The 57,671-nt window shown below is 30.7% G+C and carries 51 protein-coding genes (1 of these 51 running past the window's edge); 3 read left to right on the forward strand and 48 right to left on the reverse strand.

The window, feature by feature from the left end; all coding sequences use genetic code 11:
- The 22 genes from BUA82_RS16085 to BUA82_RS16190 form a co-directional block, all read right to left on the reverse strand.
- Nucleotides 1–221, reverse strand: a 221-nt coding sequence (locus BUA82_RS16085) for a helix-turn-helix domain-containing protein (RefSeq protein ID WP_242948903.1), incomplete at its 3' end; no start/stop codon positions are given.
- A 280-nt stretch (nt 222–501) separates the two neighbouring features.
- Nucleotides 502–1,185, reverse strand: a complete 684-nt coding sequence (locus tag BUA82_RS16090) for a sugar phosphate nucleotidyltransferase (protein ID WP_073010631.1) — start codon at nt 1,183–1,185, stop codon at nt 502–504.
- Between the two features lie 13 nt (nt 1,186–1,198).
- On the reverse strand, nt 1,199–2,212 hold the full coding sequence (locus BUA82_RS16095) for a hypothetical protein (RefSeq protein ID WP_073010634.1): 1,014 nt from the start codon (nt 2,210–2,212) through the stop codon (nt 1,199–1,201).
- Between the two features lie 23 nt (nt 2,213–2,235).
- Complete coding sequence (locus tag BUA82_RS16100) at nt 2,236–4,092, reverse strand: phosphotransferase (protein WP_073010637.1); 1,857 nt, start codon at nt 4,090–4,092, stop codon at nt 2,236–2,238.
- 129 nt (nt 4,093–4,221) lie between these two features.
- Entirely contained in the window at nt 4,222–4,530 is a 309-nt protein-coding gene (locus BUA82_RS16105) for a hypothetical protein (protein WP_073010640.1), read from the reverse strand.
- 38 nt (nt 4,531–4,568) lie between these two features.
- Nucleotides 4,569–5,309 carry a CpsD/CapB family tyrosine-protein kinase gene (locus BUA82_RS16110; RefSeq protein WP_083599993.1) on the reverse strand — a complete coding sequence of 247 codons (741 nt, stop codon included), beginning with the start codon at nt 5,307–5,309 and terminating at the stop codon, nt 4,569–4,571.
- Nucleotides 5,290–5,955 carry a YveK family protein gene (locus BUA82_RS16115; protein ID WP_073010643.1) on the reverse strand — a complete coding sequence of 222 codons (666 nt, stop codon included), beginning with the start codon at nt 5,953–5,955 and terminating at the stop codon, nt 5,290–5,292. Before BUA82_RS16115 ends, BUA82_RS16110 begins: the two co-directional genes overlap by 20 nt.
- Before the next feature lie 280 nt (nt 5,956–6,235).
- Complete coding sequence (locus BUA82_RS20785) at nt 6,236–6,391, reverse strand: hypothetical protein (protein ID WP_178140756.1); 156 nt, start codon at nt 6,389–6,391, stop codon at nt 6,236–6,238.
- A gap of 86 nt (nt 6,392–6,477) precedes the next feature.
- A complete protein-coding gene (locus tag BUA82_RS16125) occupies nt 6,478–7,017 on the reverse strand; it encodes a transposase (protein WP_341430568.1) in 540 nt (179 codons plus the stop codon).
- 7 nt (nt 7,018–7,024) lie between these two features.
- The gene (locus BUA82_RS16130) at nt 7,025–7,447 is read right to left on the reverse strand and encodes a transposase (RefSeq protein WP_073010652.1); all 423 of its coding nucleotides are present in this window, start codon (nt 7,445–7,447) and stop codon (nt 7,025–7,027) included.
- Between the two features lie 152 nt (nt 7,448–7,599).
- Nucleotides 7,600–9,018, reverse strand: coding sequence for an oligosaccharide flippase family protein (locus tag BUA82_RS16135; protein ID WP_073011050.1), 1,419 nt, complete (start codon nt 9,016–9,018; stop codon nt 7,600–7,602).
- 58 nt (nt 9,019–9,076) lie between these two features.
- Complete coding sequence (locus BUA82_RS16140) at nt 9,077–10,396, reverse strand: nucleotide sugar dehydrogenase (protein WP_073010656.1); 1,320 nt, start codon at nt 10,394–10,396, stop codon at nt 9,077–9,079.
- Nucleotides 10,397–10,470: 74 nt separating this feature from the next.
- The gene (locus BUA82_RS16145; protein ID WP_073010659.1) at nt 10,471–11,355 is read right to left on the reverse strand and encodes a glycosyltransferase family 2 protein; all 885 of its coding nucleotides are present in this window, start codon (nt 11,353–11,355) and stop codon (nt 10,471–10,473) included.
- Between the two features lie 14 nt (nt 11,356–11,369).
- Nucleotides 11,370–12,650, reverse strand: a complete 1,281-nt coding sequence (locus BUA82_RS16150) for a glycosyltransferase family protein (RefSeq protein ID WP_073010662.1) — start codon at nt 12,648–12,650, stop codon at nt 11,370–11,372.
- The gene (wzy, locus tag BUA82_RS16155) at nt 12,625–14,142 is read right to left on the reverse strand and encodes an O-antigen polysaccharide polymerase Wzy (RefSeq protein ID WP_073010665.1); all 1,518 of its coding nucleotides are present in this window, start codon (nt 14,140–14,142) and stop codon (nt 12,625–12,627) included. Before wzy ends, BUA82_RS16150 begins: the two co-directional genes overlap by 26 nt.
- A 55-nt stretch (nt 14,143–14,197) precedes the next feature.
- Nucleotides 14,198–15,322, reverse strand: a complete 1,125-nt coding sequence (gene wecB, locus BUA82_RS16160; protein WP_073010668.1) for a non-hydrolyzing UDP-N-acetylglucosamine 2-epimerase — start codon at nt 15,320–15,322, stop codon at nt 14,198–14,200.
- Nucleotides 15,323–15,334: 12 nt separating this feature from the next.
- On the reverse strand, nt 15,335–16,189 hold the full coding sequence (locus BUA82_RS16165; protein ID WP_073010671.1) for an SDR family oxidoreductase: 855 nt from the start codon (nt 16,187–16,189) through the stop codon (nt 15,335–15,337).
- Nucleotides 16,189–17,211 carry a nucleoside-diphosphate sugar epimerase/dehydratase gene (locus BUA82_RS16170; RefSeq protein WP_073010674.1) on the reverse strand — a complete coding sequence of 341 codons (1,023 nt, stop codon included), beginning with the start codon at nt 17,209–17,211 and terminating at the stop codon, nt 16,189–16,191. Before BUA82_RS16170 ends, BUA82_RS16165 begins: the two co-directional genes overlap by 1 nt.
- Nucleotides 17,204–18,451 carry a glycosyltransferase family 4 protein gene (locus tag BUA82_RS16175; protein WP_178140757.1) on the reverse strand — a complete coding sequence of 416 codons (1,248 nt, stop codon included), beginning with the start codon at nt 18,449–18,451 and terminating at the stop codon, nt 17,204–17,206. Before BUA82_RS16175 ends, BUA82_RS16170 begins: the two co-directional genes overlap by 8 nt.
- Nucleotides 18,452–18,471: 20 nt before the next feature.
- Complete coding sequence (locus tag BUA82_RS16180) at nt 18,472–19,335, reverse strand: NAD-dependent epimerase/dehydratase family protein (protein WP_073010680.1); 864 nt, start codon at nt 19,333–19,335, stop codon at nt 18,472–18,474.
- Nucleotides 19,332–19,970 (reverse strand): sugar transferase, encoded by a 639-nt coding sequence (locus tag BUA82_RS16185; RefSeq protein ID WP_073010683.1) that lies wholly within the window; start codon nt 19,968–19,970, stop codon nt 19,332–19,334. Before BUA82_RS16185 ends, BUA82_RS16180 begins: the two co-directional genes overlap by 4 nt.
- An 83-nt stretch (nt 19,971–20,053) precedes the next feature.
- Entirely contained in the window at nt 20,054–21,970 is a 1,917-nt protein-coding gene (locus BUA82_RS16190) for a polysaccharide biosynthesis protein (RefSeq protein WP_073010686.1), read from the reverse strand.
- Nucleotides 21,971–22,503: 533 nt separating this feature from the next.
- On the opposite strand from BUA82_RS16190, the gene BUA82_RS20790 reads away from it, so the two are divergent.
- Nucleotides 22,504–22,674 carry a hypothetical protein gene (locus BUA82_RS20790; RefSeq protein ID WP_178140758.1) on the forward strand — a complete coding sequence of 57 codons (171 nt, stop codon included), beginning with the start codon at nt 22,504–22,506 and terminating at the stop codon, nt 22,672–22,674.
- Nucleotides 22,675–22,794: 120 nt separating this feature from the next.
- Here the strand turns inward: BUA82_RS20790 and BUA82_RS16200 are convergent, their stop codons facing one another.
- Complete coding sequence (locus BUA82_RS16200) at nt 22,795–23,643, reverse strand: YihY/virulence factor BrkB family protein (protein WP_073010691.1); 849 nt, start codon at nt 23,641–23,643, stop codon at nt 22,795–22,797.
- A 43-nt stretch (nt 23,644–23,686) separates the two neighbouring features.
- Complete coding sequence (locus BUA82_RS16205) at nt 23,687–24,241, reverse strand: sigma-70 family RNA polymerase sigma factor (protein WP_073010693.1); 555 nt, start codon at nt 24,239–24,241, stop codon at nt 23,687–23,689.
- 163 nt (nt 24,242–24,404) lie between these two features.
- Here BUA82_RS16205 and BUA82_RS16210 point away from each other — a divergent pair, with 163 nt between their 5' ends.
- On the forward strand, nt 24,405–25,421 hold the full coding sequence (locus BUA82_RS16210) for an LCP family protein (RefSeq protein WP_083599994.1): 1,017 nt from the start codon (nt 24,405–24,407) through the stop codon (nt 25,419–25,421).
- Between the two features lie 180 nt (nt 25,422–25,601).
- Here BUA82_RS16210 and BUA82_RS16215 read toward each other — a convergent pair whose 3' ends face one another.
- The 24 genes from BUA82_RS16215 to BUA82_RS16330 form a co-directional block, all read right to left on the reverse strand.
- Nucleotides 25,602–27,296: a glucosaminidase domain-containing protein gene (locus BUA82_RS16215; RefSeq protein ID WP_073010696.1), complete on the reverse strand. Its 1,695-nt coding sequence runs from the start codon at nt 27,294–27,296 to the stop codon at nt 25,602–25,604.
- 147 nt (nt 27,297–27,443) lie between these two features.
- Nucleotides 27,444–27,803, reverse strand: coding sequence for a DUF2304 domain-containing protein (locus BUA82_RS16220; RefSeq protein ID WP_073010699.1), 360 nt, complete (start codon nt 27,801–27,803; stop codon nt 27,444–27,446).
- Nucleotides 27,787–28,521, reverse strand: a complete 735-nt coding sequence (locus BUA82_RS16225) for a glycosyltransferase family 2 protein (RefSeq protein WP_073010702.1) — start codon at nt 28,519–28,521, stop codon at nt 27,787–27,789. The genes BUA82_RS16220 and BUA82_RS16225 overlap by 17 nt, the downstream gene beginning before the upstream one ends.
- 64 nt (nt 28,522–28,585) lie before the next feature.
- Complete coding sequence (locus BUA82_RS16230; RefSeq protein ID WP_073010706.1) at nt 28,586–30,475, reverse strand: DUF2142 domain-containing protein; 1,890 nt, start codon at nt 30,473–30,475, stop codon at nt 28,586–28,588.
- A gap of 46 nt (nt 30,476–30,521) precedes the next feature.
- Nucleotides 30,522–31,574 (reverse strand): glycosyltransferase, encoded by a 1,053-nt coding sequence (locus BUA82_RS16235; protein WP_178140759.1) that lies wholly within the window; start codon nt 31,572–31,574, stop codon nt 30,522–30,524.
- 1 nt (nt 31,575) lies between these two features.
- Nucleotides 31,576–32,157 carry an SIS domain-containing protein gene (locus BUA82_RS16240; protein ID WP_073010709.1) on the reverse strand — a complete coding sequence of 194 codons (582 nt, stop codon included), beginning with the start codon at nt 32,155–32,157 and terminating at the stop codon, nt 31,576–31,578.
- A gap of 2 nt (nt 32,158–32,159) precedes the next feature.
- Complete coding sequence (locus BUA82_RS16245; RefSeq protein ID WP_073010712.1) at nt 32,160–33,452, reverse strand: HAD-IIIA family hydrolase; 1,293 nt, start codon at nt 33,450–33,452, stop codon at nt 32,160–32,162.
- Nucleotides 33,449–34,387: an NAD-dependent epimerase/dehydratase family protein gene (locus tag BUA82_RS16250; RefSeq protein ID WP_073010714.1), complete on the reverse strand. Its 939-nt coding sequence runs from the start codon at nt 34,385–34,387 to the stop codon at nt 33,449–33,451. Before BUA82_RS16250 ends, BUA82_RS16245 begins: the two co-directional genes overlap by 4 nt.
- Before the next feature lie 20 nt (nt 34,388–34,407).
- The gene (locus tag BUA82_RS16255; RefSeq protein WP_073010717.1) at nt 34,408–35,394 is read right to left on the reverse strand and encodes a GHMP family kinase ATP-binding protein; all 987 of its coding nucleotides are present in this window, start codon (nt 35,392–35,394) and stop codon (nt 34,408–34,410) included.
- Between the two features lie 30 nt (nt 35,395–35,424).
- Nucleotides 35,425–36,414, reverse strand: coding sequence for a glycosyltransferase family 2 protein (locus BUA82_RS16260; protein ID WP_073010720.1), 990 nt, complete (start codon nt 36,412–36,414; stop codon nt 35,425–35,427).
- Between the two features lie 52 nt (nt 36,415–36,466).
- On the reverse strand, nt 36,467–37,723 hold the full coding sequence (locus tag BUA82_RS16265; RefSeq protein WP_073010724.1) for a lipopolysaccharide biosynthesis protein: 1,257 nt from the start codon (nt 37,721–37,723) through the stop codon (nt 36,467–36,469).
- Nucleotides 37,724–37,986: 263 nt separating this feature from the next.
- The gene (gene rfbD, locus BUA82_RS16270) at nt 37,987–38,871 is read right to left on the reverse strand and encodes a dTDP-4-dehydrorhamnose reductase (RefSeq protein ID WP_073010727.1); all 885 of its coding nucleotides are present in this window, start codon (nt 38,869–38,871) and stop codon (nt 37,987–37,989) included.
- Nucleotides 38,872–39,042: 171 nt separating this feature from the next.
- The gene (locus tag BUA82_RS16275) at nt 39,043–41,865 is read right to left on the reverse strand and encodes an N-acetylmuramoyl-L-alanine amidase (protein WP_073010730.1); all 2,823 of its coding nucleotides are present in this window, start codon (nt 41,863–41,865) and stop codon (nt 39,043–39,045) included.
- A 90-nt stretch (nt 41,866–41,955) separates the two neighbouring features.
- Nucleotides 41,956–42,819 carry a glycosyltransferase family 2 protein gene (locus BUA82_RS16280; protein WP_073010732.1) on the reverse strand — a complete coding sequence of 288 codons (864 nt, stop codon included), beginning with the start codon at nt 42,817–42,819 and terminating at the stop codon, nt 41,956–41,958.
- Nucleotides 42,820–42,861: 42 nt separating this feature from the next.
- On the reverse strand, nt 42,862–43,818 hold the full coding sequence (locus BUA82_RS16285) for a glycosyltransferase family 2 protein (protein ID WP_073010734.1): 957 nt from the start codon (nt 43,816–43,818) through the stop codon (nt 42,862–42,864).
- Between the two features lie 4 nt (nt 43,819–43,822).
- Entirely contained in the window at nt 43,823–45,127 is a 1,305-nt protein-coding gene (locus tag BUA82_RS16290) for a glycosyltransferase (RefSeq protein WP_073010736.1), read from the reverse strand.
- A gap of 12 nt (nt 45,128–45,139) precedes the next feature.
- The gene (locus BUA82_RS16295) at nt 45,140–48,208 is read right to left on the reverse strand and encodes a glycosyltransferase (RefSeq protein ID WP_178140760.1); all 3,069 of its coding nucleotides are present in this window, start codon (nt 48,206–48,208) and stop codon (nt 45,140–45,142) included.
- Between the two features lie 23 nt (nt 48,209–48,231).
- Complete coding sequence (locus tag BUA82_RS16300; RefSeq protein WP_073010738.1) at nt 48,232–49,623, reverse strand: class I SAM-dependent methyltransferase; 1,392 nt, start codon at nt 49,621–49,623, stop codon at nt 48,232–48,234.
- A gap of 18 nt (nt 49,624–49,641) precedes the next feature.
- Entirely contained in the window at nt 49,642–50,931 is a 1,290-nt protein-coding gene (locus tag BUA82_RS16305; RefSeq protein WP_073010740.1) for an ABC transporter ATP-binding protein, read from the reverse strand.
- A 30-nt stretch (nt 50,932–50,961) separates the two neighbouring features.
- Entirely contained in the window at nt 50,962–51,738 is a 777-nt protein-coding gene (locus tag BUA82_RS16310) for an ABC transporter permease (protein ID WP_073010742.1), read from the reverse strand.
- A 147-nt stretch (nt 51,739–51,885) separates the two neighbouring features.
- Nucleotides 51,886–52,449, reverse strand: a complete 564-nt coding sequence (rfbC, locus tag BUA82_RS16315; RefSeq protein WP_073010744.1) for a dTDP-4-dehydrorhamnose 3,5-epimerase — start codon at nt 52,447–52,449, stop codon at nt 51,886–51,888.
- 10 nt (nt 52,450–52,459) lie between these two features.
- Nucleotides 52,460–53,515, reverse strand: a complete 1,056-nt coding sequence (gene rfbB, locus BUA82_RS16320; RefSeq protein WP_073010746.1) for a dTDP-glucose 4,6-dehydratase — start codon at nt 53,513–53,515, stop codon at nt 52,460–52,462.
- A 168-nt stretch (nt 53,516–53,683) separates the two neighbouring features.
- Complete coding sequence (gene rfbA, locus BUA82_RS16325) at nt 53,684–54,568, reverse strand: glucose-1-phosphate thymidylyltransferase RfbA (RefSeq protein WP_073010748.1); 885 nt, start codon at nt 54,566–54,568, stop codon at nt 53,684–53,686.
- Between the two features lie 297 nt (nt 54,569–54,865).
- A complete protein-coding gene (locus BUA82_RS16330; RefSeq protein WP_073010751.1) occupies nt 54,866–56,272 on the reverse strand; it encodes an undecaprenyl-phosphate glucose phosphotransferase in 1,407 nt (468 codons plus the stop codon).
- A 289-nt stretch (nt 56,273–56,561) separates the two neighbouring features.
- On the opposite strand from BUA82_RS16330, the gene BUA82_RS16335 reads away from it, so the two are divergent.
- Nucleotides 56,562–57,671 carry the 5' portion of an LCP family protein gene (locus BUA82_RS16335; protein WP_073010754.1) on the forward strand. The gene runs 30 nt beyond the window's last position, so only the first 1,110 of its 1,140 coding nucleotides appear in the window; its start codon is at nt 56,562–56,564; its stop codon lies beyond the right edge, outside the window.

Here is a 57,671-nt window from a genome sequence, read left to right on the forward strand (position 1 = left end):
TCATAATCTCTTTCCAAATACCAAACTCTTATTTTATCTTTATAAGCATCAATCTTTGTATAAGTTACTTTTCTTGAATACCTCGGTTCCTCCTCCTGCTTAATCAATTTCTTAACTGTATTTCTGGCTATTCCCAGTTCCCTGGCTATTTGTTTTATCGGAACCCCCTTATTATGCATGTTCTTTACTGTATACCAATCTCTCAAATCCTTCACCTTCACTTTATGCCTCCCTTGTATGATGTGTTTTGTTACCATACAAGGTTATAATTTTAAAGTGAGGGGGTCAATTTTCGTTGTAAAAAGGGGGTCAATTTTCATTGTAAATCAACAGCAGTTAACATATTATTCATGTCTACATTTATTATATACGTTTTTAAATCTCAGAGAGTAATTTCTTTATCTTAAGATTACCTTAAAAATTATCTTAAAAAATAAAAGCCTACATTTTGTAAGCTTTTAACTTTTTAAAAATAGTCTTTTTTACATCTAATTATTCATATTAACTTTCCACTTTACTTTTAATATATTCTAATTCATCTAAATTATCTATCTCATAAATACTATCTTCATTAATTTTTTTTATATAAACCTCTAACTTATAGATATTTTTTCTAACTATATCATCCCAATATAAATTTTGAAAGTCTCCACTATCCATTACTTTTTCAAGTTCATCTACTATTATAGTTGCATCCTTTTCATTCCAATAGGATACACCGCTTAGTATATAACCTTCTCCACTACATACCTCTATATCCTTAACTCTTAAAGAATCATTAAAATTTAGTTTCCATTCATCTTTAAAAGCTTTCTTATATGCTGTGAAATAGGTTGATTTACATATATCTCTAACAAAAAAGTTTTGGTTTATATATACATCCGCATCTATTACATAAGAATTTTCTAAAAAATCTTTTACTAAATACATGCTATATATATTATTATAAACATCATATTTATCATTATAAACAAGCCTTACTCCATACTTTTCTTTCAGGTATTGAAACTTTTCTGATAGATACCCAGTTAAAACTATTATCTCTTCAACTCCAACTTCTTTTAGATACTCTATCTGCCTCTCTAGTAATGGTTTTTTATTAACTATTATTAGGGATTTTGGAGTATTTAAAGTTATGGGCCGCAATCGTGTCCCCATTCCTGCTGCTAGTAATATTGCTCTCATACTTTTCCTCCTTCTATAAATCGCTAACTTCCTGACAACCTCTAGATTTTATATTATCTCCAATAATAACCAAACTTGTACCAGTAAATACTATAAGACAGCCTAATAAAACATTAAAAGAAATCTGTTGTGAAAAAGGTGGCAGCAGTAGTATTAAAGGTATCCATAGTACATAAGAAATATTTAAAATCATGGCTGGTGCTACACTTATATATTTCATAGAAACATACCACAAAATATATGATCCACCGCCTACAAAGGAACCTATGGCAAAAACAGGCCAGGTGAATGATTTATTTATAGCTGCAAACATTTGTGAAAATTGAATTCCACTGTAAAATTCCATTATATATGAATATTCTCCGCTAAAAATTAAAAATATTATCAAGCAGCTTCCTAAGATAAAAATTGAATAAAGGTGCCTTATTGTAATGGTTACAATGGGGTTTACATCATCCTTTATCAACTTATAACCAAATATAGCCTCTAACCCCCAGCCAAAGGCAGGTATCAATGCTATTATATAAACAACTAAACTAACGGTTTCTAATTGATAGGTAGCAATAACTCCTATAATTGAAATTATGCCGCCAATTATCTTTAATTTTGATAATCTCTCTTTAAATACTAAAAACGATGCTGCTGCGCCAACTACAGGATATAAAGCTGAAAAAGCTCCTGCCACAGGTGCTGATATGGCACTGACAATAGCGTAGGGTATTAAACCTAGGGGTCCTGCTAATATGGCTGCTGGAATTATTCCAAATCCTTTTTTTGAGAAAAACACATTTTTAAATTCAGTTATTAAATTATTCTTTTTCAGTACAAACATTTCAAATACCACATTAAAAAACAAATCCGCTAAGGAAATTAATACTGTTGTAATTAAAATTAGCATTATTCCTTTTGTACTTAGTAAATCTCCTTTTGCATTAGCATATAAATTTAATACCGTATACAATACTATTGTATATATCGCCCAGGTTAAACCTGATAATAGCCCAAAGACATTCCCTTTTTTACCCAAAATCTTACCCTCTCTCCTATTTGCTATTGGCTAATTAACATACTTTTTAATAACTCTAAATTTCTTATACATCTTTCATATCTATTAATACCGTAAGTACCAAAATCCTCTCCTTGTGCTTCCTTTATTACTGTCCATATGCTCCATAAAAAGTCTTGACAAATCTTGTGAATAATTACTCTTACTTTTTCGTTCTTATTTGATTCTCTTCCTAAATATATCTTTTGTAGAAGTTCTTCTTGTTCCTCTGACAAGTTATTTTCAAGGACATAGGCCGATAAATCCCACATATTATCATTTAAGCCGCTATACTCCCAATCTATAAGATATATTTTACCATTTAGATCTTTTATAAAGTTCTCTGCTACAGTATCATTGTGTGACGGAACCATATTTAATCCAAAATCATTAAGCTTTTCCTTTAACTGCATTACCTCTTTTTTAACCTTAGGATAATTATCATATAACTTTCCCTTTGCTTTATTGGCTAACTGCTCATATTTTTCAATTTTTGAAAATACGTCAAATTCATTTTCCATACCCATATCGCTATCATGTAGCTTTTTAAGAATATGAGCTACTTTATCTATATTCTTCTTTCTTTTAGCTGTTTCTGGATTTAGTGTTTCCGCACCTTCTACCATTCTTGATATTTTAACCCCTGTATTTTCATTAAAATAAACTATATCCGCATCTACTCCATAGGTTGCAGCTAATTTAGAGTTAATCATCTCTTTGTGTCTATCTATCATCTCTTCAGTACCAGTTCCAGCAATTCTTAATATATATTCCTTATGATCAACTAATACCCTATAGTTTTTATTAGTCATTCCACCAATCTGAATCACTTCTTTTATGCTATCTTCTGATACCTTTAATCCGTTTATTATTTCTCTTTTTATTTTATCTCTCTTATAATGGATTTCTTTTCTTTTGATTATTGGATATATATATTTTATAACCCTCTCATACTGTTCATTATCATCTATTTCTCCCCAGATGAGATCATTTATCTTTAGATATCCCACATTATAATTTCTTGCTACATCTAACATAGCGTACTCATAATTCATGTATGGATTTTCATTATTAGAAAATTCCTTTAACATAAGTTGAAATAACTTATAAGAGATTTTACTTACTCCTATCATTTCACCGTCAATTCTATTAAATTGGTGGATGTCTTTAGACATCTTATATAAATATCCATCTCTTATCTCAACAAAGGCTTCATCTCCAGAACCGCTTTCTGTGGCTAGAACTATGGAGTCTCTATTTTCATTGTTTATAAGTTTTTCTATAACTCTGTCTTCAAAAATCAGATCACTTTCAATTAAGATAAAATCATCTGTTATATATTTTTTAGCTAAAGCTAAGGAATACATAGTGCCCGTCCACTTATAATCTTCATTGGTTACACAATAAATGTCATCATGATCTTTAGCAAATTTTTTATAATACTCCTCTTGGTGTCCTGTTACAATAACTATCTTTTCTATATCATTACTTTTTAGTTGGTTTACTATTCTTTCTAGTATTATAAATTCTTCTACCTTTAAAAATCCTGGCGGTTCATTAAAATGCTTATTGTAACCTGCAGCTAGTATCACTGCTTCCTTTACGGTTTTATTTTCATCTTTATGTAAGTTTAATCTTTTTTCCTTTTGTTCTTTTAATAATTGTTCAAGTTCATATAAACCGTCTTCTGTTAATTCATATCTCGTATTATTTTTTTCTGAATATATAGAAATATATCCCTTTTCTTTTAATTCTTTTATAAGAGAATTAGCTTTTCCTAAGGATATATTTAAACTTTCTGATATTTTTCTTTGGCTTAAATCTTTATTATCATTAATGAGCTTTAATAAATCTAAAATCAAAATATCACCTTCTTAAAAAAATAGTAGCGTTCAATCACTGAACACTACTATAAAGGTACTATATTGGGTTGTGCTTGTCAATATATATAATTTGTAAAGGTTATTTTATCTTTGGATTACACATGAAGCTTATTCATGTAAATTATCTAAGGTAATTCCTAATTCTTCTAAAGTCTTTCCTGAAATTCCAGTGTTATTATGTTTTATATATTCCTCATGGGATACAGGAAATAATGTAGTGGTTTTTATTAGCTTTCCCATTTCTTTTTTATAGGCATAAAACGCTCTATCATCGCCTACAGAGACTTTTTTAAAATCTTTATTCTTTTCAATTAAGTATTTCTTACCTTGGTAATCCTTGGCTTTATAATAGGATTCTTTTTCACCACTAATAACACACCTTATAAGAATAACTTCTCCGTTCTCAACTTTACCCAATTTATAATCAACCTCTTTGTATGGGTTTACCCCTATAATTATTCTTGTCCAAAATAATATGAGTCATACTTTATATCTTCTGAAGGAACCTTATTAAAAACAACTCCTAATATTGGAGCATTCACCTTTTTAAGAAGGCTTTTGCATTTAATAGCTGTATCTACTTTAGTTTCCCCATAGGACACAACTAATATAATTCCATCCACATAAGTGGATAAAACTTCAGCATCTGTAACTACGCCAACAGGTGGGGTATTTATTAGTATAATATCAAATTTATCCTTTAAAGAATTGATTAAACTTCTGGCTTCATTTGAATTTAATAGTATAAAAGGATCTTGATGAACAGGTCCGCTGGTAATAACCTTTAGATTGTCCATTCCATTCACTGTATTATAGACTTCATTTAATTCTAAATTATCTAATAATACATTGGTAAAACCAATATTATTATCCAATCCAAAAACTTTATGTAACTTTGGCTTTCTTAAATCACAATCTAAAATAAGAACTTTGCTGCCAGATAGAGACATAGCATTAGCAAGCTGCTTAATAACGGTAGCTTTACCTTCTAGTGGCTCACTAGAGGTTATAGCAATGGTTTTTAGCTGCTTATCAACATCAGACAATTGTACATTGGTTCTGAGTGTTTTAAAGGATTCTAGAAAAGAAATCCTTGGATCAATTTGAATCTTATTATTTGGTAATATCAATGACTTAAAATTAGATAAACTATCTTTAGATTGTTTCATTAGTTTATTAAAGTTTATTTTCTTCATTGATTATTACCCCCTTTTGTGTAAGATACTCATAAAAGGGTATAACCCCTAGAACTGGCAACTCTAAAACCTGTTCCAATTGTGCTTGAGTCTTGAAGGAATTATCTAAATATTCTAATAAAAATATAAACATAATGCTAAACATTAACCCAAGAATAGCAAATATAATTGTTTTTGATATTACATTTTTTACAAAAACCGAATTAGGCATTACAGCTGGGCTTAATATGGAAACATTTTGTTTTGCTTTCATTACATCACTTATTTTTTCCACAAAGGTTTCACTAACTTGATTAGCTATTTTCATAGCTTTTTCTCTATCTTTATTTTTTACTACAATCTCCATAGTCTGTGTGCCTTGCTTTGACGTAACTGTCAATGAATCTTTAATTTCTGCAACACTTATACTAAAAGGTAAGCTTTTTACAACCTCATTAAGTATTGCATCACTTTTAATAGCAGTAGAATAGGTATTTTGATTCTGAGCAGATTGCATCATTATTGTAGCTGTAGCACTATAAGTTGGCTTTTTTATAAGCAGGCTAAAAGCTAAACCCATAACAGCAAAAATAATAACTGTATTTCTAATCAAAGCTTTTCTTTTAACTAGAATTTTAATTATTTCTTTAAGAGTTATATCTTCCATAAAATTTCTCCTTATATTTTTACATGTTCTTTTAAGCTATATAAATATGCCAATTTTAAATGTATGTATGGCTTCAGCTGACCAAAAAAATTAATATTTTCAATGTTTAGCTACGCCAATAACAATTATATTGCTTTGTGTCCTTTAAAGCAAGTAAGATGTCTACGATCTAGTAATTCATATTTATCCATATCTTGTTCTATTAATTCTTGAATTAATCTTCCCTTTTTTGTTGTATACATACGTATTGCTGATTCAGAACCAGAATAACCCTTATTTCTTACTCTTCTACTTCTTTAAACGTTTGCCCTCTAATTATTAACTCATCTACTATGCTGTGAAAAGGTTCTAACGCACAGTTTCTAGACACACCATATGATCCATGGATTGCAGCTATATTAGGGGTTAAATATCTTCTTACTTTTTGTCTTGACAATCCTGTTACTCTGGTAATATGTCTAATTCCGTAGCCTTGCTCTTTTAAGTTGCGCACTATATTTATATTTTTTTCTTTTTTACTAACTACTTCTTCATGATTCTTTTGTGGAGCATCTTTTGATAGTTTGTCTGTATCCAGATTAAGATATTTTTTACAGTCCGTATGTCCATCTTTAATTGAAGGCTTATTTCTCTTTCAGTTAATCCTAGTGAATTTAAATGCTGAGCTTCCTTTATTCTAGTACTTTTTCTATTGCCTATATTATTATTGCTAGTCTTTTCACCATTGTTACATAATGCTTGCTTAATCTTTATTTTAAACTTCATTTTCTTAGTAATATAGTTTTTACAATAATCCGTTAAATTCTTTAACAAATGACACTGAATTGCATTAGAATGAGCTTTTCTTATAGCTGCAGCATATGTCAAAGAGCGATCCCTAGAAACTATTTTTAAATTAAGATAGGTCTTCAGCCATTTTACAACATCATCTAAGTCTCTAGAATCAAGAAGATTAATTATCTTTTTTGTTTCTGTATCAATCATAACTGTTCCGTATATATGACGCTTTTTCATAGCAAAATCATCTATACAGACTTTAGTAACAGCTACTTTATCAATTATTTCATTTTCATTTTTTTAAAAGATTACAAATTGTACTTTTACCTACATTTGCAATCCTATTTTTAATAATTTGTTCTGCAGCCGGTGAACTTACATTCATGGATATGTTAATTATTTCGTTAACTAGTCTAGTACTTTTCTTTGCATTTGGAGATAGAAACTCAAATGTTTCTGCAAATGTGTTTTTGGAACAGTCTGAGTTATTGAAAAATATCTTTCTATTATTTATATTAATAACTTTACTACCTTGTATTGGCAGATCTTGAGAACTTTTTTTATAATAAGAGTGAACTTTATTTGTACTTTCACCGAAATATGTACATTTAACAATTTGTGGATTAGAAATTACTTCAATGTATATTGTGTTATCAATTATTTCATGACGAATGTATTCTAAATTATTATCAAGTAGCTTAATAAATTCATCCATAGTTATTAATATTCCTTTTAATTATTAGTTTTAGAGTTTAATTGTGACATATAAAAATCTCCTTTTCAACTAACTTTGGAAAGAACCCAATTTGCTTGACAATCTACAACACCTAATCGGTAATTCGAAGGACACATTAGAATTGCCCTTACTTAGCTCTCCATATACATTTTCATTTTATTAAATGAATCTTTTAATCCTTTTCTTTTCAAAAAGACATAAGAAATTACAGCGAATAAATATAAAGCAAATCCTGCAATCGAATTAATATTCCAACCAATCAATACAAATAATACCGTTAAGGTTGTTTCGTATATTATATCTTTTATTACGTTGATTTTCAAAACTTCAGCAAGGTACTTCTCCGCTAATATACTTCTAATTGATATTGCAATTAAAATCGATAACACCGCTGCATTTAAGTTTCTAAAGATTACTGTTGTAAATATTGTTGAAATACCACTTAACAGTAAAACAATCATATTTACTCTCATGATGAATCTTTCTTTTCTAAGCGTTTTAAGGTAGGTATTAATTAATAATCCCATTTTCCCTTCATATAGACTTATAGGAAATAGCAAAGCCATAAATGCCAAACTATCAGCATAATTAGGTAACCATCTTGTGAGAAGAGCATTCATAGGGAAGTACAACACTAGAATACCAAAAAGTATAACCATCAATATATCTCTAACAACTAGATAAAGTTGAGGCAAAGCTTCGACACTTAATTTTCTTAAAACAGGAAATATTACAATTCCAGTAGCATTTATAAATAGCATTAATAAGTTTGAAACACTAAGTGTTAAGGAAATTTTCCCGAATGTTGATACATCCCAAGAATATTCAATTCCAAATCTTACAACTCCGATAATCAACATACTTGCAATATTAGCAAACATTAATTTTATACCTACTCTAATATTTTCAATTGTTTCAGTAAAGCTAAGGTTTAATGTATTTAGTTTATTAATAACAATATCCTTACATGCATATATTGCATATATTAGCGATAAAGTTTTTCCCATTAGATCTGCTACTATCATTACTCTGTATTCTCTTACCCCAATAAATAAAAACATTAAAATCAATATTATATATGAAACTCTGCTTATAATATTAATCTGAGCGTAGTTCTTTATTCTGTTAGTAGCTTGAAGAGTAAGTAACAGAACAGATAAAACATTGACAATTAGCGCGTTTAGCGCAACCATAATAAAGATGAACACTCTATCATTGTTATTAACAAATAATATAGCTACTATAACTATAATTACAGCAATAAAAAATTGAAATATCATCATCATATAGAACTGAGATGAGAAAGTTTTCTTATCTAGATCACTATATTCTTCTCCTCCATATCTGAGGTATATTCCATCACTCCATCCGAAATGCAAAAACCCTACGTATGATGAATAAAATAAATATAGTTGCCAATATCCGTATTCCTCTACACCAACAAGTTTAGGAACTACTATTACTACAAGGGTTGAAATAATTAGCGATATTAAATTAGAAGAAATTGTATAAAAAAAATTTTTAATAAATTGAATTGCTTTATTTTCCAAATTCACAACCTCACACCTTTAATGAGTAATTGCCTTTTTAATGTTCCTATAATCAGAGTTATAATCTCCAATAACTGTAACCCTTTTTTTCAATTTCATTTCGATTCAAAATGCTCTTAACATCGATAAGAACTTTCTCGCCATTCTCAAACTCTCCATATAAAGAATCGATTTCATCCCAACTCATCTGTTTGAAAGAATCATGAGCTACTGCTAACACAAGGCAATCAGCATCATTTACTTCTCTGATATCTTTTAAATCAATACCATATTCATGTTTAGCCTCAATGACATCAGCTACTGGATCTATTACTAATGGCTCTATACCATATTCTCTAAGGCTTTCAATAATATCTACCACTTTAGAATTCCTTGTATCCGGCGTATTTTCTTTAAATGTAATTCCTAGTATTACAACTTTAGACTGTCTTACTACCTTATTTGCCAAAATAAGTTTCTTGATAATTGCATCGGCAACGAATTTACCCATACCATCATTAATTTTACGTCCTGATAAAATAATCTGGCTATGGTATCCCAACTTCTCGGCTTCATAAACAAAATAATAAGGATCTACTCCTATACAATGTCCCCCAACAAGTCCTGGGGTAAATTTGAGCGCATTCCACTTTGTGTTCATGGCCTCAAGGACTTCCTTTGTATCGATACCCATACGATCGAACACCATTGCAAGCTCATTCATAAAGGCGATATTTATATCGCGTTGGCTATTCTCAACTACCTTAGCAGCTTCAGCTACCTTAATAGATGCAGCTCTATGAACACCAGCTTCTATAACTAACTCATATACTTTAGCAATTTCATCAAGACTTTCTAGATCCATCCCAGATACAATCTTAATGATATTCTCAAGTCTGTGTACTTTATCTCCTGGATTAATTCTTTCTGGCGAGTATCCAATTTTGAAATCTACACCGCACTTTAACCCAGACTCTTTCTCTAATAACGGAACACAAATATCTTCAGTTACTCCTGGATACACTGTTGACTCATAAACAACAATAGAACCTTTAGTCAAATTACGACCAACTATTCTGCTTGCACCTTCTACTGGTGAAAGATCTGGTGTCTTATCTGAATTAATTGGTGTTGGTACAGCTATAATATGAAATTTAGCTTCTCTTAATTTGGTTTCATCTGATGTGAAAACTACAGTAGTTTTCTTAATCTCGTCATCTCCTACTTCATTTGTTGGGTCAATTCCAGATTTATATAGGTCGATTTTCTTTGTATTAAGATCAAAACCTATTACATCAACTTTTTTAGCAAAAGCCACCGCTATTGGCATTCCAACATAACCCAATCCAATGACAGCAACTTTTTCCTGTCTGTTTAGTAACGCATTATATAAACTCATTTTTTTACCTCTCTTTAGTTTTATAAGTGTACATTTCAAAATTAATTCTATTCTACTTCTTAATTAATTCTATTCTACTTCTTAATTTTATAAAATTTCAAGGCCAAATATTGTGTTGAGTATAATAATCTTGCTAGAATTTCTACACTAGTATCATTTTCCCAATTTCGATAGATTAAGTCAATTATCTTGTAGTTAAAGTCTGCAATAGCAAATATGGCTTTTATGATAGCTGGGATTTTCTTCCCATTATAATATTTATCACTTTGCTTTAAATAATTGTACATGTTCGACTTAACATATAGGTGATTCCTAGCTTTTAAAGTAGCATTCGTCCCACGCATTCTTACAAGTGATAAAGGTTCAGAAATAACTCCAACAGAATAATTTGCTGCAAGTTGACTCCACATGAAACCATCTTGCCCAAATCTCATAGTCTCTGAAAACCGCTTTGTTGGATTCTCAAGTGCTACCCTTTTTACCATCACAGTTGGAGTTGCTATTGGGTTATAGGCAAGACATTTGGGAAAAATCATTCCAGAATAGCAACTGTTATCGACCAATTCCTCATTTTTATTTTCATAAAATTTGATGTATGAACTGTGACACCATTGAAGGTTATTATCTTTCATATATTGGATTTGCTTGGATAGTTTATTTTTTACAAACAAATCATCAGAATCTAAAAAAGCTATATACTCACCCACTGCTAAATCTATACCATTGTTTCTAGCTTTTCCCGGTCCTTGATTTGGCTGTTCTATTATTCTAATTGCATTATTACTGTTAACGAATCTACTTTTATCTATAATTTCATTAGAACCATCATTTACAATTATAACTTCATATGATAAGTGCGGTGATTCATTTATACTATTAATCGCATCATATAGCCAATTTACATTATTGTAAAAAGGTACTATAACACTAACATCCATTTCTTCACCTTCTTCCTTCACAAATAGAAAACACCTTATTCATCTATTTTTCCTCGTCCATTTAAAATGATATTTGAAATATAATTCGGATTAGCTTTGTAAAAGATTTTTTGTACTTCTTCAAATGTTTTCTTATGAGTTTTTTTAGAAATACAAAATTCTATCAAGCTTGAAATCTCTGAATCCATAATTTCTTTATTTTGATCTATACAATATCCAATTTCATAATCTTTAAGCATTGAAATAACTCTATCGTCATCTGAGTGATAAAAATGAATTATCGGCTTACCAGATGACATATACTCGAATATTTTGCTTGGTATCAATGTGGTATCGGTATTGCCAATGGAAAGTAAAATATCACTCTGTTTAATCTTTGATAATGCAAGATTGCTCTCTACCTGACCATGATTAATGATGTTATCAGGATACTCCTTGTTGTAGTAATTAACTTCATCTATACCATTGCCTAATACATAGAAATGAAATCTAAATTTATTGTTTTTTTTGATTATTTTCGAAATAATTTTTAGAGTAGTTGATACTGGTCTAACTGCCTTATCAAGAACACCTGTATAAGTAATCTCAATATAATCATCATTGGCCACTTCATTAGTAATAGCTATTCCAGAAAAATGATCGATAATTAAAGGATGTTCTACATGGATTAGCTTTTCATCATATTGAGAAAAATGTTCTTTCATTTTTTGTAACCAAGAATCAACATAAAGTACTTTAGTTGAACTCTTAATCATTTGTTCTTCAAGCAAAAGGTTGTATTTATACTTGGCTTTTTTGTTCAATTGATTTCTGTGAAGCGTTGGACTGTCAGCAAATTTATCAAATAAAAAAGGAATTATCTGAACCTTTCTATTAATCTTATCCTTATATTCTTGTGCGGCCACTACTGCCTCAAATGGGTAGCATGTAGGGATAATAAGATCAACATTATCAACACTTAATAATGCATCAAAGTACTCTTTAACTAAAGGTTTCTCTATAGTATGTTTTGAAATAATAATTCTTAAGTATCCTGCTATTCTTAACAAATAGAGTCTAGTTTTATTAATCAGAGTAGCAATTTTATTATTCGTGTTTTGTGCTAGGATTCTATCTCTACTCATCATAGAGCTTGTTCTTATCCTTACAATTTTCTGCCCTTCAAAATAAACTTCATTACTTAAGTTGATAGTGGTCATATTTGAAATAACTATAATCTCATTTTCATTCTTTAATTCATTTACAAGGTTATATACACATTTTCCAATTGCTGAAAAAAAAGGATAGTAACTACTTGTTAAGAACACTATTTTCATGATCAGTCCCCACTTTATTTTCATGTATCATCACATTTCGCTTTGAAATTAATTTATTCACTAATTTAATAAGAGCAATGGGGAAAACAGCGAAATACAGTATTTCTTTTCCAACTGTCATCATTTCACTTCGAATCACCCAAATTACAACTGTAAATAAATAAATTGAAAAGAAAAAGTTCAGTTTGTTTATTTTTTTTGTTTTCAGACTCAAAATATTATTTAACTTGTGTAAAAAAACACCTATAAGTGGAAAGGTAACATAACCAAAATATCCAAAGTTATAATATATTTCAGCCACAAATGATCCTCCTACTCCTCCTAAGGTCCCTTGTCTTATAAATGGACTTACTATTCCTTCAAGAGTTCCATCAATTAGACCCGGATTAATATCCCAAAATACATTAGGAATCATTAACAGGAAAAAATTCAAGATACTCTTCCCATTGTAGAATGGTATAGCACTTGGAACTTTATCAATTATGGTCGCAGGAACTAAGAGCGTAATTCCAAATTCCCCAAACATATCTCTGATAAACTCTAGAAGATCTAAATTCAATATCAAATTAGATATTATTTCTATGATATTACCCGTGTTCAAGTATGCTCTTACTTGAGAGATTATTGCTAAGATAAAAATCATAATAAACCCAAAAATTAATATTTTAACTAACTTTTTTCCAGTTATTGGGCTAATTAAATTATGCCATATTAGAATATACCCAAGTAAATAAATACTATTTTCACCTCGTCTACCGAGAATGAATACAATTATTATATAAATAAAAAATATCCCTGAGTAAATATACCATTTTTTTTTCTTGTGGGAATTTGCAATCAATAGAATAAATAAACTTGGAATAAAAAAACCGGCTGTAATTCCTATCAATCCACCATTAACAGCTATAGTGTTCGATGCAATAAATAACCCTATATATCCATGCTCTAATACAGCCTTTAAACTATTGGAAATCAAAATCAATGTAGGTATAGTTGAAATAATTAAAAGAAAAAATCCTACTATATTCATAGCCATTGTATAGTCATAATTTTCCTTAAAAAACTTTTTAGATATAGCGATTTTCTTTTTAAATAATATTGCCCCTATATGAATCAACAAGTATGCAACCAAAACATAAAGTAGTGTTTTGTTTAAAAGTGCATATGGATACATTTCTATAGAATGAACTTTCAATCTTGTATTTTCATTAGTTAACAATAATGCTATAGGTTGACCTAAGTAAAAAAGCACTGAAAAGGCCATGAAAAAAGAATATAAGTTTATAAAGTTCTTCTCAAAACGATGCCATGTTAATATAATCCAAACAAAAATAACTATCCCACTAATTGTAAAAAGATGAAATGACGATTCTTGATCATGAGTATTTAAATGGATCATAAATAAAATTGCTATTAAAACACATGACATCATCACGATCAAGATTTTTTCAAGTAAAAATTCGTTTCTATGAACTACTCCATTATTCTTCATATATCAACATCCTTAGAATTTTTTATTCTCTATCAACTTTAAAATTGATGCATTACTATTTCCTCCACACCATCTTATTCACTATTCCTGTATAGCTCTGAATCAATTTGACAACCTTAGTGCTTACATTTTCATCTACATAATTCGGGACGTCTTCTCCAATATCTCCTTGAGCGTTCATCTCCACAGCCATATCTACTGCTTGAAGAACTTGCTCCGTAGTTATACTGCCAATTACCATATTCCCCTTATCCAATGCTTCTGGTCTCTCTGTACTTGTTCTTACTGATACAGCGGGAAACTTAAAATAAGAAGCTTCTTCTGCAATTGTACCACTATCAGACACAACACAGAATGAGTTCTGCTGAAGATGATTGTAATCAGCAAATCCAAATGGCTGTAAGCTTCTCACATTAGGATGAAACTTAAATCCTCTTTGTTCAATAAACTTCTTACTTCTCGGGTGAGTACTATAGATAACTGGAAGATCATAATTTTGAGCCATGGCATTCACAGCATTCATTAACGCCATAAAATTATCTTCATTATCTATGTTTTCTTCACGGTGAGCTGATAATAAGATATACTTTCCTTTTTCTAGTTCTAATGTCTCGAGTACTTTACTTGTATCGATTTTTTCTTTACTCACCTTTAATACTTCCGCCATTGGTGAACCTACTACATAAGTTCTTTCTTTAGGAACACCTTCCCAATTCAAATAATTTCTAGCATGTTCTGTATAGCAAAGATTCACATCACTTGTATGATCAACAATTCTTCTATTGATCTCTTCTGGAAGGTTTTCATCAAAACATCTGTTCCCAGCTTCCATGTGAAAAATCGGAATTTTAAGCCTCTTAGCAGAAATTACACTTAGGCATGAATTAGTATCTCCAAGAACAAGTACTGCATCTGGTTGTTCTTGAACCATGATTTCATATGATTTAGCTAGTACATTTCCCATAGTTTGACCTAAATTTTCACCTACAACATTAAGATAAAAGTTAGGTTCTCTAATGCCTAGATTCTCGAAGAACACTTGATTTAACTCATAGTCATAATTCTGACCTGTATGAACCAATATATGTTCAAAGTATTTATCACTTTTCTTTATAACTTCAGAAAGCTTTATAATTTCAGGGCGAGTACCCACTATTGTCATTAATTTTAATTTCTTCATTACACTTTCCCCCTATTTGAAATAGTGTGGATATAGTTCTTTGTGATTATCAATCCACTCTTTCATTTCTGCTACCATAACTTCATAACTAGGTACTTCAAAAGAAAAATCTCTTCTGTTATTAACTAAAGATTTGTCCAGTAAAAGCTTATTGCTTGGTAAAATCTCAATTTGATCATCTTTCATATATTTATTGAAGAGTTTAAGCAACTCATACTTGCTAATAGTTTCATTATTAACCAGATTGTAAAGGCCGGTTAGGTTTTCTTTTAATGCCTGTTCCATTGCTTTTGCTAAGGTTAATGTGGTTACACCCGTCCATATGGCTTTAGCAAAACCATTTATCTGGCCATCCTGTTTCATGAACCAATTAAAAAGACCTATTCCCCTTTCACTCATATCAGGACCAATAATTGAATTCCTGAATGTAAGGTCTTTATTATTTTCTAGTTCGCCTAACGCTTTTGATTTATCATAAAAGGTCTCTCCATCTCTGAATGATGTCTCTGAGTAACCACCAGTCTTTCCAGAAAAAACACAGTCCGTACTCATATGAATAACTCTCGTCTTCATCTCTTTAGTTAAATTGCTTAAGAAATGAGGCAAATAACTATTTAATAAAACCGCATTTGATTTGTTATCTTCTGCGTCCTTATTTAAGATTCCTATTGCATTTATAATTGCATCATATTGACCTTCATTGATAATGTTCTTTAAGCTCTTAAAATCTGTGATGTTACCATTTATGTTCTTGCAATAATCTACTTTGCTACGACTAAATGCAGTTACATCATAACCAGCTTCCTTAAAATATATTGAAATAGTATGACCTGCCATGCCTGTTCCGCCTAGGACTAAAATCTTCATTATCTTCCCTCCCAGTTTTTTAACTCTTCCTGGATATAATCAAGCTTTAGAAGTTTCTCCTTAATCTGTTCAACGTTGAGCCTCTCTGTATTGTGTGAGTTATAATCTTCTACTTGCTGAAGCTCTTCATTTCCTTCGACAAAGTATTTATCATAATTTAAATCTCTTTTATCAGCAGGAACTCTATAGAACCCGCCCATGTCTTGTGCGCCGACATATTCTTCCTTCGTTAAAAGCGTTTCGTATAACTTCTCTCCGTGACGAGTACCGATAATTTTAATCTCATTATCAGCATTAAATAGTTCTTTAACAGCTTGAGCTAAATCTCCAATTGTTGATGCAGGAGCTTTTTGAACCATAATATCCCCTGCTTCAGCATTCTCAAATGCAAACGCCACAAGTTCAACCGCTTCTTCTAAACTCATCAAAAATCTTGTCATGTTTGGATCTGTTACTGTCAAAGGTTGTCCATTTCTAATTTGATCTACAAATAGTGGGATAACTGAACCTCTTGAGGCCATAACATTTCCGTACCTAGTACCACAGATTAATGTTCTCTCTGGATCTACTGTTTTTGATTTTGCTACGAAAACTTTCTCCATCATGGCTTTTGATATTCCCATTGCGTTAATCGGGTACGCTGCTTTATCAGTCGACAAACAGATAACCTTCTTAATACCCATTTCAATTGCTCCAGTAAGAACATTGTCTGTGCCCATTACATTCGTCTTGACAGCTTCAAGAGGAAAGAATTCACACGATGGTACTTGCTTAAGTGCAGCTGCATGAAAGACATAATCAACTCCATGAATTGCATTCTTAACGCTAGCCAAGTCTCTAACGTCACCTATATAGAATTTCAATTTATCGTTTTTGTATTGTTTTCTCATATCATCCTGTTTCTTTTCATCACGAGAAAAAATACGTATTTCTTTTACACCTGTATATAAGAATCTCTTCATAACAGCATTTCCAAAAGAGCCTGTCCCACCTGTAATCAATAATGTTTTGTCCTTAAACATATTCCCTATCTCCTTCATTTCGATTGTTATTTGAAAAGCATTTATCCATTCTATTAAGTAGCGTTTCCTTATCAAAGTTCTTTTGATAATATTCCACAGCATTTTGAGCCATATCTTTATGCTTCTCGACCGACATGCTAACTAACTTTTTAATGTTATCAGCCAGTCCTTTCGCATCACCAGCATCACTACATACGCCTGCATCAGCCTTATTAATTACATCTTGAATTTCTCCATCAGCAGAAACAATAACTGGCACTCCACAAGCTAAACATGATTGAGTTTTTGCAGGAAGTGTTATTGAGAAAACTTTGCTTTTAGATAAACTTATTAAAGTCGCATCACTAACAGCCATAAATTCTGGAATGCGTGTAGCTGGTTGCTTATCAATAAAATTGAAGTAGTCTGTAACTTGACTTTCTTCAACATTGGACTTAAGTGTTTCTTTAAATCGTCCATCTCCAACGATATTAAATCTTACTTTTGTATTAGTCTCTTTAAGGATCTTTGCTGCTTCAGGAAGCACATCCAAACCTTGAGCAAATCCAATATTTCCGGCAAAGATAATATTGAACATATCGTCTTGTGGAATCTCAGGGATGTTTGTATTATTTCTATCGACCGGCTTGTAGTAATCTTCTGCGTATTGGGGCCAGAATTCCAACTTCTCTCTTTTTGTTCCCCGATCTATAATTGCTTGTATAAAGCTTTCGGATGATGTAAAGATTCTATCGCATCGTTTATAAATATAATCAACCATGACACCAATAGAATTTAGGATTCTCTTGTTAGTAATTCCTGCAACTATTTCAACATTCTCAGGCCACAAATCCGTAACATACAGGTAACAAGGAATCTTCCTCTTCTTTGCATACCAAACACCTGGAAGCGCCTGCGTCATTGGAGAAACTTCAAATATAAATACATAATCAGCTTTAATCTTAGTGAGGGCTTTCCATAAGAACCCTGACACAACGAATGAAAGATAATTAAGTGCTAGCATAATTCCATTATTACCTCTTGGAATGAGAGGAATTCTTATAATATCCATGCCGTTATAGATTTCTTTTCTTTTCTTGAATAGTCCATACCCATCATAATATTTGCCTTGAGGGTAGTTTGGAATGCCTGTAACTACCGTTACTTTGTATCCTCTTTTCACCCATTCTGTACAAATATCATTGATACGAAACTGTTCAGGGTAGAAATATTGTGTAATAACCAGGATGTGTTTTTTCAATTTTTTATCCACCATTTCCACTAACTTTCTGTTTTAATTATCGATTCTCTTAAGTTCCTAATTCTATACTCTTCTTTATATTCACTCATACTTTTCTCATAAACCAAATTTCCAAATGCCTTATTAACCGTACCAACAAAATTACCCGTTAATTTTAACATTGGATTAAATACTCTTGTAAATACTAGCCTCTTTTCATGTGCTTCAGCTATAAGCTTCACCAGCTCACTAGTTCCAACAAACTCTCTATTCTGTGGAAAAAACATACCTCTTTCTTCATTATCAATCATCAATCTAATAAACTCACAAAGATTATCTATATGAAGCATACTTCTTTCATTCTTAACATCAGGAAATATGGGCAACTTCTGAGCCATCTTAGCAAGCTTAGTATAATTTCCTTTAGAATCTTTTCCAAAAATCATGGGAGGTCTTATAACAACTACATTAAAGCTATCATCTTGAAGTGGAAGAATTCCTTCTTCAGCTTGCAACTTACTTTTCCCATAAAAATTACTTGGTTTTGGAATAGTATTTTTATCTATAACTCTTTTATGATTAATATGGCTACTATCTCCATAAACAATAATGCTACTCATAAAAATAAACTGCTTAACTCCATCTGACTTTGCTTTCTTAGCAGTTTCTACAGCGAGATCTCGATTAACCTTATAATATAAATCCTCTAATTTAGGATCCGCTGAAACATGAGCTATTCCAGCTACATGAAACACCACATCATAATCAGAAAAATCCTTTCCTTTCCATGTCCCATCTATCATATCTACAGTGTCCACTTTATAGTCTAAAGGCCACTGCTGTAACCACTTTTCCAAGCTAGTACCTATATAACTATTAGCACCTGTTATCAATATTTTTTTCATCCTGAAATTTTCTCCTTGCTAAAAGCATTTACTTGATCATTTAAACTTCCAGTTCCACCTTCCAAAACTCCGTCATGCTTTACTACAGAAATAATAGTTCCAAAGAAGCATTTAATATCAAATAAAAAACACATATTCTTTACATATTCCCCATCCAGCTTCGCCTTAATTTCAATAGGTAATTCATCCCTACCATTTATTTGTGCCCATCCTGTAAGTCCTGGTTTTATATTATTAGCACCATACTTGTCCCTTTCACCTATTAAATCATACTGATTATAAAGAGCAGGACGAGGACCTATAATACTCATATTCCCCATTAGAATGTTTATTATTTGTGGTAGTTCATCTAAACTAGTTTTTCTCAAGAACTTTCCCACTGAAGTTATGTATTGCTCAGGATTTTTAAGCAAGTGTGTAGGCATATCTTTGGGTGTATCTATTCTCATAGTTCTAAACTTTAATATATTAAAATGTGTTTTGTTCTTACCAACTCTCATCTGCTTAAAAAGCACTGGCCCCTTAGTGTCCAGTTTTATTGCTATAATTAATATAAGAAATAGTGGAGATAAAATAATAAGTCCAAAAATTGATAATATCAAATCAATAATCCTCTTAATTTTTAAATAGATCATAACAACACTCCCACGCCATATTTAAATCTTTATGAAAATAATTTTCTTAGAAAATAAAGATTTATATGCTAATTATAATTATTCTAACTACCACTATTATTCATAACAATTTCTTGAAAAACACTTAATTCTTCAGTCATTTCCTTATTAGTGATGTCATTACCTTCTGTGGTTTTATATGTAGGTACAACCTCTTGAATTTTTCTCACTAACAAATCATTTTTCCCAAATTTTATTAAATCCATAATTGCAAAAATCTGAGACTTTACAACGCTTAAGTCAAAATTGCCAGGCTTACCTATAAATATCTTATCATGGTCAGTATTCTGAAGGCCTTCTTCATCCATAAGCAGCTCTTCATAAAGCTTTTCTCCTGGTCTCAAACCTGTTACTTCAATCTTTATATCCACATTTGGTTCAAAGCCTGAGAGCCTTATTAAATGCTCTGCCAAGTCATATATTTTAACTGGACTTCCCATGTCTAGTACGAATATTTCTCCACCCTTAGCAAAAGCTCCTGCCTGAAGTACTAACTGTGCTGCTTCTGGAATTAGCATAAAGAACCTTGTAATTTCTTTGTGGGTTACTGTAACTGGTCCACCCTCTTCTATTTGCTTTTTAAATAGTGGAATTACAGAACCATTACTTCCTAGTACATTTCCAAATCTTACTGCTACAAACTCTGTTTTACTTTTTGCGTCTATGGCTTGTATTACCATTTCACACATTCTTTTAGACGCTCCCATTACATTGGTGGGGTTTACAGCTTTATCTGTAGATATTAATACAAACCTATTTGCACCATATTTATCTGCACATTCTGCAGTATTCAAGGTTCCCATCACATTGTTTTTAATAGCTTCTTCTGGGTTAAATTCCATAAGAGGCACATGTTTATGGGCTGCTGCATGAAATACTACATGAGGTCTGTATTCATCAAATACCTTTTCCAACCTTCTTTTATCTCTCACAGAGGCTATTAGTACCTTTAAATTTAAACTAGGGTATTTTCTTATAAGTTCATTTTGTAGGTCATAAGCATTGTTTTCGTATATATCTAATATAATAAGTTCTTTTGGCTTATAATTAACAATCTGCCTACACAGCTCTGACCCTATAGAGCCCCCTCCTCCTGTTACCAGCACTGTCTTTCCAGTAATATAATCTGAAATTCCTTTATTATCAAGCTTTATGGGTTCTCTTCCTAACAAATCTTTTACATCTACATTTCTCATTTTGCTTAAAGAAACCGTATTATCTAAAAGCTCATATACTCCTGGAATTATCTTTGTCTTACATCTGGTTTCGTTACATAACTTTACTAACTCTTTTCTTTCCTTCACAGGTAATGAAGGTATGGCTATAATTATAAGGTCTATAGCATATCTATCTACCATGTCCTTAATGGAATTCCTATCTCCCATTACTCTTATGTTTCTTATTATTTTGCCAATCTTATTCTTATCATCATCGATAAATCCTATTGCTTCATATTTCATTTCGGGATGAGTATATATTTCCTTTACTATGCTGAGACCAGCCATCCCAGCCCCTACCACTAGTACTCTTTTAAATCCACTTTTGTCTATTTTCCTAAACATTAAGGTTGCTCTTCTATAAATTCTAAAAAGCATTCTAAATCCTAAAGTAAATATAATGATAAATACACCAGCTAATATTATTACAGAAAAGGGTAATCTATCATCAAAAAAAGAGCTTGCAATAAGTATAATAGAATTAGCTAAAAGGTTACTAACCCCTCCTATCATAAACTCATCGATACTTGCAAGACTCCACAGGCTGCTGTAGAGGTTAAAGAAATAAAATATTAATAAATATACTGCTGTTATAGGCAAAAATGCCCTTTTATAGTGTTCAATATATAGTGTAGGAATATCAGTATAGAATCTAAAAAATAATGCCATTAGAAAACTACAATTTATAAAAACTATGTCATAAATTGCCAAAATAAATTTTCTATGCTTTGCAAATATCTTCATTTAACCTCCTCCTTTGATTAAAAACTCAAATTTTTTATAACTTAAAACACATTTGCACCCTTTTTAAAAATTTACGTATAAATAAATACTATCATTTTATTAACATCATGTCCATTTTTAGACACTTGATATATGATGATTACTGCATAAAAATCCAAAATACCTTATCTTTTTATGTTTTTTTAAATTAAAATGATTTTCTTACTAAAATCCTATTAAAAACGAAGTTTTATAAGATTATACTAATATATCAAATTATATGTTTCAACCGACATTTTATACCAAAATTTTTAAATAAAAATATTGTTTATTTAATAATTATACATTAATGTGTACTTAAGTACACATTAATGTATAATATAATTTATAATAGATTTTATTGAAGATACTTATGAAGAAAATATTAAAAGTGGAAAGTTCTTTATAGAAACATTACATTGTAATTGTGTATTCTCAGCCCTTTAGATTATAGTAGAACATGGGAATCTAGTAAGAGAGATTATGAAGGACAGAAAGATAAAGAGCCATATTTAATGAAGTGTCTAAAAAGTAACGATACTCTATCTGTAGAAAACTTAAAGTTTACCAAAAAGAGATTTCCTCAGGATGGCTTCTGCCAAGGGAAAATGATAAATGGCATTTATTACTTAACCTTTAATAAAGAAGAAACTATAAAACAGATGAAAGACTATATATTTAATTAAAAAGGTTACTTTAGAAGGATCTTTTCCCTTTAAAGTAACCTTTAATAAATTTATTCAACAGTCAGCTTCATAAAGTATTATCATTATGTTGATATTTTTTTCAATCAATCTACAGTTAAATTATATTTCTTTATTATGCTTAGCCAATATAGCATTTACCTCTCCACCGATTAAAACAATCATAGAGCTTAAGTAAAGCCAAGTGAGTAATATGATTATAGCCCCTAGGCTTCCATAGAACCGCGAATAATTAGCAAAATTATTCACATAATAGGAAAAACCTAAAGAAGTTATTAACCACCCTAAAGTAGCCACCACTGCTCCTGGCATAACCTCCATCCATCCAAGTCTTTTTGATGGAGCAAAATGATACAGGGCAGCAAAGGTTAAGGTTATAAACAATATAATAAGAGTAAACCTTAATAACTGCCAAAGTACCACCACAAAATTATCAAAGGGCAGGTATTGCATTATTATCTTTTTTATTACATCTCCCAGTACAAAGAAAAAAAGTGCCACAAGTATCATTAAAGCTAAACCTAAAGTAGAAAATATAGATATAACTATAAGCTTAAAAAACCCTCTTCTCTCATCTTCATTATAAGCCTTATTAAGCCCTCTAATCACTGCAGCTACTCCCCTGGAAGCACTCCAAACAGCAAATAGCAGAGAAGCAGGAAGTAATGCAGTCCCTTTTCCTTCTAACACTTCAATTACTGTATGTTTAACCAATTCATAAGCGCTATCTGGTAATACACTATTAATATAAGATAACACAGAATCACTGCTTAAAGAACTTCTTCCTATTAAAGTCATTAAAAATATAAGAAAGGGGAAAAATGCCACGATTAAGCTATATGCAAGCTGAGATGAAAGCATAAATATATCATCATCATTAATCTTCTTTATTAAAAGAATGACAAACCTAGGGAAACTCATGGCTCCCTTTTTTTGCTGCTCTTTTTTCATATAATATCATTCCCTTCGGTAATTATGTTAGGGACTAATATTATTATACTATATATTCCCTTAATTTATTAATTAAAGAATTTTTAAGTTTGTAAACCTTATTATAATCCATGCTCTTTGCCTTAGCATATTCTGTGAGACCCCCGTGGTATTTATAGAAAGCATAATGCAAAAGCTCTTTTTCCTCAGGGGTTAAACTTTCTATGGCTTCTCTTAGCTTTTTCTTCAATTCACTATTTACTACATAATTCTCCAGGTTAAAATCCATAGGAATATGATCTTCTAATTCAAAACCATCCTCCTGTAATTCATTAAGACTTTTAACGTAGTTTTCCTTAACCTTGCCTCTAACCAAATACTTGTAATTATTTTCAACAGTATTTTTAACATAAGCTGTGAAACTTGTATTCTTATTAGAATCAAACTTTTGCACAGCTTTTAATATACTCTCCGCTCCTATTTGTATAAGATCTTCCTCCTCATAGCCAGCTATATAAACCTTATGACTTGCTTTGTATATCAGTGGCATAAACTTTTTAATAATCTCTTCCTGAGCAGCTTTATCCCCTTGGTTTGCCTTTTTTATAATCTCTTGCATATTTTCTTACACCTATATATAATATTTTCTTACACCTCTATATAATATTTTCTTTCACCGCTAATGAATAATAACTTCAGCATCTTTAAATAACTTTAATTATGGATGTAGATTTAGTATAATTATATTTAGCTTATGAATAATGAAGGTGAGATGAATAAATATGAATAACAGTAGAAGAATGCGGAAAGAAAAAAAGAAATCTAAAAAATTAAAGATTATACTAATTACTATACTTTTTATAATCTTATTTCTATCAGGATTTGGATTGTTTTATGTATATAATACCCTAGGAAAGGTAGATAAAACTCCAATTTCTCAATCTAACTCAGATCTTGGTATTGGTAAAGATATTCTTGACAAAACTGCAGACAAAGATAATATAATCAATATTGCACTATATGGTGTTGATAGCAGAAGTGAAAAGGATAGAGGAAGGTCTGATTCCATAATAGTTTTAACTGTGGACAAAAAACATAAAAAACTTAAAATGACCTCAATTATGAGAGATTCTTATGTTAATATAGATGGACATGGAAAAGATAAGATTAATCATGCCTATGCTTTTGGCGGTCCTCAACTTGCTATTAAAACATTAAATCAAAACTTTGGTTTAAATATAAAAGATTTTGTAACAGTGGACTTTGGTAATATGGAAGATATAATCGATGCTATGGGTGGTATTATCTTAAAAATAAGAGACGATGAAGTTAAATATGTAAATGCTAGCGTGGACGAACAATCTGCACTTAGACATGTTAGTCCAAGGCACATAGCAGGTTCAGGTACCCAACAAGTTGATGGAATGCAGGCTTTAGCTTATTCTAGAATTAGGTCCACTTCTGGCGGAGATTTTGAAAGAACTGATAGGCAGAGAATTGTATTAGAAGCGCTTTTTAATAAAATTAAGAATGCTGGTTTAACTCAATATCCATCCATTGTAAATAAACTTTCTCCTTATGTAACAACTAGCTTTTCTTCCACTGATATGCTTAAACTAGGAACTGATGTATTTACTTCAGGTATGTCTACTATTGAACAAGAAAGGTTCCCTCTAGACGGTTACTCAAAGGGTGGTTTAATAAACAAAATATGGTATCTTCAGTATGATGAAGCAGCTACTAAAGAGCAAATTTATAAATATATATTTGAAGATATAAAACCAACTCAGAAAAAGTAATTACAAGTATTATATATTAAATAATGGATATAAAGTGATTTAAAAATCATTTTATATCCCTTTAAATATCTTTAATCGTTAAGGATTAACTCAAGTTTTATTATTCTAATCCCTAATCCTTCTGTTACCACTATAAAAAAACAGAGCTAAAAGTATATTTTAACTCTGCTTAAAAATTTATTAATTATACTGTGGTATTTCCACTTCTAAAGGAACACCTTTATATATGTAAAGTAGCCTGTCCATTAATGAAGCGATTCCATTTGCCCAGTTTACATCTGTAGCATATTGATGCCATAAAGTATTTTGGCTAGAATCCACGAAACCTGAATTGTTCCATTTCATATAATATACTGTATATTGTTTTTTAGTTGAAGTAGCACAGTGTATGTAATTATTAGAGATCCATTTTGCACCTTCTCTTATAGCTGCCTCAGGGCTTGTCCACCCTAAGTTGTAAGCAGCTTCAGCACCATATAAGTTTGCGTTACTATCAAAAGCATTAATGCCAAAGAAATTATATACTGTTGCTGGAGGTACTGGATTACCTTGAACCTTATCTACATATATTCCTTGTGCCAATGTAGAATTACCATATCCTGTTTCCCACATAGCATGTGCAATTAAATATAGTGTATCTATGTTAGCAGCTTTGGCTGCGTCAATAAATGCTTGTCCCTGTCCTTTAAACACATTTTTATTGCCTGGTTTAACAGTAATATTATCAAAAAATGCATTTAATTCAGTTACGCTAATAGGCTCTCTAAACTTATTAATTTTTAAGTGCTGTAAAATCCTGCTACTGCTTATTTGATTATTAGGTTCAGTAAAATCTCTTATAGTTTGTATGCTGGCAGCAGTACCTTGATACTTATTTCTATCCCCTTCAAATTGTCTAAAAGCAAATCTGTCTAGGGTATAGTTCCAAGGCTTTAATGAATAAACTAGATTGTTTTTACCAGGAGTATTATCATAATACAGCTCAACAATAACAGCAAAAACTTTTTTATTCTGGCCAGTAGTACCACTTTGAATGCCATCTTCAGACCACTGTTTTTCCCAGCCTATACCTTCCACATAAGATTTATATCTTACGTGCCATCCTGCTGGTGCATTTAATAGCCTTACCCTGAAAGCTTCAAGCTTAGAACTCATACCTACAGTTCCAGCTAACTCACCATTTTGCACCCAATTTTGCCAGCCTATATCTTGACTATGTCCTTGGTATTGAATAGACATGCCTGCTGGTGCATTATTAATTTTTAGTTTAATACCTTCCATTCTCAAACTTTTATTATCAAAGCTTAAGCTGTTTCCATTGTATGTAGGCATTATCCATCCTAAATCTTGAAAATGCCCTTCACTTTCCAATTGAAGGCTATTATCCTTTACTAATCTTACTCTCAAAGCCTCCATTCGAAGTGATCTACCGGTTGTTCCAGCTAATTGTCCATCTCTCACCCAGTTTTGCCAACCTATCTCTTGAACATGAGCTTGGTACTCAACATGATAACCTGACGGCATACCTTCTACTACTATTTTAATTGCTTCCATTCTTAAAGACTTTCCTGTAGTTCCAGCAAGTTGTCCATTTTCCATCCAGTTTTGCCAGCCAATTTCAGCTACATGAGCCTGATATTTTATTTTCGCTCCTGGTGGAAAATTAGTTAATTGTAGATTAAAAGATTCTAATCTTCTTGAAAAACCTGTACTTCCTATAACTTCTCCACCATTAACATAATTTTGCCAACCTACATCTTGTACATGACCCCTATATTGTACATTCATATCATTTATTCCAGCATAAGCTTTCTTAAATGGTAATACAATCATTAGCAAGAACATTACAATAAATATCTTCTTATAATTTTTCATTTGTCCACCCCCTTAATAACTCCATTTGTGTTAACCAATTTTATTATATCACAGTATTTTACTATATGAAATATTTGTATTAAATTAACACAATAAGTAAAAAAACAAAGATTATTGTAAATTATATTACAATAATCTTTGTTTTTATTATTTTTGCTCATTCTTTTCCAATTCCTTCAATCTATTATTTAATAGAGCTAATTCTTGAGCCAAATCTTTTATCTTTGTCGATAGCTTTGATATAGCCATACTGAGGCTAAATATAACAGGAAGAGTAAAAGCAAATCCAAAGAAGAAAAGAGCATTAGTAGGGCTAAATACCCCTATAAATTTAGATGTATAATCTAAAAGCCAAGGAAATAAAGCTAATATAAGTAATATTATTCCCAATACCATCCATAAAAGAGAGTACCTAAGCTGCAGCATTCCCTTTATTATTAGCCTAAACATATAATAAAATGCTACAATCACCACTATGGCTAAAATAACTCTAAATTTCAGCATCATATCCCATCACCTTCTTCTTATTTCTTTTACCATGTACTGAAGAAGAAACTAGTATAGCAAGAGTAACTTTAATCATATAATAAACTGCTTTAAAAGCATTTATAGATGAAACCCCTCCTTGTCTTTCCTTCATATGGGCATCTGTTTCCCCAATTTTATATCCTTGCTTTATTATACTTACTATAGATTCAGGTTCTGGATAGTCTGTAGGATAATCCTTTGCAAAAACCTTTATAACACTTTTATCGCACATCCTATATCCTGAAGTAGGATCTGTAACAGTCACTCCTGTAAGGTATTTTATTATCTTAGAAAAATAAACTATACCCATTCTTCTTGCTAAAGTAGATTGAAAACCTGCTTTTTTCAAAAACCTAGAACCTATAACCATGTTAAGATTGTTTTCTAAAAGATGATTTAGCAAGTTATCAAGATCCTTGCAGTCATGTTGGCCATCTCCATCTATCTGCACTGCATAATCATAATCATTTTCTAAAGCATACTTGTAGCCAGTTTGAACCGCTCCACCTATACCTAAATTTATAGGTAAATCTATAAATTTAAAATTTTCTCTAATGCATATATCTTTAGTAGCATCAGTAGAACCGTCATTTATTATTATATAATCGTAATATGGAGCATCCTCTTCTATATCCTTTATTACATTAACTATAGATTCTTCTTCATTATATGCTGGAATAATAATGAGTTTTTTCATTTGAATCCCCGCCTTTTATTATTTTTCAATATAACTATATCTAATTATATTTACTTATTTTGCACTACATACTATGTTTTATTAACAGAAACTGAGAGGTTACTAAAAGTACTATTATCATAGAAATTATTATTAGTCTATTTAATTTGAAATCTTTTTGTTTTGATTCAAATTTTATATTATTATTCTTAAATAATAGTGTTAAAGGCAATAACAATGGCGTAATGTAGCGTGGTTGTACACCATTTGCTCTTAAATCACTAACAGGTGTAAATGAGAGATATAAAGAAGTATATACAAGTCCCCAGCTACAAAATACTACTAAAAATAATGTCAGCCTTTGAAGCCATTTTAAATTAATACATTGTTCCTCATAATCTACCAAAGTAATTACTAATATTAGTATAAAAATAAGTAAAAGCCAAAATAAGTCTATAGATTTACTATAAGCTAAATCTATAGAAGATCCTTGTAGATATATTAGTGCATTTTCAAAAATAGCTTTAATAAATCTCATTAAATAAATAAAAGGATTTTCTATTATAAATCTAATTTGTTCTTTTTGGTTTACTCCTGGTATTGGCCAGGCAGGTTCTTTAAACCTTAAAGTATACATAACTATAAATATAGATGCAACTACGCAAGATATAAATGCCCCTACTTTAAAAAACTTACTTTGCTTTTCATCTTTAAATTTAGTCTTTGGTATAGCTAACAGAAATAAAGCAAACGGAGCGTAGGTTGGTTTAGCAGCTATAAGTAAAATTGTTAAAATAGTAAGTAATCCCATCTTCTTATAATTTATTGATTTATCAGGTGCACATATCATATTTATAAACTGAACCGTACAAAGTAATGCATAAGCTGTGGTTAAAGGATCTGCTGAATAGGATGCTCCAAGTAACACACTAGTGGGTAATAAGGCTATAATAAATATAAGTCTTTTACCTATTTTCGCATTTTTAATTGCAAAGGCACATAATGCTGCATATGCTATAAGAGAAAATATTCTTCCAAAAAACATAGTATATATAAATGGAATAGATAAACTTCTAGAAATCCATATTCCAAGTGCTGAAGGTAAATATGTAACACTTGTATAATTCTTGGCCGTAGAATTCACATATTCTTTTATAGGATATTCCTTTGTAGAAAATTGTTTTGTATAAGCTACTTTTTCTCTAAAAGTTTGCGGAACAGGATTTTCCATAAAATCTACAAAGTTCTTAGGTAACTTTATAGGAGGTTTTTCTATTAAATCAAACTTTCCATAAGATAAATAATAAGACTTAATAAAATGCTCTGACTCATCCCAAGAAAATTTAAATGGTTTTAGTATAGCAATATATGTACCAAATAAGATACATATTACAAGGAAGGTGATATGCAATTTTTTAAATGCTATATTTCTGTATAAAACTATATATGCAACTAATATAAGACAAATAGCTATCAAAGCTGCTCTCATTAAATTAGGATAAAATCTATTATCAATGAAAATCTTATTAAAGGAAACATCAATAGGGTATTTATTATCAACAGCCTCAAAATAAAACTTAATATTTTCCATGTTTCCATTTGTAGCTATAGATGAAAATGATTTATAATTCATATTAACTTCAAATCTTTTGGCAGGATTAACGTGATGCTTATTATCATCAACATACATGTAAAACCCTTTTAACTTAGGATTATACGATATAACTGTAAGATATGAAATATATCCCTTTGATTTAATCTTAAAAAAAGAATTTTTATCATTTACAGTTATAGTGCCATTAGAGTATGATGCGTTACTAAATTCCAGATCCTGTAAAGATATCTCTGTCATTCCCCTTTTTGATTTTGGCAAAGTCCAATATTTAAAATTTATAAAAAAGCATTCTATAATTAAGGAAATTGCTATAATTATCAATATTCCTAAAGTTATTCTCAAGCTTTTTTTCAGTGTCATAATATCTCTCCCCTCTAGTAAAAAAAGACATGTGGGGTTAGCCTTATCACCATTTAATATCAACCTTTAAACGGTAAATAATAAAGTTGTAAAAACTTATAAAAAGTTTGAACATGTTTATTTTATACAAAAGACGACAACCCCAAAGTCCAATCTTTTTTACCCCACCCTTAATACAATGACTAATATTTAGATACTTATTTTTACTCCAACCTGGAAAATTTTCATTCAAATAATCCTTTGTTTTTCTTATATACATGTTAGTAGATTTTTTATCGGATGCTGCTAATCTATATGTGAACGAAACACCTGCATGAATAAATACCATAAGTTCTAGAAGGGATATATAACTGTTAAAATTCTTATAGTTTATATTATATTCAGACTTAACAACTTTTATAGTATCTAAAAACTCATCATAATCTCTCTCTTTTATAGTATTACTTAAAGAGTCATAACGCACTCTATAATGGTATAATACTTCATTTATAAAGGCTACGGATTTAACTTTAGGCAATATACGCATAAGATATATTAAATCCTCAGCTCTCTTAATTTCTGTAAATCTAGAATTTTCTATTACACTATACCTATATAACTTATTCCATACAGCAGGATTTACATAAGCAATAGTATCCGATTCTGTTATATCAGTAATATAATTACTCTTATTCTTAGTCATTTCTATACAGTAAACCTTACCTGTTTCATCGTCAAAGCGATCAAATCCACAGATAGTTATATCTGCTTTTGTTTTATCTGCAGTATGTATCATCTTTTCCAAAAAATTCACTTCAGGATAATCGTCAGGATCAAGAAACAACACATATTCACCTTTTACTTTTCCACTATCTAAAGCTAGATCCCTAGCTGCTCCAAGACCATTTTTCTTAAGGCTTATAATTACTTCTACTTTATCTGGATATAGCTTCTCATACTTTTTCAATATATCCAAAGAGTTATCTGTAGAGGCATCATATACACAAAATATCTTAAAGCTTTGATAAGTTTGCTTTATCATATTTTCAAAAAAACAGTCAAGATATTTTCCAACGTTATATACAGGAGCAATTATACTTATTCTATGGTTAATGCTCACTCTATTTTGCCTCCTGTTCAAGCAAATATTTAGAAAAGATTTGCATCATCATATGATCAAAAGCCATATGTACGTCCTCAACCTTCTGCATATCATTTATATCCACATGTAAACTATAATCCGCATATTTCTTTAATAAACCACCATCATATCCAGTAATCCCCACTACTTCACAGCCAATTTCCTTTGCATACTTAACTGCTTTTATTATATTTTTTGAGTTTCCACTTCCAGAAATAGCAATTACCATATCATTTTTTGATAATACTCCTTGAAGCTGATAAGAAAATATATCATCATAAGATATATCATTGGCTATAGCTGTAATTATTGGAGTGTTATCATTTAAACAAATAAATCTAAACTTATTCTTAGCATCCATGCAGGCACCTTTATTAAAGTCACACACAAAATGCGAAGCAGTAGCAGCACTTCCTCCATTTCCAAAAATATAAATAGTAGCTTGCTCATTATACTTTTTTAAAATTGCTTGCATAGTTCTATTAATCTCATTTTTATCTAAGTTATTAATAACTCTCGTAAGGGTCTCTAAGTAAATTGTAATATCATTTAAAAAATTCATTTTTAAACCTCCATTATATGCTTAACTGCATCTAACAAATTTAACTTTATAGTATCTGGAACTACAGAGTATTTACCATCTTGCCCCTTTTCTCCTGTTAATAGAAGAATAGTTTTAGTTCCAGCATTTATTCCTGTTTGAATATCCACTGTGGTATCACCTATAAACCATGATTCTTCAAGATTTATATTATACCTATCTACCGCATCAGTAATCATTCCAATGTTAGGTTTCCTGCAATTACAGTTAACTTTAAGTTCTTTTACTTCTCCTTTGTAACCACTATGAGGGTGATGAGGACAAAATATAATATCATCCACATAAGCTCCTGCTTTTCCTAGAATAGTCTCGATTTTATTATGTATTACTTGAAGTTCTTCAAAAGAACACTCACCTCTAGCAATTACAGGTTGATTAGTAATAATAATACATAAGTACTCTGAAGCATTTATCAGCTTAATAGCATCAGCTACTCCCTCTATTAGTTTTATCTTATTATTATTATTAATAAAACCATCAAGCTCATTTAATGTTCCATCTCTATCTAAAAAAATACACTTTTGTGGATTTTTAAGGTTTTTTCTCTTAATTACTCCTTTAGAGTAGTCAGAACTTACAGCTTCGTACCTTTCTAAAGTTCCCATATCTTTTACGTACTCCGTAGAACGATAAGAGTATACCCCTAATTCATTAATAGCAGGAATTACTATATGCTTTTCAAAATCCATTTTCTTAGGTTCAATGATATACTTTAATGCTATAGGTGAAATAATGTATATTCCTGAATTTACAAGATTTTTATAATAATAATCACGAATATTATGTTTTGAATCCCAATTAATAACCTTATTGTTTTTATCAGCTATGATTAAGTCACTATCAAAAGGGTGGGAATTAGGGTGGGATAAAAGGGTTATAGCTGCTCCTTTTTCTTTATGGAAGCACTTCATTCTCTTCCAGTCCACATCTAACATTAAATCCCCAAAAATCAGAAAAAAATCTTCCTTTATTTTATCTTTTATATAGTACAAAGCTCCTGCTGTACCTAATGGTGTTTCTTCTATCACATATGATATATTTACATCCAACTTTCTTCCGTCTTTGAAATACTCTTTAATTCTTTCTCCCAAATGACCAATTATTAATATAATATCTGTTATTCCACTTTTTTTAAGATTTATAATCTGATGTTCTAAAACGGGCTTATTACACACTGGCACCATAGGTTTAGGTATATCAACTGCAATATCTTTTAATCGTGTTCCCTTACCTCCAGCCATAATAACAGCTATCATTTCAGTACCTCTTCAACTGTGGTTTCTACCGCCTCATCTGATGACATAGTTGGCCTCCACCCTGCGTCCGTAATTTTAGAGATGTCATATTCAAATTTAGGCACATCTCCCTTCCATCCTCTATCTCCTCCGGTATATTCAAATGAAGTATTTTTTAATCCCATTTTATCTCTTACTATTTCTGCAATTCTTGTAACCGTAGTAGCAGACTTTACACCAATATTATACACTTCAGCTCCTTGCTTTATTTCTCTTGTAAACATCATAATTCCGTTAACCAAATCAAATACATGTAAATAAGGCTTACACTGAGTTCCATCGCCTAAAATCTGAAGTTTTTTAGGATTACTACGAAGTTTTTTTACAAAATCATATATTACACCATGAGTTAGCCTAGGTCCTATAACATTAGGGAATCTAAATATTACAACCTTTAAATCATTCATGGAGCAGTATGAATAAATCATAGCTTCAGAAGCAAGCTTAGCTCCACCATAATATGAAACTGGTTTAATTCCACCTGTAGTTTCCTCCAAATTGACATCGCACATTTCTCCATAAACAGCAGAAGTAGATGCAAAGAAAAGTTTTTTAACATTAAATTTCCTCATGCTCTCTAAAATACAACGTGTTGTCATAAAAGTATCATAAAAATCAATATCAGGTTGTAATGCACCTTTTTGTATATCTGAATTTGCTGCAAGATGGTACACCATATCTATATTGTATTTTTTAAAAATAAAATCAGTATTTTCTTGCTTTGAAAGATCACATTTCATAAAAACAAAGTTTTTATTTTCTTTTAAATGAGCAATATTGTCAGTATTACCTAAAACCATATTGTCTGCACATATTATACTATGTTCTTCACTTAATAAAGCATCAATAAGATGACTTCCTATAAATCCAGCACCACCTGCTACAAGTATATTCATAATTTTCTTCCTTTCAATATTTATTTAGAATCTCTATCTACAAAAATAATTGATGAACCACTATTATCAAAATGGAAATCCATTTCCCTAAGTGGGCTTAATGCTTTTCTTACGTTACTTTGATTCTTTTCATCTACATAAAAAAGCAGAAAACCTCCACCACCAGCACCTAATAATTTACCACCACTTGCACCAGCTTCTCGAGCTGTTGTATACATATCATCAATTACAGGGTTGGATATTCCTGAAGCAAGCTCTCTTTTTAAGAACCAACCTTCATTAAGAATATCACCCATAGCATCGATATTATTACTTTCAAGTTCTTTTTTAAGTGTTTTTGTCAACTCACACATTTTTAATTGATTTTTAACCTTATCTTTTAATTTCATATTTGAAGATTGTTCTGCAAGTATTTTTGATGCTGAACGAACATCTCCTGTATAAAACATTAACAAATTTTGCTCAAGATCTTTATAACTTTGATTTTTCATAATTACAGGCTCTACTTTTACTGAGCCATCACGGTTAAATGTATAAAAATTAAGGCCTCCATAGGCTGCTGCATATTGATCTTGTTTCCCTATGGGTTCACCTAATTTATCTATTTCAACCATACAAGCTTCCTTGGCCAATGTTTCCTTTGAAACAAACTTTCCTTGGTACGTATATAGCAAATGAAGTAATGCAACTGTAAATGTACTTGAAGAACCAAGTCCAGTACCTGCAGGAACATCTGCCATACTTGAAATCTCTACTCCACTTAAATTAAAATCTGATAAACACTGCTTAAAAATTTTATGTTTTATTTCTTCAATACTTTTTACTATTTCAGTTTGTGAGTACTTAAGCACTATTGAATCCTTATAAAAATCTGGATGAATAGTAATATACATATATTTTTTTATACTTGTGCTTAAAACACATCCATCAAATTGTTGATAAAAACTTGGAAGATCGCTTCCGCCACCACAGAAGCTTACTCTAAATGGTGCTCTTGTAATAATCATTTTATTTCTCCTCAAAAACTATACAATATTTTATATTAGTGAATATAACCAAAAAATTGTTTTATCCAATCCAAAACCTTGTAATATTACTATTATCCAAACTATAAACCTAGTAGAAAATACTTCTCCCTTAGGTGTTAAAACACCTAGGAGCTTGTTTTTTCTATAGTTTGGAAATAGCTCTTTTAACTTTCCAAATATAGTATCATATTCAGCTTTCATTGCTTTAATTCCTACGCCTCTTCCACTGTCTAACATATACCATATGCAATATTTTATATAGAAATATTCTAGTTCTTCTTTTTTATCTAAGCTAAGTTCATTTATGTTAATACTTTGAAAAAGACTATTTAGCATTTTTATTGGACTTGCTTTAGATTGAAAGCCTTTCTGCAGAGTATGAGATACTGAATCAGGATTTACAATCCAATTATAACCTGAATAAGGTAATATAGACACTTTCTTCGCCTTTATCGCAGCGAGCACTGAACAATATATTTCTTCACCCATTTTTGTATTTAAAAATCTTATATTATTATCTAATAAAAATGACTTTCTGTAAACTCTAGCCCATGGAGTAAGAAACCTAAAAGCCGACCACTCTTCATTTTGTAACTTTCGAAGTTTAACTTTACTACCTCCATTTTCAATCTGATTATGCCAACCAATAACCATATCAGCTTGAGTTCTTTCAGCTTCTGCAACGAATTTTTGTACATAATCAGGTAGAATGTAGTCATCATTATCTATAAAAAATAGATATTCTCCACATGAATATTCTATACCTCTATTTCTTGTAATAGCAACACCAACGTTATCATGATAGAATATTCTTATTTTTTCAGGATAATTCTGTTGAAATTCTTCTATTAACATTTGAGAGGAATCCTGAGAACCATCATTCAGTAAGATAATTTCATAATCATTAAAAGTTTGATTAATAGCACTTTCAACACATTTTGCAATGTGTTTTTCAGCATTATATATTGGTATAATAATTGAAGCTTTCTTTGTTTCCATGATAACTCCTCACTTAAATTACTTTATAAAATTTACGATAAAAAAACATCATTTAATTAAGCTTTTCGTTTTTGCTCTTCCTATTTAAGTAAATAATTCCTCCAATATTTATTATTAAATATATGATTGCAATAAATCCCGTTACAAATACTGCTCCCCATAGCTCAAAGGATGATATTATTTGTGGTGTTATTGCTATAGATATAACAAAAACAATTATATGTGTTATTAACATAAAATAAAGCCATCTTAAAACGGTAAAAATATTACCCATTAAGAAAATTAAAGCATATAATCCACTAATAAAAGTAAGTGCCACAAACTGAATTATATAATTGCTCATATCTTTTCCATAGAATATTTTCAGTGCAAAATCTCCCAAAATATAAGCACCACCTGAAGCAATAATAGATACACCCATTATTAAAGCCGAAGATGTATAAAATAATTTCATAAACTTCTTGTAATCATTATTTTTAACACATTCTCCAAACTCTACTGCAATGGGAGATAATAAATAAGTAGCCATTGAAGTTATGAATAGTGTTGGTACATATAAAGCAGAAAAAACCCCCAGTATTTCATCACTTACAATACGTTCTAGGTAATATCTTGGTGTAGCTAAAACCGCATTGTATACTAAAGCTGCAGACATTAAAGGAAAACATGTCCAAAGTAACGACTTTTGCTTTTTAACAGAAAATGTTGGTGTGGTTTTACATATATGCTTTGTGCTTGGAATATCAAAGAATAATAGAACTATAACACTTGCTACCGCCATAGATAAACAAGCTAACCACAAGCTACCACCAGCGGAAAGTGTGCCTACAAAGGCTATTAGTATTAATATAGCTCTTATAGTTACTGAAATTCCTATGTAATCCATTCGTTTTTTACGTTGTAATATACCGTGAAATACATCACTACATGCTTCAATGCATCTATATAGCATAAACGCACCAATTACAGCAGCTTTATTATTACTATATCCATTTATGAAAATAAAAGCTACGCACAACGGTAATGAAATAATAACCGTTATAATTCTTGACGTAATATAATCACCATCTGAATATGAATATAATACATCAGTAGCTTGAAATACTCTCATCCCATAAAGTGAAATCGTATATAATACAGCAACCACTGCTATTGCCAGTGATAATACTCCAGCATCTTCATACCCTTTCAAACGTGTTACAATTACAACTAGTAGCCATTGAGAAATTCCATAAATAAAATTTCCTATACTATTATATAGCATGTTCTGTTTTATACTTAATTGTTTATCTGGATTTATTTTAAACATTAATATTTTCTCCCATTATTTTATAACTTAATATAATATTCTTTTGTATATTAACACATAATACATAAAAAATAAAGTAATGCCTAAAAGGGATTACTTTATCACTAGCATTTTCATCAAAAAATTCATATACTAAGATAAAAAGCATATTAGTAATTGTTTACAAAAAACTAAAGATAAATCTTAATTAATAAATTTATTAATAAAATCTCCGATGTAAATCACCGGAGATTACTTTTCTAAATATAAATACTATTTATAAATTACACATTAATCTTATTTATAAACTCTTTCAATGCTTCCTTCCAATCTCTCATTTCATTTCCTACGGTGCATCTTAACATCATGTTGTCAAGAGATGAATAAGCTGGTCTCTTAGCAGCTCTATTAACTAATTGTTCTGAGGTAATTGGATCTACAGTGCAATTTATACCTGAATATTCTACTATAGCCTTGGCAAAATCATACCAAGAACATTCTCCTTCTCCAGTACAATGATAAACTCCATAATCTTCAGTTACAGCTAGTTTTACAATGTGGTGTGCTAAATCCTCTGCATTGGTAGGGTTTCCTCTTTGATCATCTACTACTGTAAGATGACCTTTTTCTTTAGCGGCGTTCATTATAGTATATACAAAATTCTTACCATTATAACCATAAAGCCATGCAGTTCTTACTATAAAGTATTTTGAGCAAAATTCTCTTACAAAATTTTCTCCTGCAAGTTTTGTTTTACCATATATACTTACGGGTGCTGTCATATCATGCTCTTTTAATGGAACAGTTCCAACTCCGCTAAATACATAATCGGTGGAAATATGTATGAGTTTTGCTCCTATTTCTTCACAAACCATTGCCATATTTCTAGCCGCTAATGCATTTACTTTAAAAGCTGTATCTATACTTGTTTCACAAGCATCTACATTAGTAAACGCCGCTGGGTTAATTACCACATCAGGCTTTAATTCCTTTAAATAAAGCCTAACTGCTTTGAGGTCAGTAAGGTCTAAATCCTTGATATCTATACCAATAACCTTGGCCTCTGCCACCTGTGTGGGTATTGCACCAAGCTCTGACTTGCCATCTTTTATTATATTCATTATTTGGCTGCCTAATTGGCCTTTTGCTCCAGTTATTAATATATTCATATTTTTTCCTCCACTCTTTAAATAAGATAATTTTTATACCTCGACTATATTTTTTCTAAATCATAAGTGAATTTACATATTATATTCTATCATATTTTTGGGTTATATCCCATTTAAAATTAAGTTAACATGATAAAAATATAGAACTGTCGTTATAGACAGTTCTATGCATCATTTTCTAACTATTTGAATTCTTACAGCTTCCATTCGTTTATTTTTACCTGTAGTTCCAGATGTCTCTCCATCTCTTACCAGAGGCTGCCAGCCCATATCTTGTACATGAGCTTGGTATTCTACGGAATAATTTGAAGCATTCGCTCCTGTAAGCTTTATTTCAATAGCTTCAATCTTTAGAGATTTACCTGTAGTACCAGCCACTTGCCCATTACTTACCCAGTTTTGCCATCCTATATCTTGTACATGAGCTCTATAGGTTATATTTAAGTCAGAAGGAGCGTTTTCTAGTTTTATGTTTAACCCTTCTAATCTCAAACCTTTTCCTACAGTTCCTGCAAGCTCGCCATTTTTTGTCCAAGATTGCCATCCTATGCTTTCTACATGACCTTGGTAAGATACTCCTGGAGACGTTACTATTACTTTTGGAATTATTTCGATTCTAATAGCTTCTATTCTTTTACTTTTTCCAGTAGTTCCTGCTGTATTTCCATCCTTAACCCAATTTTGCCATCCTATATCTTGAACATGAGCTTGGTATCGTATATTATATTTATAGGCTTCGCTACCTTCTAATTTAATTTCTAAGGCTTCTATTCTTTTGCTTTTACCAGTAGTTCCTGCAAGTTCACCATCTTTTACCCAATTTTGCCATCCTATATCCTGAACATGTGCTCTATAGGTAATATTTACTCCTGGTATGTTTTGTGCTAATATTTTTAAGCTTTCAACTCTTTTGCTTTTTCCTTCTGTACCTGATAGTTCACCATTTTCAACCCAGTTTTGCCATCCTATGTCTTCCACATGTGCTTTGTAAGCTACCCCTTGTGTTCCGTCATCAGGAGGTAAGTCTACTGGCTCACCATATTGATTTTTTATAGTACTTGCTATATTTTGAGCCATTAACTCTTGCTTGAAGGGATTCGTAATCATAAGAATATCTATAGGACTAGTTATAAAACCACATTCAACTAGAACTGAAGCCATATTGGTGTTTCTAGTTACATATAAATTATGATCTCTAGCTCCTCTATTAGTAAAACCTACACTAGCCATAGCATTGGCTAAATTTTTAGCTGCAATCTCACTTTCTACAGCAGGTTGAGAAGGTGTACTATCATAAGTTATATCACCTGATACATATAGCCCGCTAGTATCTATATTAGGCCTATATGTACTGTAATGGGAGCTAGAACCCTTAGCTGTTTCTGTAAAAGAATCATGATGTATGCTTAAAAAGAAAATTGGATTTCTTGCATTGGCAAAATCTGTTCTCTCAGAAAGCTCCATGCTTTGATAATCTTGAGTTCTAGTCATTTGAACTTCATAGCCATAGCTTTCAAGTTTTTGTTTAACCTTGTAAGCCATGTTTAAGTTTAGTTTTGCTTCTTGGTATGCTATACCATTATGAGTAGCTACTGCACCAGAATCTGTTCCCCCATGACCTGGATCCAAAACTATAAGTTTTCTTCCACTCATAGTTTGAGGAGGTGCAGCTGTAAGCGCTAAGGATCTTGGTTGTATTTTTACTTCTTGTATTACGGGTGTTTCGGCAACTTTTCTTACTATATTTAAATCTTTAACTTCTGATAAAGATGTACCATCTTTATAAACAGCTTCTATTTTAACCTTATACTGGCCTTCATTAAACTCGCCTAGGTTAACTGAAGTTTTAAAGGCATTAACATCACTAACTGGATAGTTATTGTATTGTTTAGCTATATCTTGGCGTAAAAGGTTTAGTAAAGTGCTTTGAACTACTTTATCATTTATGTATATATTTATTTTTTCTACCCCTTGTACACTTAATGCCCAACCTTCAACATTTAAAAGCTTAGTATTTGATACATCATCTGGTATTATATTTTCAACTTTAAAAATATTAGGCAGTTCTTTTATATTGATTTCAAACAACTTATTTTCTTTAGTTCCATTATATCCTAGAGCCTCTACATTTATTAAATGCTTTCCTACAGCTAGTAAGCTTGAATTTATTTTAAATTCAAATCCACTAAAGCTGTTATTAGGATATGATGAAAATTGCTTTTCTAAGTCTTTCCTCTCCACTTGAGTATTTGTACTTCCTACAATCTTATTGTCAAGATATACATTAATAAGTTTTACATTGGAAGAATTAAGAGCATAACCTTTTATGTCTAAATCGACATTTTTTTCAAGGTTATAAGTAGAAGGACTTTCCACTACCAATACATTTTTTAATTGTGTCGCTAGTATTGTAGCATTCATTGTATTAATCATGGAAACAAGTTCTTCACCATAAGTTGAAGATTGGGACCATGTGTTGCTTAGCCCTTCAATGGTTTTCACTGTTCCCAATAACTCTTCATCATGTATTGGGTCTAAGGTTTCTTTTATTTTGGGATATCCTTCTGCTCCAGCATAGAGAGCTAGATGATCTAGATGTGCACTAATTCCGTCCTGCCATGTGGAGAACTTCTGAAAAGCCTTTAAGTCACCTACAGCACTCTTAATCATAATTGGATTGTGATAGCTTTCATCAATTCCGTCATGAAACCTTCCAAATCCCGATTCTTTTGCTGCTTGGGCATAAGCCAATGCTGGGTCTACACCACCATGTTTAGGTGCAAGCTCCCAATAAAGCTTAGCTATATCAATAAAAGTACTTGTTGCCTGGTTATTTCTTGCCCATTCCTGAGCTTTGTCCAACGTTACCTGAGTATCATTTAAGATACTTGTGGCTGTAATAGCTTGTACCCTAATAAAAGGTGACCATATTATCTGTACCATTAAAAGGGTGAAGCTTAAAAATAGTGATAATTTTTTCTTAAGTCTTCGCATTTTCCCCTCCCTTAATAATATTTATCATAAGTTAAAGCTGCCTATACAAGTCAATACTAACACATTTAAAGATGCTTTTAATAGATATTTTTATTTTTTTAAAAAATTTTTTAAAAGTGCCATATACATTTGTAGTTTTATACCTAAATTCACCATAAAACTTACTAAAATGCTGTATTTTCCCTTATAATGCTTATCGTAAAATATCCCCATAGCTTTATAGAATTCTCTTATAGTTTTTTCTTTTCTTTTAGCAAAGGAGGCTTTTTTATAATGGGTTATTGAAGCCTCGGAATAATATACTACTTTATAACCTGCACCCTTTATCCTATAACACCAATCTATATCTTCACCATACATAAAATAATCTTCATCTAGCATTCCTACCCTATTAATCACTTCTTTAGGCAGGATCATAAAAGCACCCATAACACAATCAATTTCATGGATACTATCATCATCTAAATAGGTTAGTTGATAGCCTCCAAAGGTCTTTACCCCTGGAAATAACTTATGCAATTTCAATCCATAACACAATGAGTTCCAAGGTGTAGGAAATCCCCTTTTGCAAGCCTTGTCTAAGCTGCCATCTCTAAGCAAAACTTTACAGCCTAAGGCGCCTATATCCTTACGCTTTTTTATATAACCTAAGGATTTGTCAATAGCTTCCTTATGAACCACAGTATCAGAGTTTAAAATTAAAATATAATCCCCTTTTGATTGTTTTATAGCCATATTGTTTGCTTTAGAAAATCCAAGGTTCTCACTATTTATAATTAAGTTTACCTTGTCTCCAAACTCACTAGTTATTCTACTTACAGAATCATCCTTTGATGCGTTATCTACTACAATTATTTCATAATTATTTTCTTTAATAGTATCTATTACTGAATTTATGGTATTCACTGTAAGGTCTGCAGTATTAAAGCTAACTATTATTACTGATAAGTCCACAATTTCACTCCCTAACTATGCACTCCTTATAAATAGAAGCAATTATGCTTTTACCATCATGATAAAGACATTTTTTATTAATATAATCTCTATTTTTATATAATTCAATATGTTTTTAAAGGAAAACTTCACCTTGTTTATATGCTTTAATGAGGCTGCTCCTTCAAAAATACCTTGAGAATATTCTTTACCTAAACCTTTTTGATCATAAAAAATAAATTTTATTAAGAATCCTATAACTATGAAAGGAAAATTTATAATAAGCTGAAGTAAAGGCATATTTTTATAAATAACGAATAAGTTATTTCTTGCTGTAAGCCTTGCCTTAAAACCATTGTACCTACTTCCACTGGTGGCGCTTCCAATATGGTAAACTTCTGCAGTGCTGCAGTATATGTTTTTATATCCAAATATCAAGGCTCTATAGCTTATATCTATATCCTCTAAATAAGCAAAGAAGTCTTCATCAAAAAGACCGATTTCCTTAAGCATGCTGCTTCTATAAATAGCAGCACCTCCACAGCTTGAGAATATACTCTTATCCTTAAGACCATAGGATAACTTATCTTTGCCATCTCCACGCTTGTAACTCCAACCTAAAATATTATACTCATCGCCAGCATCATCTATCAGATTTTTTTCATGGTATCTTAACATTTTGCTGGAGCAGGAAAAGATTTTGTTATCTTTCTCAATACATTGTACAAGATTTTTCAACCAGCTTTTTGTAGCCTCAGTATCATTATTTAAAAGAACCACAAATTCTCCAGAAGCTGCTTTAATCCCTTCATTAACAGCTTTACTAAAACCATAATTTTTATCTAACTTAATTAGCTTTATATTATTTAACTTTTGTAAGTATTCAATGCTATTATCTGTGGATGCATTATCTACAATTATTATTTCAAAATCTTCATACTCTTGTGAGTATAAAGATTTTAAACAAATATCTAAAATTTTTTCTCCATTGTAGTTTGGAATTAAAATACTAACCTTCATATTATCACCGTTTGAGTATCTTTTTCAGCTTATTTTTAACCCTAACATAATAGTACTTTACCTTTTTAGCTATACCATCTTTATAAAATATTTTTACCTTAAGTTTTTTGTCTTGAGATATATATGGATTTTCACAAAATGCTCTCAAATCCTTAACTGCATTTTTCCACTTATAGGCTTCTTTAAGGCTTTCTATATTTTCCTCACATTCTTTATATAATTCTTTATCGTCAAGAAGTTTTACTATAGCCTCTGCTAATCCTGCTGCATCCCTTTCTTCATGACAAGAGCCTATATTTTCTCTTTCCACCATTTCTGCCATAAAGTCTCCTTTAGTAAGCACCATGGGAAGATCGCACCAAAGATAATCCAATATTCTAGTTCTAAAGGAATACCTGGTTTCAAGGTTATTAAAGTAAGTACTAATACCTAAATCGGCTTCCATAAGATAGTTTTGTCTTTCTTCATAAGGAACCCAGTCATTGAAGAATATATTTTTATCAAATAAGTCATACTTTTTACTTAAATCTATACATTCCTGAGCTGTAGAAATATCCATTTTTACGGTAGGATGACCTATTCCCATAAAGAACAGTTTTATATCACTTCTTTTAGTGGAAATAATATACATAGCCTCTATAAGGGTAAGGGGGTCAAACCAATTCCATATGCCACCACCCCAAATAATAACTTTATCCTCTTTAGTAATATTTTCCCATACTCCTTTTAGAACATTTTTAGTCTTAACTGGAGCTTCATTGTTTAAGCCAAAGGGCACTACACCTATAAGCTTTTTCATATTTACATCTGCTATATAAGTAGCAGGATTAACCCTGTTTAAAGCAGCTAACATTCCCATCCAGTAATCTTTCTGCTTTTCACTGGCACACAAAAAGAAATCTCCCTTACCTAACTGTTCTAAAATAAGGTCAAGATCTGTTTCATGATATTCAATCCTATTGCTTAAAGATAAGTTTTTTCTCAGCTCAAGATTTTCTAAAGTTATAGGATCATATATGTCCACTACTATAGGCTTATTTATCCTTTTTAGGAAAGGATATAGCCTTAAGGCTATACCCTGCATTACAATAGAATGAACGTCCTTAGCTACGCTCTTCAACTTAGTTTTATCAGCTTTTATAACCTTAAAGTTAAACTTACTAAAATCCATATCAGTTTCTTTATTAGGTATAAAAAGTGTAACCTCTAGAGTTGTACTAAGTTCTTTTGCAAAATTAAAATATCTTATGCCTGGACCTGCCATTTTTTTTGCAACTATGTCCGGACTTATAAGCAATACCTTTTTCATACTTATTCCTCTTTATCTTTTAAATAACTTTTTAATTTTGTCATACATGGTTATTTTTTTTACTTTTTTCAGTTTTCTATCAAAATTATCTATCCATGAATTTATGTTGCTTATATTAGATTTTATTGTGTCTATATCCTTATAAACATTACCTCTTCCAATATCTCCTTTGTGACTTTTTATATTAGATACCATTGATTCAATTTCATTTATAGACATTTTTCCGTATTCCATCTGTGAATAATCCATGGGAAGCATAAATCCATTTCTTAAAGGTTTAGAAGAATAAATGCATTTAACCTTATAACACAAGTTACCACTTACATTCATGTTATTAATAGTTAATATACTATTATCAACTTCTTTATTACTCTTCCAAATAGTTATACAATTATTATTCTTTGCTCCTTCTGTTTCAATAGTAAAATAGAATAGTTTACCTTCTGAATTAATTATAGGATCAAACTTTATTTCTACCCACGTATTATCTCTTAAGTCACTTGCTTCAATTTCTTTTTCAACAATTAGAGTATCACTTAAACCTTCGTAGACCTTAAAAAATAACTTATGAGAATTTACTCTATCAAAAGTAGCTACCATAACATCTAAGCTAGCTAAATTAGGATATCTGCATTTAAATCTTTGTAAAACTTTTACCCCATCTGTTAACTCACCGATAATTCCATCTTTTTGTGTCAACTCAATGTCTGCAATATAGTTATACTTTTCTAAAAGTGGTTTTTTAGTAGGTGATTTGCAAAATTCTTTTAGCGGCTTAGTAACTACACTCCATTTGTAATTTTCTCTATAAGCATCAATATTTTTTTTGCATTCTTCATAAAACTCTTTATCATCGCTCAATTTTAACAAGGCTTGTTTCATACTTGCAACGTCTTCTACTTTTACCACTAACCCAAGTTTATTCTTTTCAACTTCATTTGCAAAAAAATCACCCTCTGTGGTTACAATAGGTAGTCTAGCCCATAAGTAATCAAGTATTCTTGTTCTAAAAGAGAATCTAGTTTCTAAGTTCAAGAAGTGACAACTAACTCCTCCATATGAGTTAAGTAAGAAGTTCTGCCTATCATCATAATCTACCCAATCCATATTAAAGAAAACATATTTATTTATAATCCCTAGCTCTGTTGCAAGTATAATAGCTTTGTTAGTCATCTCCATTTCTGGAACAGCAGGGTTAGGATGCTTTACTCCTAGGAAAAAGACCTTTATGTCATCTCTTTCTTTTGATATTTCACCAATAGCTTTAATTAGAGTAATTGGATCGAACCAATTCCATACTCCACCACCCCATATAAATACCTTATCTTCTGGTTTAAAATTAATTATTTTTTCTTTCATTGCATCACGAGTTTTAATAGGTTCTGTTTCACTTACGCCAAAAGGAACAATACCTATAAGTCTGCTTAAATCTGAGGCGTTATCATATTCTGAAGGAGTAACTTTATTTAATGCAGTTAGCATACCTATCCACATATTCATTTGTGGATCTGAAGCACAAATAAAATAATCTCCTAATTCTAATTGTTCATTTTGAACAATTAAGCTATTTAGATAGTCTGAATTTCTAAATTCTATATTCCTATGCTTATACACTTCTATATTTTCAATTACAAAGGGGTCATAAATATCAATTATAAGTATCTTTTCTTTACAAATCTCTTTTAACTCCGGTGATCTCTCAAGGATAGTGCCTTGTAAAATTACTATATCACTTTGTTGAGCTATTGCTGCTAAATTTCTAGGATTTAAAGGTTCATATTCAACTAATTCAATATTATAATCAGAACAATCAATGTTTACTTTATTAGGAATAGCTAAAACTACTTTATTATCATTGCAAAGTTCTTTTGCAAACTCCCAGTATCTTATCCCTGGGCCAGCCATTTTCTTTCCTACCCTATCATTGGATATTAGCAGAATTCTTCTTTTTATTTCTTTTTTATATATTTTATTTATATCAAATAAAGAAATTAATTTTTCTACCTTCTCTAAATAATGAATATCATTTAAATACTTCAATGGAAGTGTAACATAAGGAGTTGAATATAAAAATGATAAATCTTCATCATTAACTTTTCTTTTAGACTGAATGAGGTTTCTTTTTTCAATAAGATTATCAATATTCTCTAACACTTCATTCATAGCTATTAAGGTAGTAAAGTTGTTTTCATCAATATTGACACTTATTTCCTCGTTGTTCTTGTAATTTATATTAAATATTTCCTTATTAATATTTAAGTCCTTTTGCATCCTGTTGGCTGCCAATAATATAGTTGCTAATACTACTTTAAAATTATCATCTGAGTAATTTTTAAATACTGTATATAATGCATTTCTCTCAAATAAAAGATTTTTTTTATGTGTGTTAAAACTTTTTGAAGTTGCATTATGTTTATGATAGCAAGTAGCTTTTACACATAGTCTAACTTTATACCCTAAAATCCAAAGCCTCCAACCAAAATCAGCATCCTCATAATATGCAAAGTAATCCTCATCAAGTCCTCCAGCTTCCAGATATACTTTCCTATCTATAAGCATTGCTCCACCACAAGCAAATAAAATATCTTTATCTTGCGTATACTTTTTCTCAGCTGTTTTCACATCTATAGAATAATCATCTTGATAACCAAAACCGTAAAAGTTAATACCTCCACCTATAAAATCAATCTTACTACCATCCCAATTAAGTATACGAGATCCAACGCACACATATTTTTCATCATTACAGCTTTCTAGAGTTTCCAACATATCATTTAGCCAGTTTTCATCTAATCTCATATCATTATTTATTAGAGCAAGATATTCTCCTTGCGCTATCTTCGCTGCATCATTATTAGGTTTTGCAAAACCTTCATTGGTTTCATTTCTTATAATTTTTACTTTTGGAAACTTATTTTTTACAAATTCAATAGAACCGTCCTTTGAGCCATTATCCACTAAAATTATTTCAATTTGCTCATGAGGATACTTCAACTTTTTTAATGAATTAAAACACCCTTGTAATAGATGTTTACCATTGTAATTTACTATTATAAAACTTATCTTAGGGTTATTAATCAAAATCTTCACCACTTTCTAAGGTTCTACCTAACTTCATCTAATAAATCTTTAATTAAATTTCTTAATCTTCTGTTTTCATCTAATATTTCTTCTACATTTAAATCACTATTAATATTACATTTACTTAATATATTATCTCTTTTAAAAATATTATCTAATTTCTCCAAGTAAGGATTTTCTTCTATACTATTTTGAATATTAAAGTCATCTTTATAGTAACTAAGCTTAAGGCAAGGGGAGTTCTTATCATTCATCCATATTGAAAGAGAATCTGAACATTGTATAGGAATTATTTTTATTCTAATATTCTTATCTTTAACCCCTTGCATTCTATTAAATTCTATGCTTAACCATTTATTATCTACAACTTTAGTAATATTCATTATATTCTGCATAATTGGAATGTTAGAATTTTCTTCAAATATCTCTACAAGGAATTTACAGCTTAAAGTTTTACCGTATGTAGCTGGTAATATAATTATGCCGCAAAGATCATCTTCTTTATTTAAGAAATTAAATTCATAACCATTAACGGAATTTAAAGGTAATGAAGGTTTACTAGGCGAAGCCTCTACTTCAACAATTTTATTATCTTTTCTATATCTTTTCAGCATTTCAATAAGAGATTGTTCTTTTTGTGATTTATGAACTTTTTTAATAGCAAATAAATTTTGAAGAACTTTTAAGTTGGGATTAATTCTAAGAAGACCATTAATAAGATTTTCATAATCTTTTTTCAACTCTTGTGTAGATTCTGGAATAACATGAACTTCTCCAATAGTGCTTAAATCTAACTTATATTCTTTGCTATTTACATTAATGCTTGCTATCCATTCAATAAAAGACTTTTTAGTAAAGAATCTTAAATGTGTATTGTCCATAATACCAAAAGGACCATAGTTAAATCTTCCTTCAAGCAAATTAACTACAATATCAATGTTTGATATATTAGGAACACTAACTATAATTTCTCCATCAAATTTCAGCTTTTTACTCAACAATTTTAAGATATATGTAGGATCTTTTAAATGTTCTAATAAATCTGCACAAATTATATAATCAAAATCTTCATCCAGATTGTCAAAAATAACTTTATCCTTACTATCTTCATTTTCTACGTTATCTAAGTTAATATAGTAAGCATCTTTGTAAATATTTGAACTTTTTACGAAATTAATAGCTTTTGTGTCTATATCGATACCGTACATATTACAGTTTTTATTTTGAGCAAGCCATTCCCCCAAGTATCCAAAAGAACAGCCGACATCTAGTATCTTAGAACCTTTTTCTATATAATCTAAAATAATAATATGGGAGCTATTTTTATCTGACATATCAACATTATTTGAATAACTTATATAATGTTTTTCTTCAGGATTGTACAATTGATTATACTTTGAATTTCCTAAGTTCATGTTTATTCCTCCTTTAAATTACCAGGACCAATCACAATCAACTCGCATTTTTCCAAACTCTTGTATATCACTTTCCACTATATTAAAATAATAATGTTTAACTCTAAAGTCATATTGTTTTGTCTCATCTGAACTATGCAAAGCAATCTCTAAATAATACTTACCTTTTAAGAATCTATTGGCTTTAATGGTTAATTTCATGTGGTTTTTATCTTTTATGTTGGTAAATATAATTCCATCTTGTCGGCAATTATGTCCTACAAGTCTCCAATCTTCTTCTGAATAAATTGAGAAGCCACAAACAGCATCCTCTACTTCTTTATTCTTTTTAAACTCCACATTAATAACTATATTATCCCCAGTTAAGAATGTATTAGTTATCTGGCCTTGAGAGCTGGAGAAATATACATTGGTAATCTCTAAGTCCTTATTACCAAATCTATTTCCTTCAATATATTCTTGCGCCTCATGAAGATTAATATTGTATTCAATTTTATCAGAAACTACTTTCTCTATATTCTTAGCTTTATTTTCTATTTCTTGTTCTACCAGTTGCTTATCATCATCATTAGAATACACGAGTTTCATATAAAGCCCTATCATTTGTTCAGGTGTTCCTTCTATCATGTATCCGCCACGCTTTATAAAAAATACTCTATCACATATTTTTCTTACTATACTCATATCATGTGAAACAAAAACTATAGTCTTTCCTTGCTTTTTGAAAGTTAGTATTTTATTTATACACTTCTTCTGAAAATTTTCATCTCCAACAGCAAGTACTTCATCTACTACTAAAATATCTGGATTTACATTTATAGCTACGGCAAAGGCTAATCTCATATACATACCTGAAGAATAATTTTTTACAGGCATATCCATAAAATCCTTAAGTTCCGAAAACTCTACTATACTATCATATCTTTCATTTATCTCGTCTCTACTTAATCCTAGGATAGAGCCATATAAATATACATTTTCTTTTCCAGTTAAGTCTGGTTGAAATCCAGCTCCCACTTCTAGTAGTGCAGAAACCTTCCCGTTTACTACTATATCTCCTTCATCAGGATATAATATCTTAGAGATTAACTTTAAAGTAGTACTTTTACCAGTACCATTCTCCCCTATTATTCCTACGGTTTGACCTTTTTCTATCTTAAAGGATGCATCTTTTAGAACATCAAAATTCTTCACTTCAAGTTTGTTTCTCTTCAAAACCATGTTTATGAACTTTTCTTTTATTGAGTAGCTTCGATTTTTGTATATTTTAAAATGTTTGCTTACATTTTTAAACTCGATAACAGTCATACGCATCTCCCGATTTTCTATTTATATTAATTAAATGGACTCAGCTATACTTTTTTCAATCTTACTAAATACAAAGTATCCTATTGCAATTAGTATTATACCTGTTATTAACATTCTTAAAAGATATTCTGCAGGAGGTACTTTATTGTATATAACCACATCTCTTACAGATTGAACTACCAATGTCATAGGGTTAAGTAGTATTAATGGTTTTATTTTGTCAGGAACTAATTCAAAGGAATATACCACTGGAGTGGCATAAAACCAAGCCATAAATATTATTTCTACAAAATGGGATACATCTCTATAAATAACATTTAAAGCTGAAAGTATTAAACTAAGCCCTATGGTTATAAGCAAAAGAAGTAATAATATAATAGGTAAAAGTAATATTGAAAATCCTACTTTTATTTTGAACACAAATAATGCTGCAAATAATATTATAAATGTGATTAAAAAGTTAACAAAATTTGAAAATATCAGTGATAAAGGCATTATTTCTCTTGGGAAGTATACCTTTTTTATTAAGCCTGCATTATTTACTAAAGAGTTAGTGCTTCCCATTATTGAAACTTGAAAGAAAGTCCAAGGTAGCATACCAGCCAGTAAAAACACAGAGAAATTTTCAATTTGAATCTTTAAAACAAACTTAAAAGCAAAGGTATATATTACAAGCATCAGCAATGGATTTAAAAAAGACCAAAAAAAACCTAATACTGAGTTCTTATATTTTAGTTTCAATTCTTTAACAGTAAGGTTCTTTAGTAATTCTCTATAGTCTATTATCTCTTTAATTCTATCTATCATCTAATCACCTTTTAAAAGATTCCGTTATTTTTGTATTTATAGATATTAATAACTATTATGGATATTTTGATAATAGCTATTAATAACAGTTATGACCATATTGATAAAAGCCATATGAATAGCCCTTATAATATGGTCATGAAAGCCTTATAGTTGAAACTCTATTTTTGATTCCCTAAGGGTTTTAGCATTTCTATCCTTATCGGATAAAAGTACTTCTTCTATGCCTTCTAATGGCCACTCTATTGCCACTTCAGGGTCATTCCAAAGTATGCCTCCTTCAAATTCAGGATGGTAGAAATCTGTACATTTATACACAAACTCTGCCTCTTCTGAAGTTACTAGGAATCCATGAGCAAATCCTTCTGGAACATAAAACTGCCTTTTGTTTTCATCAGTAAGGAGAACTCCATACCATTTGCCATAGGTCTTTGAGCCTTTTCTAAGGTCTATAGCTACATCATAAACCTCTCCCTTAATAACTCTAACAAGCTTTCCTTGAGGATGCTGTGTTTGAAAATGCATGCCTCTTAGAACTCCTTTTTTTGACTTAGACTGATTATCTTGAACAAAAACCATATCTAAACCAGCAGCTTTAAAATCTTCAAAGTTGTAGGTTTCCATAAAGTATCCTCTATGGTCTCCAAAAACCTTTTGCTCTATAATATATAGACCCTCTATAGGGGTTTCTATAAATTTAAAATTTCCCATTAATTACACCTTACTTTCCTTCGTACATCTTATCATAGTAATTCTGATATTCTCCAGAGGTAACGTGTTTCATCCACTCCTGGTTATCAAGATACCATTGAATAGTCTTTTTAATGCCCACTTCAAAAGTAGTTTCTGGATACCAGCCTAATTCATTTTTAATCTTTTCTGGATCTATTCCATATCTTCTGTCATGTCCTTTTCTGTCTTCTACATATTTAATTAAAGCTTCAGTTATCTCTTTATCTACACTTTCATTTAAATATGCAATAACGGTTTTAACTATTTGAATATTAGTTCTTTCGTTGTGTCCACCTACATTGTAAACTTCTCCAAGCTTTCCATTATTAATTACCATGTCAATAGCCTTACAGTGGTCTTCTACATACAACCAGTCTCTTACATTAAGTCCATCCCCGTAAACAGGAAGGGTTCTCTTATTAAGACAGTTGTTTATTAAAAGAGGTATTAATTTTTCTGGGAACTGATATGGTCCATAGTTATTAGAACATCTTGTAATGTTTACTGGCATTTTATATGTATCAGCATAAGCTTTTACCATTAAGTCTGCTCCAGTTTTACTAGAAGAATATGGGCTGTGAGGGTCTAATGGAGTAGTTTCCGTAAAGTAACCTGTATTTCCTAAGGAACCATAAACCTCATCAGTGGAAACTTGAAGGAACTTTTTACCTTCTTTCCATGAACCATTAACTTCCCAAGCCTTCTTAGCAGCATTCAAAAGAGTAACTGTACCTAAAACATTAGTTTGAGCAAATATTTCAGGCATCTTAATGCTTCTATCTACGTGAGATTCTGCTGCAAAGTTCACTACATAATCAATATCATACTTTTCAAAAAGTCCTTCAACTAATTCTTTATCACAAATGTCTCCTTGTACAAAAACATAATTAGCCTTTCCTTCAACCGCCTTAAGGTTCTCAAGGTTTCCTGCGTAAGTTAATTTGTCAAAGTTTATTAGCTTTATATCCTCATATTTATTAAGCATGTAATGAACGAAATTAGAGCCTATGAAACCTGCTCCTCCTGTTACTAGATAAGTTTTCATTGTATTTCCTCCTAATAATTCTTCCATAATTTATGTTTACACTACAAAACCATGCTAAAAACATTGCTTTAGCATATAGTTTTATTAATTAAGTTATATACTAAAAGTAATTCTTCGGTGTAATTATTTTATTAATTACTCTCGCACTAATATAAATAACAAAACTTCTTACTTAGTTTTGTCTTCAAACTCATCTGCTATTTGAGTTAAATACTGTCCATAGCCTGTTTTCATAAGGGGCTGTGCCAGCTCTAATATCTGTTCTTTGCTTATCCAGCCATTTCTGTAGGATATTTCTTCTAGGCAAGCTATATAAGTTCCTTGAACAGTCTGTACTGTTTCAACGAAGTTTGAAGCTTGTAGCATAGAAGAATGGGTTCCAGTATCTAACCAAGCCATTCCTCTTCCAAGAAGGTTAACCTTAAGCTTTCCTTCATTTAAATATTCTCTGTTTAAATCAGTGATTTCAAGTTCCCCTCTTGCTGAAGGTTTAAGAGCTTTTGCTCTCTTAGCTACAGTTTTGTCATAGAAATAAAGTCCTGGTACTGCATAATGAGACTTTGGCTTTTCTGGCTTTTCTTCTAAGGACAATACATTACCTTCTTCATCAAACTCTACTACTCCAAAAGCTTTAGGATTTTGAACATAATATCCAAATACCATAGCGCCTTCTGTTAAAGCTGCTGCTTTTTTAAGAGTACCTGTAAAGCTATAGCCGTAAAATATATTATCTCCTAGTATCATAGCACAAGTATCATCACCTATGAATTCTTCTCCAATAATGAAGGCTTCTGCAAGTCCATTTGGTGCTAGTTGTTCTGCATACTCAATATGTAATCCAAGTTCACTACCATCTTGAAATAACTCTTTAAACTGAGGTAAGTCTCTTGGTGTAGAGATTATTAAAATCTCTCTTATGCCAGCTAACATAAGTACTGACATCGGATAGTAAATCATTGGCTTATCGTATATTGGCACCATTTGCTTTGACATTGCTTTTGTAACTGGATATAGTCTGGTACCTGAACCTCCAGCTAATATTATTCCCTTCATATTAAAATTCCTCCCAAGTTTTCCTAAATCATAAGTTTTAATTTAGTATACTTTTTATTAATTATTTATATTAAATTATATTTTGAAAGCTTATCTTGTACATGATTTAATTCAGTTTATATTTTATTAATTACTTAATAAATCTACCTTGTAATTATACTTTAAACACTTAAAATTGTCTATTAGTTACCTAGGAACTAACCCTTTAATAAATGTGTCTTTTTTGTTAAATATCCTCTGCAAAAGCACTTTACTTTTCCTTTGCAAATTTTTATTTATTAATTAGCTTTAAGAAAACTAATAAGCATTTTTATTAACGAATCCCTTAATTACCGTAAGTATCATAATTTTTATATCAAAAAGGAAATTCCAGTTTTCTATATAGTAAATATCATATTCTATTCTTTTTTCTATGGAGGTGTCTCCCCTCCAACCGTTTACCTGCGCCCAGCCAGTAATACCTGGTCTAACCTGATGTTTAACCATATACTTTGGTATCTCTTCTTTGAACTTCTCCACAAAATATGGTCTCTCTGGTCTTGGACCTATAATACTCATATCACCTTTTAATACGTTAAAAAATTGAGGAAGTTCGTCAATACTGGTTTTTCTAATAAAAGTACCAAACTTTGTCTTTCTGGGATCCCCTTTTGTGGTCCATTCAGTCTTTTCTTCTTCGTCTACTTGAAGCTTCATGGATCTAAATTTATACATGGTAAAATTTTTCCTGTTGAGGCCAACTCTTTCTTGCTTAAAAATCACAGGACCTGGAGAGGTTATTTTTATTATTATTGCTGTAATAAGCAGTATAGGTGATACAAGAATCAAAGCCATTAAACTCACAATTATATCAAAGGTTCTTTTAATGGTTTTGTTTAATATATTATCTAAAGGCACATACCTAATATTAATAACAGGAAGTCCATCTAATTCTTCCACATAAGGTCTTGCAGGTATATATTTATAGTACCCAGGGATAATCTGAGTTCTTACTCCAAATTTTTCACAAGTTTTTATTATAGGTTTAAGCTTATAATATTCCCCTAAATCTAGTGTTATAAACACCTCATCTAGGTTATGCTGCTCTAAAAGCCCCTCTAGGTCTTTTATTGTCCCTATAATGGTAACACCTTCTTTAGTTACAGTATTTAAAGGTATATTATCATCTAATGCTCCCATAACCTTATAACCCCAATGATTATTATCTTTAAGTCTCTCCATAAACTCATCTGCTAAATAGCTGCAGCCTACAAAGAGCATGTATTTTTGATTATAACCTTTTCTTCTTAGATTTCTTAATGAAGTTCTTATAATAGCTCTTTCTAAGCAGGCTAAAGAAGTAGATATAATACCAAATATCAAAAGCAATACTCTAGAGTAGTGTATTTCTTTAGTCAGAAAAAGAAGTACAGTAAACACTATAAGACCGTATACATTTGCCTTAATAGCGTTATAAATTTCATCATATATACTTTTTAGTCTAAAAGGGTCATATAGACCTACATAGTTATAAATGATAAGATATAATGGACTCATTAGTACTATAGGGATAAGATATTGCTCAAAAGATAAATATCCTTGCTCTAAGGGTATTATTCCGCTTCTCATCCTAATGTACCAAGCAATAAAAAACGCCAATACAAAAGATAATAAATCTAATAGAACTAAAATTTTATTAAATACCTTTTGGTTTTCTTTAATCATAATTCTTTCTCCTTTTAGAATTCCATACAATCCTAATACAATATATATCATATATACGGGTATTTTTCCATTATTTTTTGTTCATATTGCATAAAAGGTAGATAAATTGTCAGTGAATACATTTACAATTAAAATTTATTGTAAATATCTCATTATTTTCAGGTTTTTTTAATATATTTAACGTAGTATAATATTGTAGAGTATTTAACACATACCTGTTATCTTAATTTTGTCCATGCTTTGGAAAGTTATTTAAACCATATAAAAATTTTAAGTGAGGTAAAAATTGATGAATGATGATAAAAATGAATTTAAAAAAAGAGGACGAAAATCTGCTCCCCCCAAAAAAAAGAAAAAAGGAGTAAAGATATTCCTTTTAACTTTATTCTTTTTAGTTCTTTTTGTTGTAGGTTACGGTGCTTTCTATACATTAAATATTCTTGGTAAGGTTAATACCACAGCTATTTCAAAAAGCCATGCAGATCTTGGTATTGCTGATGAAAATAAGCATCCTGACAAAGATTATATAACCAATATACTTCTTCTAGGAATAGATAAAAGAGATGAAAAAGACGTGGGACGTTCTGATGCTATGATGATTTTAACCCTAGATACTAAGCACAAGAAAATCAAGCTATCCTCTATTATGAGAGATTCCTATGTATCCATTGATAAGCACGGAAAGGACAAGCTTAATCATGCCTATGCTTATGGTGGTCCAGAGCTGGCTATTAAAACTGTAAACCAAAACTTTGGACTAAACATTACAGAATTTGTGTTAGTAGATTATGATGGCCTTGAATCTATTATAGATGCTCTTGGTGGAGTGGACATTGATGTTAAGAAAACAGAATTTAAATTAGTAAATGATTATATTCATGACCTAGCAGTACTTAAAAAGACCGATCCTCCCTATCTTAAAAATTCTGGCTCTCAGACCCTTAACGGCATGCAAGCTGTGGCTTACTCTAGAATAAGATATGTAGGAGATGGAGACTACGAAAGAACCGAAAGACAACGTCGAGTTCTGTCAGGTATGTTCGATAAAATTAAGACAGCAGGTATAACTAAATACCCTACACTAGTTAATAAACTTCTTCCATATGTTAAGACAAGCTTGGATACTAAAGAAATTCTTGCTGCTGGTACAGATGTTATGAAGTCTGGAATGTCAAACCTTGAACAAGAAAGATTTCCTGTGGATGGCTACAATGACGGTAAGGAAATTAACAAAATTTGGTATCTATTATTTAACCAGGAAGTAACTAAAAAACAAATGTATGACTATATATTTGAAGATATTAAACCGACCCCAGGTAATGTGAATAAACCTGACCTTGGCAATACTTCCACTAAATCCTCTGGCTCTAGTTCTAGTAAGACTAGTGGAACTACAAAA

Origin of the sequence: Clostridium amylolyticum (assembly GCF_900142075.1) — a bacterium.
GTDB classification, from domain to species: domain Bacteria; phylum Bacillota; class Clostridia; order Clostridiales; family Clostridiaceae; genus Clostridium_AA; species Clostridium_AA amylolyticum.

Excerpts from the sequence above, each read along its gene's own strand:
- BUA82_RS16255 (WP_073010717.1), bottom strand. The coding sequence starts at position 35,394 with ATGATTATTACAAGAGCACCATTTAGAGTAAGCTTCTGTGGTGGCGGA.
- BUA82_RS16170 (WP_073010674.1), bottom strand. The coding sequence starts at position 17,211 with ATGTTTAAGGACAAAACATTATTGATTACAGGTGGGACAGGCTCTTTT.
- BUA82_RS16260 (WP_073010720.1), bottom strand. The coding sequence starts at position 36,414 with ATGGAAACAAAGAAAGCTTCAATTATTATACCAATATATAATGCTGAA.
- rfbC (WP_073010744.1), bottom strand. The coding sequence starts at position 52,449 with ATGGGAAATTTTAAATTTATAGAAACCCCTATAGAGGGTCTATATATT.
- BUA82_RS16290 (WP_073010736.1), bottom strand. The coding sequence starts at position 45,127 with ATGAAAAAGGTATTGCTTATAAGTCCGGACATAGTTGCAAAAAAAATG.
- BUA82_RS16190 (WP_073010686.1), bottom strand. The coding sequence starts at position 21,970 with ATGAAGATATTTGCAAAGCATAGAAAATTTATTTTGGCAATTTATGAC.
- BUA82_RS16330 (WP_073010751.1), bottom strand. The coding sequence starts at position 56,272 with ATGATTAAAGAAAACCAAAAGGTATTTAATAAAATTTTAGTTCTATTA.
- BUA82_RS16130 (WP_073010652.1), bottom strand. The coding sequence starts at position 7,447 with ATGGATGAATTTATTAAGCTACTTGATAATAATTTAGAATACATTCGT.
- BUA82_RS16090 (WP_073010631.1), bottom strand. The coding sequence starts at position 1,185 with ATGAGAGCAATATTACTAGCAGCAGGAATGGGGACACGATTGCGGCCC.
- BUA82_RS16305 (WP_073010740.1), bottom strand. The coding sequence starts at position 50,931 with ATGACTGTTATCGAGTTTAAAAATGTAAGCAAACATTTTAAAATATAC.
- rfbB (WP_073010746.1), bottom strand. The coding sequence starts at position 53,515 with ATGAAAACTTATCTAGTAACAGGAGGAGCAGGTTTCATAGGCTCTAAT.
- BUA82_RS16225 (WP_073010702.1), bottom strand. The coding sequence starts at position 28,521 with ATGAAAAAACTCATTATTATTCCAGCATATAATGAAGAAGAATCTATA.
- BUA82_RS16300 (WP_073010738.1), bottom strand. The coding sequence starts at position 49,623 with ATGAACTTAGGAAATTCAAAGTATAATCAATTGTACAATCCTGAAGAA.
- BUA82_RS16285 (WP_073010734.1), bottom strand. The coding sequence starts at position 43,818 with ATGAAGGTTAGTATTTTAATTCCAAACTACAATGGAGAAAAAATTTTA.
- BUA82_RS16115 (WP_073010643.1), bottom strand. The coding sequence starts at position 5,955 with ATGGAAGATATAACTCTTAAAGAAATAATTAAAATTCTAGTTAAAAGA.
- BUA82_RS16185 (WP_073010683.1), bottom strand. The coding sequence starts at position 19,970 with ATGATCTATTTAAAAATTAAGAGGATTATTGATTTGATATTATCAATT.
- BUA82_RS16210 (WP_083599994.1), top strand. The coding sequence starts at position 24,405 with ATGAATAACAGTAGAAGAATGCGGAAAGAAAAAAAGAAATCTAAAAAA.
- BUA82_RS16180 (WP_073010680.1), bottom strand. The coding sequence starts at position 19,335 with ATGAAAAAAATATTGATAACAGGTGCTAATAGTTATATAGGTACTAGC.
- rfbA (WP_073010748.1), bottom strand. The coding sequence starts at position 54,568 with ATGAAGGGAATAATATTAGCTGGAGGTTCAGGTACCAGACTATATCCA.
- BUA82_RS16205 (WP_073010693.1), bottom strand. The coding sequence starts at position 24,241 with ATGCAAGAGATTATAAAAAAGGCAAACCAAGGGGATAAAGCTGCTCAG.
- BUA82_RS16200 (WP_073010691.1), bottom strand. The coding sequence starts at position 23,643 with ATGAAAAAAGAGCAGCAAAAAAAGGGAGCCATGAGTTTCCCTAGGTTT.
- BUA82_RS16220 (WP_073010699.1), bottom strand. The coding sequence starts at position 27,803 with ATGATGCTGAAATTTAGAGTTATTTTAGCCATAGTGGTGATTGTAGCA.
- BUA82_RS16245 (WP_073010712.1), bottom strand. The coding sequence starts at position 33,452 with ATGATAGCTGTTATTATGGCTGGAGGTAAGGGAACACGATTAAAAGAT.
- wzy (WP_073010665.1), bottom strand. The coding sequence starts at position 14,142 with ATGAAGAATAATGGAGTAGTTCATAGAAACGAATTTTTACTTGAAAAA.
- wecB (WP_073010668.1), bottom strand. The coding sequence starts at position 15,322 with ATGAAGAAATTAAAATTAATGACAATAGTGGGTACTCGCCCTGAAATT.
- BUA82_RS16310 (WP_073010742.1), bottom strand. The coding sequence starts at position 51,738 with ATGATAGATAGAATTAAAGAGATAATAGACTATAGAGAATTACTAAAG.
- BUA82_RS16230 (WP_073010706.1), bottom strand. The coding sequence starts at position 30,475 with ATGACACTGAAAAAAAGCTTGAGAATAACTTTAGGAATATTGATAATT.
- BUA82_RS16165 (WP_073010671.1), bottom strand. The coding sequence starts at position 16,189 with ATGAAGATTTTAGTCCTAGGCGGAACAGGCATGGCAGGTCATACTATT.
- BUA82_RS16265 (WP_073010724.1), bottom strand. The coding sequence starts at position 37,723 with ATGTTTAAAATAAATCCAGATAAACAATTAAGTATAAAACAGAACATG.
- BUA82_RS16240 (WP_073010709.1), bottom strand. The coding sequence starts at position 32,157 with ATGAATTTTTTAAATGATATTACAATTTACTTAGAGACCCTTACGAGA.
- BUA82_RS16150 (WP_073010662.1), bottom strand. The coding sequence starts at position 12,650 with ATGAAAATAGTGTTCTTAACAAGTAGTTACTATCCTTTTTTTTCAGCA.
- BUA82_RS16250 (WP_073010714.1), bottom strand. The coding sequence starts at position 34,387 with ATGAATATACTTGTAGCAGGTGGTGCTGGATTTATAGGAAGTCATCTT.
- BUA82_RS16275 (WP_073010730.1), bottom strand. The coding sequence starts at position 41,865 with ATGCGAAGACTTAAGAAAAAATTATCACTATTTTTAAGCTTCACCCTT.
- BUA82_RS16140 (WP_073010656.1), bottom strand. The coding sequence starts at position 10,396 with ATGAGTTTATATAATGCGTTACTAAACAGACAGGAAAAAGTTGCTGTC.
- rfbD (WP_073010727.1), bottom strand. The coding sequence starts at position 38,871 with ATGAATATATTAATAACTGGAGCAAAAGGCCAATTAGGCAGCCAAATA.
- BUA82_RS16110 (WP_083599993.1), bottom strand. The coding sequence starts at position 5,309 with ATGAAGAAAATAAACTTTAATAAACTAATGAAACAATCTAAAGATAGT.
- BUA82_RS16215 (WP_073010696.1), bottom strand. The coding sequence starts at position 27,296 with ATGAAAAATTATAAGAAGATATTTATTGTAATGTTCTTGCTAATGATT.
- BUA82_RS20790 (WP_178140758.1), top strand. The coding sequence starts at position 22,504 with ATGAAGTGTCTAAAAAGTAACGATACTCTATCTGTAGAAAACTTAAAG.